General features: G+C 38.8%; 51 protein-coding genes (2 of these 51 only partly in view). 24 read left to right on the plus strand and 27 right to left on the minus strand.

Going from position 1 to position 57,671, the window contains the following annotated elements; all coding sequences use genetic code 11:
• A protein-coding gene (gltX, locus tag HDE68_RS06530; RefSeq protein WP_183880189.1) for a glutamate--tRNA ligase crosses the window boundary here: on the minus strand, positions 1–1,148 show its 5' portion. Its footprint begins 361 nt before the window's first position; 1,148 of the gene's 1,509 nt are visible here — the first part of the coding sequence; it begins with the start codon at positions 1,146–1,148; its stop codon lies off the left edge, out of view.
• An 89-nt stretch (positions 1,149–1,237) separates the two neighbouring features.
• Between gltX and HDE68_RS06535 the strand changes: the two genes are divergently transcribed.
• The 5 genes from HDE68_RS06535 (at position 1,238) to HDE68_RS06555 (ending at position 4,337) form a co-directional block, all read left to right on the plus strand.
• Positions 1,238–2,485: a sensor histidine kinase gene (locus HDE68_RS06535; RefSeq protein ID WP_183880191.1), complete on the plus strand. Its 1,248-nt coding sequence runs from the start codon at positions 1,238–1,240 to the stop codon at positions 2,483–2,485.
• Complete coding sequence (locus tag HDE68_RS06540) at positions 2,433–2,936, plus strand: DinB family protein (protein WP_183880194.1); 504 nt, start codon at positions 2,433–2,435, stop codon at positions 2,934–2,936. Before HDE68_RS06535 ends, HDE68_RS06540 begins: the two co-directional genes overlap by 53 nt.
• Positions 2,933–3,358, plus strand: coding sequence for a hotdog fold thioesterase (locus tag HDE68_RS06545; protein ID WP_183880196.1), 426 nt, complete (start codon positions 2,933–2,935; stop codon positions 3,356–3,358). The genes HDE68_RS06540 and HDE68_RS06545 overlap by 4 nt, the downstream gene beginning before the upstream one ends.
• 12 nt (positions 3,359–3,370) lie before the next feature.
• A complete protein-coding gene (locus tag HDE68_RS06550; protein ID WP_183880198.1) occupies positions 3,371–3,937 on the plus strand; it encodes a Crp/Fnr family transcriptional regulator in 567 nt (188 codons plus the stop codon).
• Positions 3,938–4,007: 70 nt separating this feature from the next.
• On the plus strand, positions 4,008–4,337 hold the full coding sequence (locus HDE68_RS06555; RefSeq protein ID WP_183880200.1) for a DMT family transporter: 330 nt from the start codon (positions 4,008–4,010) through the stop codon (positions 4,335–4,337).
• Between the two features lie 61 nt (positions 4,338–4,398).
• Here HDE68_RS06555 and HDE68_RS06560 read toward each other — a convergent pair whose 3' ends face one another.
• A complete protein-coding gene (locus tag HDE68_RS06560; RefSeq protein ID WP_183880202.1) occupies positions 4,399–4,959 on the minus strand; it encodes a DUF2911 domain-containing protein in 561 nt (186 codons plus the stop codon).
• Positions 4,960–4,992: 33 nt separating this feature from the next.
• Positions 4,993–5,175: a hypothetical protein gene (locus HDE68_RS06565; RefSeq protein WP_068407786.1), complete on the minus strand. Its 183-nt coding sequence runs from the start codon at positions 5,173–5,175 to the stop codon at positions 4,993–4,995.
• A gap of 177 nt (positions 5,176–5,352) precedes the next feature.
• On the opposite strand from HDE68_RS06565, the gene HDE68_RS06570 reads away from it, so the two are divergent.
• The 5 genes from HDE68_RS06570 (at position 5,353) to HDE68_RS06590 (ending at position 12,731) form a co-directional block, all read left to right on the plus strand.
• The gene (locus HDE68_RS06570) at positions 5,353–5,973 is read left to right on the plus strand and encodes a TetR/AcrR family transcriptional regulator (RefSeq protein WP_183880204.1); all 621 of its coding nucleotides are present in this window, start codon (positions 5,353–5,355) and stop codon (positions 5,971–5,973) included.
• A gap of 17 nt (positions 5,974–5,990) precedes the next feature.
• The gene (locus tag HDE68_RS06575; protein WP_317617688.1) at positions 5,991–7,286 is read left to right on the plus strand and encodes a TolC family protein; all 1,296 of its coding nucleotides are present in this window, start codon (positions 5,991–5,993) and stop codon (positions 7,284–7,286) included.
• Positions 7,287–7,302: 16 nt separating this feature from the next.
• A complete protein-coding gene (locus HDE68_RS06580) occupies positions 7,303–8,367 on the plus strand; it encodes an HlyD family secretion protein (protein ID WP_183880208.1) in 1,065 nt (354 codons plus the stop codon).
• Between the two features lie 4 nt (positions 8,368–8,371).
• Positions 8,372–9,919, plus strand: coding sequence for a DHA2 family efflux MFS transporter permease subunit (locus HDE68_RS06585; RefSeq protein ID WP_183880210.1), 1,548 nt, complete (start codon positions 8,372–8,374; stop codon positions 9,917–9,919).
• Positions 9,920–10,142: 223 nt separating this feature from the next.
• Positions 10,143–12,731 (plus strand): phosphoenolpyruvate carboxylase, encoded by a 2,589-nt coding sequence (locus tag HDE68_RS06590; RefSeq protein WP_183880212.1) that lies wholly within the window; start codon positions 10,143–10,145, stop codon positions 12,729–12,731.
• A gap of 59 nt (positions 12,732–12,790) precedes the next feature.
• On the opposite strand, the gene HDE68_RS06595 is transcribed toward HDE68_RS06590, so the two are convergent.
• The 13 genes from HDE68_RS06595 to HDE68_RS06655 form a co-directional block, all read right to left on the minus strand.
• Positions 12,791–15,862 carry an efflux RND transporter permease subunit gene (locus HDE68_RS06595; RefSeq protein ID WP_183880214.1) on the minus strand — a complete coding sequence of 1,024 codons (3,072 nt, stop codon included), beginning with the start codon at positions 15,860–15,862 and terminating at the stop codon, positions 12,791–12,793.
• Between the two features lie 17 nt (positions 15,863–15,879).
• Entirely contained in the window at positions 15,880–16,935 is a 1,056-nt protein-coding gene (locus HDE68_RS06600) for an efflux RND transporter periplasmic adaptor subunit (protein WP_183880216.1), read from the minus strand.
• A gap of 18 nt (positions 16,936–16,953) precedes the next feature.
• Complete coding sequence (locus HDE68_RS06605) at positions 16,954–18,327, minus strand: TolC family protein (protein ID WP_183880218.1); 1,374 nt, start codon at positions 18,325–18,327, stop codon at positions 16,954–16,956.
• A gap of 36 nt (positions 18,328–18,363) precedes the next feature.
• Positions 18,364–18,975 carry a TetR/AcrR family transcriptional regulator gene (locus HDE68_RS06610; RefSeq protein WP_183880219.1) on the minus strand — a complete coding sequence of 204 codons (612 nt, stop codon included), beginning with the start codon at positions 18,973–18,975 and terminating at the stop codon, positions 18,364–18,366.
• Between the two features lie 136 nt (positions 18,976–19,111).
• Positions 19,112–19,696, minus strand: coding sequence for a carboxymuconolactone decarboxylase family protein (locus HDE68_RS06615; RefSeq protein ID WP_183880221.1), 585 nt, complete (start codon positions 19,694–19,696; stop codon positions 19,112–19,114).
• A gap of 130 nt (positions 19,697–19,826) precedes the next feature.
• Positions 19,827–20,372 carry a peroxiredoxin gene (locus HDE68_RS06620; RefSeq protein ID WP_183880224.1) on the minus strand — a complete coding sequence of 182 codons (546 nt, stop codon included), beginning with the start codon at positions 20,370–20,372 and terminating at the stop codon, positions 19,827–19,829.
• A gap of 136 nt (positions 20,373–20,508) precedes the next feature.
• Positions 20,509–22,872 carry a S9 family peptidase gene (locus HDE68_RS06625; protein ID WP_183880226.1) on the minus strand — a complete coding sequence of 788 codons (2,364 nt, stop codon included), beginning with the start codon at positions 22,870–22,872 and terminating at the stop codon, positions 20,509–20,511.
• An 80-nt stretch (positions 22,873–22,952) separates the two neighbouring features.
• Positions 22,953–23,780: a 4,5-DOPA dioxygenase extradiol gene (gene ygiD, locus HDE68_RS06630; RefSeq protein ID WP_183880229.1), complete on the minus strand. Its 828-nt coding sequence runs from the start codon at positions 23,778–23,780 to the stop codon at positions 22,953–22,955.
• 77 nt (positions 23,781–23,857) lie between these two features.
• Complete coding sequence (locus HDE68_RS06635) at positions 23,858–24,430, minus strand: YceI family protein (RefSeq protein ID WP_183880231.1); 573 nt, start codon at positions 24,428–24,430, stop codon at positions 23,858–23,860.
• A 75-nt stretch (positions 24,431–24,505) separates the two neighbouring features.
• The gene (locus HDE68_RS06640) at positions 24,506–25,015 is read right to left on the minus strand and encodes a DUF3347 domain-containing protein (protein WP_183880233.1); all 510 of its coding nucleotides are present in this window, start codon (positions 25,013–25,015) and stop codon (positions 24,506–24,508) included.
• Positions 25,016–25,046: 31 nt separating this feature from the next.
• On the minus strand, positions 25,047–25,856 hold the full coding sequence (locus HDE68_RS06645; RefSeq protein WP_183880235.1) for a hypothetical protein: 810 nt from the start codon (positions 25,854–25,856) through the stop codon (positions 25,047–25,049).
• An 8-nt stretch (positions 25,857–25,864) separates the two neighbouring features.
• Positions 25,865–26,401 carry a heavy-metal-associated domain-containing protein gene (locus tag HDE68_RS06650; RefSeq protein WP_183880237.1) on the minus strand — a complete coding sequence of 179 codons (537 nt, stop codon included), beginning with the start codon at positions 26,399–26,401 and terminating at the stop codon, positions 25,865–25,867.
• A 120-nt stretch (positions 26,402–26,521) separates the two neighbouring features.
• Entirely contained in the window at positions 26,522–26,923 is a 402-nt protein-coding gene (locus HDE68_RS06655) for an HYC_CC_PP family protein (RefSeq protein ID WP_183880239.1), read from the minus strand.
• A gap of 134 nt (positions 26,924–27,057) precedes the next feature.
• Between HDE68_RS06655 and HDE68_RS06660 the strand changes: the two genes are divergently transcribed.
• A complete protein-coding gene (locus HDE68_RS06660; protein ID WP_183880240.1) occupies positions 27,058–27,780 on the plus strand; it encodes a peptidylprolyl isomerase in 723 nt (240 codons plus the stop codon).
• Positions 27,781–27,854: 74 nt separating this feature from the next.
• Complete coding sequence (locus HDE68_RS06665) at positions 27,855–28,625, plus strand: exodeoxyribonuclease III (RefSeq protein ID WP_183880242.1); 771 nt, start codon at positions 27,855–27,857, stop codon at positions 28,623–28,625.
• Between the two features lie 13 nt (positions 28,626–28,638).
• On the opposite strand, the gene HDE68_RS06670 is transcribed toward HDE68_RS06665, so the two are convergent.
• The 7 genes from HDE68_RS06670 to HDE68_RS06700 all read right to left on the minus strand — a co-directional run bounded on the left by HDE68_RS06670 (position 28,639) and on the right by HDE68_RS06700 (position 35,787).
• Positions 28,639–29,205 carry a 5-formyltetrahydrofolate cyclo-ligase gene (locus tag HDE68_RS06670; RefSeq protein ID WP_183880244.1) on the minus strand — a complete coding sequence of 189 codons (567 nt, stop codon included), beginning with the start codon at positions 29,203–29,205 and terminating at the stop codon, positions 28,639–28,641.
• Positions 29,206–29,809: 604 nt separating this feature from the next.
• Positions 29,810–30,370 carry an elongation factor P gene (efp, locus tag HDE68_RS06675; RefSeq protein WP_183880246.1) on the minus strand — a complete coding sequence of 187 codons (561 nt, stop codon included), beginning with the start codon at positions 30,368–30,370 and terminating at the stop codon, positions 29,810–29,812.
• A gap of 156 nt (positions 30,371–30,526) precedes the next feature.
• Positions 30,527–31,144 (minus strand): ATP-binding cassette domain-containing protein, encoded by a 618-nt coding sequence (locus HDE68_RS06680; RefSeq protein ID WP_183880248.1) that lies wholly within the window; start codon positions 31,142–31,144, stop codon positions 30,527–30,529.
• A gap of 9 nt (positions 31,145–31,153) precedes the next feature.
• Positions 31,154–31,939 (minus strand): acyl-ACP--UDP-N-acetylglucosamine O-acyltransferase, encoded by a 786-nt coding sequence (lpxA, locus tag HDE68_RS06685; RefSeq protein ID WP_111632799.1) that lies wholly within the window; start codon positions 31,937–31,939, stop codon positions 31,154–31,156.
• Entirely contained in the window at positions 31,936–33,348 is a 1,413-nt protein-coding gene (locus HDE68_RS06690) for a bifunctional UDP-3-O-[3-hydroxymyristoyl] N-acetylglucosamine deacetylase/3-hydroxyacyl-ACP dehydratase (RefSeq protein WP_183880250.1), read from the minus strand. The genes lpxA and HDE68_RS06690 overlap by 4 nt, the downstream gene beginning before the upstream one ends.
• Before the next feature lie 26 nt (positions 33,349–33,374).
• A complete protein-coding gene (gene lpxD / locus HDE68_RS06695; RefSeq protein ID WP_183880252.1) occupies positions 33,375–34,421 on the minus strand; it encodes a UDP-3-O-(3-hydroxymyristoyl)glucosamine N-acyltransferase in 1,047 nt (348 codons plus the stop codon).
• 136 nt (positions 34,422–34,557) lie between these two features.
• Positions 34,558–35,787: an HD domain-containing protein gene (locus tag HDE68_RS06700; RefSeq protein ID WP_183880254.1), complete on the minus strand. Its 1,230-nt coding sequence runs from the start codon at positions 35,785–35,787 to the stop codon at positions 34,558–34,560.
• 104 nt (positions 35,788–35,891) lie between these two features.
• Here HDE68_RS06700 and HDE68_RS06705 point away from each other — a divergent pair, with 104 nt between their 5' ends.
• From HDE68_RS06705 to HDE68_RS06715, 3 genes are all read left to right on the plus strand, one after another.
• The gene (locus HDE68_RS06705) at positions 35,892–37,445 is read left to right on the plus strand and encodes a bifunctional response regulator/alkaline phosphatase family protein (RefSeq protein WP_183880256.1); all 1,554 of its coding nucleotides are present in this window, start codon (positions 35,892–35,894) and stop codon (positions 37,443–37,445) included.
• A 9-nt stretch (positions 37,446–37,454) separates the two neighbouring features.
• Positions 37,455–37,871, plus strand: coding sequence for a tRNA (adenosine(37)-N6)-threonylcarbamoyltransferase complex ATPase subunit type 1 TsaE (tsaE, locus tag HDE68_RS06710; RefSeq protein WP_183880258.1), 417 nt, complete (start codon positions 37,455–37,457; stop codon positions 37,869–37,871).
• Between the two features lie 63 nt (positions 37,872–37,934).
• Positions 37,935–39,161: an alanine dehydrogenase gene (locus tag HDE68_RS06715; RefSeq protein WP_183880261.1), complete on the plus strand. Its 1,227-nt coding sequence runs from the start codon at positions 37,935–37,937 to the stop codon at positions 39,159–39,161.
• Here HDE68_RS06715 and HDE68_RS06720 read toward each other — a convergent pair whose 3' ends face one another.
• Both HDE68_RS06720 and HDE68_RS06725 read right to left on the minus strand, forming a co-directional pair.
• Positions 39,162–40,340, minus strand: a complete 1,179-nt coding sequence (locus tag HDE68_RS06720) for an MFS transporter (protein ID WP_183880263.1) — start codon at positions 40,338–40,340, stop codon at positions 39,162–39,164.
• A 250-nt stretch (positions 40,341–40,590) separates the two neighbouring features.
• Entirely contained in the window at positions 40,591–41,916 is a 1,326-nt protein-coding gene (locus HDE68_RS06725; protein ID WP_183880265.1) for a D-alanyl-D-alanine carboxypeptidase, read from the minus strand.
• 219 nt (positions 41,917–42,135) lie between these two features.
• On the opposite strand from HDE68_RS06725, the gene HDE68_RS06730 reads away from it, so the two are divergent.
• The 7 genes from HDE68_RS06730 to HDE68_RS06760 all read left to right on the plus strand — a co-directional run bounded on the left by HDE68_RS06730 (position 42,136) and on the right by HDE68_RS06760 (position 53,535).
• Positions 42,136–43,077: a hypothetical protein gene (locus HDE68_RS06730; protein WP_183880267.1), complete on the plus strand. Its 942-nt coding sequence runs from the start codon at positions 42,136–42,138 to the stop codon at positions 43,075–43,077.
• 95 nt (positions 43,078–43,172) lie between these two features.
• Positions 43,173–43,364 carry a cold-shock protein gene (locus HDE68_RS06735; RefSeq protein WP_037441187.1) on the plus strand — a complete coding sequence of 64 codons (192 nt, stop codon included), beginning with the start codon at positions 43,173–43,175 and terminating at the stop codon, positions 43,362–43,364.
• A gap of 190 nt (positions 43,365–43,554) precedes the next feature.
• Positions 43,555–46,869 carry a DUF4175 family protein gene (locus HDE68_RS06740; RefSeq protein ID WP_183880269.1) on the plus strand — a complete coding sequence of 1,105 codons (3,315 nt, stop codon included), beginning with the start codon at positions 43,555–43,557 and terminating at the stop codon, positions 46,867–46,869.
• Positions 46,870–46,879: 10 nt separating this feature from the next.
• Positions 46,880–47,332, plus strand: a complete 453-nt coding sequence (gene ybeY, locus HDE68_RS06745) for an rRNA maturation RNase YbeY (RefSeq protein ID WP_183880271.1) — start codon at positions 46,880–46,882, stop codon at positions 47,330–47,332.
• Positions 47,333–47,857: 525 nt separating this feature from the next.
• Complete coding sequence (locus tag HDE68_RS06750) at positions 47,858–49,726, plus strand: ABC-F family ATP-binding cassette domain-containing protein (RefSeq protein ID WP_183880273.1); 1,869 nt, start codon at positions 47,858–47,860, stop codon at positions 49,724–49,726.
• Positions 49,727–49,893: 167 nt separating this feature from the next.
• Positions 49,894–51,756 (plus strand): tRNA uridine-5-carboxymethylaminomethyl(34) synthesis enzyme MnmG, encoded by a 1,863-nt coding sequence (mnmG, locus tag HDE68_RS06755; protein WP_183880276.1) that lies wholly within the window; start codon positions 49,894–49,896, stop codon positions 51,754–51,756.
• A gap of 144 nt (positions 51,757–51,900) precedes the next feature.
• Positions 51,901–53,535: an Ig-like domain-containing protein gene (locus HDE68_RS06760; RefSeq protein WP_183880278.1), complete on the plus strand. Its 1,635-nt coding sequence runs from the start codon at positions 51,901–51,903 to the stop codon at positions 53,533–53,535.
• A gap of 1 nt (position 53,536) precedes the next feature.
• Here HDE68_RS06760 and HDE68_RS06765 read toward each other — a convergent pair whose 3' ends face one another.
• Together HDE68_RS06765 and nadB are read right to left on the minus strand one after the other, a co-directional pair.
• Complete coding sequence (locus tag HDE68_RS06765) at positions 53,537–54,046, minus strand: gamma carbonic anhydrase family protein (RefSeq protein WP_183880280.1); 510 nt, start codon at positions 54,044–54,046, stop codon at positions 53,537–53,539.
• Positions 54,047–54,060: 14 nt separating this feature from the next.
• On the minus strand, positions 54,061–55,647 hold the full coding sequence (gene nadB / locus HDE68_RS06770; protein WP_183880282.1) for an L-aspartate oxidase: 1,587 nt from the start codon (positions 55,645–55,647) through the stop codon (positions 54,061–54,063).
• 398 nt (positions 55,648–56,045) lie between these two features.
• Between nadB and nadA the strand changes: the two genes are divergently transcribed.
• Complete coding sequence (gene nadA, locus HDE68_RS06775; RefSeq protein ID WP_183880284.1) at positions 56,046–57,038, plus strand: quinolinate synthase NadA; 993 nt, start codon at positions 56,046–56,048, stop codon at positions 57,036–57,038.
• A 110-nt stretch (positions 57,039–57,148) separates the two neighbouring features.
• Positions 57,149–57,671: the 5' portion of a thiamine-phosphate kinase gene (gene thiL / locus HDE68_RS06780; protein ID WP_183880286.1), read on the plus strand. 518 nt of this gene lie beyond the right edge of the window; 523 of the gene's 1,041 nt are visible here — the first part of the coding sequence; its start codon is at positions 57,149–57,151; its stop codon lies off the right edge, out of view.

The raw sequence follows: 57,671 nt of genomic DNA on the forward strand, positions 1-57,671 counted from the left end.
ATGACCTTTAAAGTGAACTGATCGTCTGCTAAAATGACTCCTTTCGCTGCATATTCCTGTTTAACAATATCCAGCAGCCCATTGGCATCCGTTTGTTTGATCCATTCATGGTTATACCATTTAGCCTTTTCAAAGTCGAATTTGGCACCGGCTTTACTGATTCTCTCTACAGAAAACTTTTCAATCAGCCCGGCCATAGTGAATAGTTCCTGATCAGTTCCATCATTCCAACCCAGCATCGCAAGCAGGTTTACAAAAGCCTCAGGCATAAAGCCAAGTTCTTTGAAACCTTTAGTCATATCTCCCGTTTTAGGATCTGTCCAGTTTTGCGCATAAACCGGGAAGCCTAAACGGTCTCCATCACGTTTACTTAATTTACCATTTCCATCTGGTTTTAAAATCAATGGTAAATGTGCCCATCCCGGCATTTCATCTTCCCAGCCCAGGCATTTCCATAATAAAATATGAACCGGTGCTGATGGCAGCCATTCTTCACCTCTAAAAATGTGACTGATTTCCATTGCTCTGTCATCTGCTACTACTGCAAGGTGATAAGTAGGCATACCGTCTGCTTTTAAAAGCACTTTATCATCTACAAGATTGGTTTCAAAAGTAACCAGTCCACGAATCATATCTACAAAAGACACCTGTTCATCGGCCGGCATTTTGATGCGGACCACATGCGGTGTATTATTTTTCAAAAGTTCATTAACCTCTTCCTCAGAAAGCGTCAGAGAGTTTCTCATACCCATTCTCGAAGAGAGGCCATAAAGAAAATTAGGGATTTCTTTACGTTTAGCATCTAACTCTTCAGGAGTATCAAAGGCATAATAGGCAAATCCATCAGCAATCAGCTGTTCAGCATACTGTTTATATGTTGATTTACGTTCACTTTGACGATAAGGTTCAAACTGTCCGCCAAGCTGCGGGCTTTCATCAGGATGAATGCCACACCAGGCCAGGCAGGATACAATATATTCCTCTGCTCCGGCAACAAAACGCGTCTGATCCGTATCTTCAACACGCAATACAAACGTGCCATTATGTTTTTTGGCGAATAAATAATTAAATAAAGCCGTGCGTACACCGCCTAAATGAAGGCCCCCTGTCGGACTGGGCGCAAATCTTACTCTAACTTTCTTTTCCATATTATGAATCACAAAGATATATTTTTTAAACGCTTACCGTTCTATTGATGTCTTTTTGAATGCTATTTTGTATTTTGCCTCCATATTCTATGAATCCTTACGAAAAAAAGCGCCGCTGGAAGTTCTTCCTCCTAATTTTTGCGATTGTAATTGGAACCGCATCGGTGTTCTACAGTGACTTTTTCGTTAAGAAAATGGAACGGGAAGAACAAGTTCAGTTTCAGCTCTATGTCAAAGTAACCGAACAATCCCTGGTCATGTACGACGATGATCGTTTTACCGATCTGATCGAAACGATCACCAAAAACACCAAACTCCCGGTAATTATGACCGATGGAGATGGATTAATTAATTCATATCAGGGTCTGGACTCCGCGAAAACAAATTACGGTGTCGAGAAACAGTACAAAAAAACATACGATCCCGCCTATTTCGAAAGAGAGCTGAAGCAAATGAAATTACAGCACCCAGGTACACCAATCATTGGTTTAGATGGCAAAATATGGCATATTTATCACAAAGACTCTTTTATCCTGACACAGCTTCGGTATTTCCCCTTTATACAACTGGGTGTAATCGGTCTGTTTTTACTGACCGCATATGTAGCATTTAGTTCAGCAAGGCGATCTGAGCAAGATCAGGTCTGGGTCGGAATGGCTAAAGAAACTGCCCACCAGCTCGGTACCCCAATCTCTTCATTAATGGCCTGGATAGAGTTGATGAAATCCCGTTTCAATGCAGAAGATGACCCGCTGATTGCTGAAATGGAAAATGACCTCAAAAGACTAGAGGTGATTACGGACCGTTTTTCTAAAATCGGCTCTAAGCCTGTACTTGAAGATCATGTTGTTTATTCTGTTATTGATAACTTTATTCAGTATTTCAAATTAAGAACTTCAGATAAAGTTGTTTTCAGCATTACTGGTGACGATCAGGTACGTGCGATGCTGAATATACCCCTTTTTGACTGGGTAACAGAAAATCTGCTCAAGAATGCAGCCAATGCCATTGAAAATGAAGGCCATATCACCGTTAATATCATCGAACATTTAGCCAAAGAAGAAGTATACATAGACGTCACAGATACAGGAAAAGGTATTCCGAGGTCTAAATTTGACGCTGTTTTCCAGCCAGGTTATACCACCCGTAAAAGAGGCTGGGGATTAGGGCTTTCCTTAACCAAACGTATTGTAGAAAATTACCATAGCGGCCAGATCTTTGTCAAAGACTCCGAATTAGGCAAAGGCACCACATTTCGCATCATCCTAAAAAGCAGTATAAAGTATGAACCGACCTCAACCAAACGAATACCCGGCATGGGCATTGACTTACATTGAAAAAGTTAATAGCGATGTTATTGAGTTATTAGAGCGCCAGGCAGATGAATTCCCCGATTTTATCAGCACGCTGACAGCAAAAGCAGATTATGCTTATGCAGCCGGTAAATGGACGCTTAAAGAAATGTCAGGACATATCATTGATACGGAAAGAATTCTGGTTTACCGTTTAACCTGTTTTGCCCGCCTGGAACAAACGGCATTACCTGGTTTTGAGGAGGATGACTATGTGGCCCATGCACATTTTGCAGATCGTGAGCTGACCAGCTTTGCTGAAGAATTCAGGTTATTGAGAAAAGCCAACCTCTACTTATTTAAATCACTCCATGAACAGGATTTAAAACGCAGTGGAACAGCCTCAGAAAGACAAATTTCAGTTCGTGCATTGCTTTATGTAATTGCCGGGCACCTCATGCACCATACACAAATTATTAACGAAAGGTATTTATGATCTGGTTTACAGAATTTACTCCGCAGCAGCTTAACGACAGACCTAAAAATCATTTGGGCGGTCTTCTGGATATTCAATTTACCGAAATCGGCGAAGACTCCGTTACGGCTACCATGCCTGTAGATGAGCGTACACATCAGCCTGCGGGCATATTACATGGCGGAGCATCTGTAGTACTGGCAGAAACACTTGGCAGCATAGCCTCTTTTATGTGTATAGATCCAGTATTATATCAGGCCGTTGGTCTTGAAATCAATGCCAATCATTTACGCCCGGTTAAAAGCGGAAAAGTCACCGGCATTTGTAAGTCTCTGCATAAAGGCGCAAAAACGCATGTATGGGAGATCAAAATTTATGATGACAGAGGAAAAATGAATTGTGTGAGCCGCTTGACAGTCGCAATCATTCCTAAAATAAAATAATTAATTCAGGTCTTGCAAAACACTCTTGAAACTATAAAAAGCATTTACCCTTTAAAGGAGGTGCATTTACAGCTCTTATTACAAGAATTAAAAGCTGTAGAACTACCAAAAAACCATGTAATCATTATGGCAGGTAAGGTAGAACGGTCTTTATATTTTATAGAGCAGGGCGTGGCACGCGCTTATGTGGAGGGCCGCGATAACAGGATAACTTTCTGGTTTGGCATGGAGGGCGATATTATTCTTTCCTATCACAGCTATATCAATAATACCCCCGGTTATGAAAATATAGACCTGCTGGAAAACTGTAAGCTTTATGAGCTGAAGACTGAGATACTTGAAACTTTATATAATTCACATACAGAACTGGCCAACTGGGGCAGGAAACTGGCAGAGCTCATCCTGATTAAAACTGAAGAATCTTATATTGGAAGGTTATTTAAACCCGCTAAAGAACGATATATAGATCTTTTACAGACAGACCCTTTATTGATCCAGCGTATACCCTTAGGTTATATTGCCTCTTATTTAGGGGTTACACAAGTTACCTTAAGCAGGATAAGAGCAGAGATCAAATAAGTTCATTTTTTAACATTTGTAAAAAGCCAGCCGGGCTTTACGCTTTATTTTTGCGTCAAATTATTAAATTATGAACTGGATTATTTTGATTATCGCAGGTTTATTCGAAGTCGGTTTTACGACTAGCCTTAAACTTTCCAATAACTTCTCTAACCTGAAGTGGAGTATAGCCTTCTTAGCCTGTATTACCTTAAGTTTTTTCTTTTTAAATAAAGCGACCCAGACTTTACCCATGGGTACTGCTTATGCAGTATGGACAGGTATAGGCGCTGTTGGGACCGTAATCGTAGGGATCCTTTACTTTGACGAACCAGCAAATTTCTGGCGTATCTTTTTTATCGCCACGCTGATCGGGTCTATCCTGGGTTTAAAATTCTTTGCTGGCAGTGCAGCACATTAAACAAAAAAAGAGTGAAACCAGATGGCTTCACTCTTTTTTTATCCCCGGTTAAGAGGAAGAATTATTTAATCGTTACTGGCACTTCAACCGAAGTTTTGTCCCATCCGATAATCAGATTAGCTCCTGATGCATTCGGTGTAAAAGTAATCGCTAAAGCCTCAACAGTTGTCGTTAATGGCTTAACCGGTACAGTTACTCTGGCTACATCTTTAGTCTCATCATAGGTATATGCGCCCCAGCGGTCAGTCTGTTTATTAATAATCACTACCCATTTATCCTGTTCAGGAATAGCAAATAAGCTATAAGCACCAGCAGGGATAGTTTTTCCACCAATAACAACTGGTTTAAAAAATCTTATCTCTGTGCTTTCATTGGCACCAACTCTCCATACTTGTCCAAAAGGTTCCAGTTTTCCAAAGATTTCACGGCCTTTTACTGAAGGTCTTGAATAAATTACTTTGATCAACGGCGCAGAATCCTGCCCTTTTTTCACCTTAGTCGTATTTAAGGGGAAATAAGCAATATCTGCCGGACTAGTATCTAAACCCGGGAATTTTACTTCCTGAGCATTAACAGTAAAAGCAAATAATGCCATTACAATAAACAGATTGAGCTTCTTCATTGGATTATAATTAATTTTTAATAATCAGGTCGATTAGTATTTACGTCCTTTTACGATTGAACCCAGGAAAACTGCTCCCATAATCAATCCTAAAACACCACCGAATAGTGACCATAGGAAACTACCAGAAATAACTGCTGCAGTAGCGATACCACATACCAGGCCTAAAACCGAATAAACCCAATCAAAACTTTTATTATTTTCTTCTTTAATCATTGCTAAAATATTGATGATCCAAAGGTATTGATTTATTTCAAATAAGAAAGAATTCAGGGCTTTATCAAAAATAATGATATAAATATATTGTCAATTTTTTGTAATTTGTGATTAGAATCACTAATCTTATATCAATTCAATCGATCGATTGATTAATTTTGTCCCATCAAATCACAAATGGAAAAGCCAGACAAAAGAACCAGCATTCTAATCGCTGCTCAAAACCTGTTTTCTGAGATGGGATACGAAGGAACTTCCACCCGCCAGATTGCTAAAGAATCAGGGGCAAATATGTCCATGATCAATTACTACTTCGGATCTAAAGAAGGTGTGTTTCTTGAAGTTATCAATGAAAGAATTAAAGGTTTCAAAGCACAACTCGATAGTATTCAGGAAGATCGTATTCTACCCCTGGAAAAATTAGTCAAAGTAATTGAAGGATACACCCAAAGAATTATGTCAGATATTCCTTTACATAAAATGATGCTTAGAGAAATCTCCCTGGCACAGCGCCCTGAGATGTGTCTTAAATTAAAAGATGCGATGTCAGGAAATATGCAGGTCATTGAAAACATCATTGAGAATGGAATTGCAGAAGGGGCCTTCAAACCCATAGATATCCGGATGCTGATCGCAACCATTATGGGTACGATAACCAGTGTAGCTACAATGCCGTCAAAAATCACAGAAGGATCTATTTTAGACATTAACATCCCAAAAGACAAAGAAATTTTAACCGACCGTTTAATCGCACATCTGAAAGACTTGGTCACCACCTATTTAACACCCCAGAAATGATACACAAAACAATTAAAATGAGTTGCTTCGCTCTCTTGCTGCCAGGCATGCTCTATGCACAGAATGTAAAGAAACTGACGCTGCAGGAGGCGATTCAGTTAGGGATACAAAACAGCAAAAACCTTAAGCTTTCTCAGAATAAAATTGAAGAAGCAATGGCAAAGCTGGATGTCACCAAAGACAACTCACTCCCGACCGCTAAAGCAAGCGTTATGTATAATCATGCAGAGATCCCGGCCAATCAATTGGTTCTGGATGGCGGTAGTCCTATATTTTTACCTAAACGCGCAGATGCCTTTGTAGGTACAGCCTCAGTTCAGCAACTGGTTTATGGTGGCGGTAAACTGAAGTATGCCAGACAAAGCACCAAATTATTAGCTGATGTTGCCCGTCTTGATGCAGATAAAAATCAGGAAGAAGTAACTTATGCAGTTATCGACACCTATTATTCACTGTATAAAGTAGCACAAAGTAAAAAGGTTGTTAACCAGAATTTAGCTTCTATAGCAAGTCAGCTGAAACAATCTCAACGCTTCTTCGAGCAGGGTATTGTCACTAAAAACGACGTTTTAAGATTCCAGTTACAGCAGGCCAATATTACATTGACTGACCTGGATATTGAAAGCAACCGTAAGATTATCAACTATAACCTTGATATTCTTTTAGGCTTACCGGAAGACACAGAAATTGATATCACTGATCCTTCAGATGGTCAGAAAGAAGTGGCTCCACTAAACACCTATATTGACCAGGCTTTATCTTACCGTCAGGAACTAAGAGGATTGGACCTGCAAAATAAGGTTGCTGAACTTGACATCAAGTCCGTTAAAGCAAATGCTTCTCCAACCTTCGGTATCGGCGCTGATGTATATTATATCAACCCTAACGGTAGCTTACTGCCTAAATCACATGATTATATCCTGCCTATGACGGCGAGCGCTACACTTTCATGGAATATTGGAACCTTATGGACCAATAAACATAAAGTAACCGAGGCAAGAGTACAGCAAAGAAGCATCGTTCTGCAGAAAGATATCCAGTCTGATAACGTAAAAACTGAAATCAACAGAAACTACCAGACCTATCAGGTTGCGAAGAACAAAATCAAGGTATTGGAAACTTCTATTGATCAGGCAACTGAAAATGATAGATTACTGGAATCAAAATACAAAAACAACGTCGCATCTGCTATTGACAGAATTGATGCCGAAACACTTTTATACCAGGCAAAAATCAATCTGGAGTTAGCAAAAGCTGACGCAGGTCTGGCTTACTATACTTTATTAAAATCAACAGGAAAAATTTCTCAATAATATAATCCATCTAGAAATGACAACAGAATCGACAACGGAACAGACAATTGAACCAAAAAAGAAAAGTAAAATTGTCCCTATAATATTAACAGTACTGCTTATTGCAGGTGCCATCTTTGGCGCAAAAGAATACATGTACTACAGAAACCATGTAGATACCGATGATGCACAGATAGACGGTGATATCAGTCCGGTAGTTGCCCGCGTAGGTGGTTATGTAAATGAAATCAAATTTGAAGAAAACACCAAAGTTACTGAAGGCCAGATCCTGGTTACTTTAGATGACAGAGACTATAAAGTTAAATTAGAACAAGCAATGGCTGGCCAGAAAGGTGCAGATGCCGGCGTTGGTGTTTCACAATCTCAAATCGTAGCTACTTCTGCCAACACAGGAACAGCTAAAGCAAATATTGAGTCTGCTAAAGTAAAATTATGGCAGGCACAAAAAGATTTTGACCGTTACGCTAATTTGATTAAAGACGGATCAATTACTCAGCAGCAATTTGACCAGGCTAAAGCAACCAGAGATGTTGCCCAGGCTACTTACAACGCAGCTAAAGACGAATATACTGTGGCCCTTAAACAAATCGGTACTACAAAATCACAGCTTGCAGTAAGCAGCAATGGTGTATCTCAGCGTCAGTCGGATGTTGACTTTGCTAAATTGCAGTTATCCTACACTGAAATCAAAGCTCCTGCAACAGGGATCGTTTCTAAGAAAAGTATTCAAAAAGGACAGTTGATTCAGGCAGGACAGTCTTTATTCTCTATCGTGAATGAAAACAGCCTTTATGTAACTGCAAATTTCAAAGAGACACAATTACAGGATATCCGTGCCGGTTTAAAAGTTGAGGTTGAAGTTGACGCTTTCCCTGATCAGAAAATAGAAGCAGAAGTTTATAACTTCTCTCCTGTTACAGGTGCTAAAGGTTCATTGCTTCCTCCTGATAATGCAACAGGTAACTTCGTTAAAGTTGTTCAGCGTATCCCTGTTAAGATTAAACTTAAAGCCTCAAAAGAAATACTCGAAAAACTACGTCCGGGTATGAGTGTGAAAGTTTCTGTAACTACAAAAGACTAAGAAAATGGCCGAATATGGTTTAAAAAAATGGATAATCACGTTTACAGTGATCACAGCCTCCTTACTGGAGCTGATTGATACCACTATTGTAAACGTGGCTTTACCACAGATTCAGGGTAACCTGGGTGCAACCCTCGAGGATGTAGCCTGGTTATCAACCGGATATGCCGTTGCGAACGTAATTGTCCTGCCCATGTCGGGCTGGCTTGGAAGTCGTTTCGGGCGTAAAAATTATTTTCTTACTTCCATAATTGTCTTCACTATAGCCTCTTTTCTTTGCGGTAACGCAACTTCACTGGGAGAATTGGTCTTGTTCCGTATTTTACAGGGTATTGCCGGAGGTGGTTTAATTTCCACAGCTCAGGCTATTCTGATAGAAACCTGGCCACGTGAAGATATTGGTATTGCTACTGCATTATTTGGATTAGGTGCAGTAGTAGGCCCTACAGTGGGCCCTACTATTGGAGGTTATATTTTGGACATCAGTTCGTGGCCGTGGATATTTTATGTAAATATTCCCGTCGGAATACTCGCCGCCTACTGTACCATAACCTATATAAAGGCGACTCCGAAGGACGGGCAGGGTCTACCTGTCGACTGGTGGGGTATCGCATTACTGGCTATTGCAGTAGGTAGTTTACAAACCGTATTAGAAAAAGGAGAAAGTGAAGATTGGTTCGCCACTCCTTATATTGTTGCTTTATCAATTGCTGCGGTATTAGGCCTTCTTTTATTTATATGGAGAGAAATGTCAACAGACCACCCGATTGTAAACTTCAAGATCCTGCGTCACAGAAGTTTCTCTATCGGTCTGGTCACCTCATTTATTCTGGGTTTCGGGCTTTACGGATCAGTATTCGTATTCCCTGTATTCTGTCAGAATCTATTAGGTTTCTCTGCCCTGCAAACCGGAGAACTATTATTCCCGGGTGGACTTTGTACCATTGCAATGATGCCTTTTATAGGTATATTCCTTAAGAAAGGGATTCCAGCGCAATTTATGGCAACCATAGGAATGTTCCTTTTCTTTGTTTTCTGTAATATGCTGAGTAAATCAACCCTTTCATCAGGAACAGGTGATTTCTTCCTGCCACTGGTTATCAGAGGTATCGGTATGGCTTTATTGTTTGTTCCGTTAACAACATTAGCTATACAGGACCTTAAAGGTGCAGAAATTGGTCAGGGTTCAGGATTGAACAACATGATGAGACAGTTAGGCGGATCATTTGGTATCGCAGCCTTAACTACCTTAATCCATACCCGTCAGGGCTTCCACAGAAGCAGCCTGCTGGCTAATGTGAATGACTATAATCCAGCATTCACAGACAGGATGAATGCCTTTATACATAATTTTATGTCCAAAGGATACAGCATGTTTGATGCGAAAATCATGGCAATCAAAGCGATTGACGGTACAGTAACCAAACAAGCCTTACTGTTAACTTACAGTGATGCCTATTGGCTGGTAGGGCTCGTTCTATTATGCTCTATTCCACTGCTTTACCTGCAGAAATTCAAAAAGAATGTCGACATCCCCGTTGATGTTCACTAAAATAAAAACAGGCTGTCCTTTTGAGACAGCCTGTTTCATTTTACAAAAAAATACAATGTCGCTACACACAACGAATGCTTATACTTTTAAAAGAGTTAAAAAACCTTAATGAAAGCAATTTATAGTATTTGTAATTAAAAAGCAAAATAAATTTATTAACATTATCTATAGATCTTCCCGTCATTATTCCGTAGCTTAAGCTCCCAAAAAGAAACCTTTTGTTATGACGCAGAAACTAAGAGTTACAGGCCAAAGAGAGTCCATTTTTAACAACGAAGTTGTCTCCCGATTTGAACTTTACAACAGCCTGTTCCTAACCCTCCCATTTTATAAAATCAAGGATACCGGCACACTATTGCCCCTTTTTATTAAACATTGTGAAGACGGAGTGAGAAATCTCAAGACTCCTGCCGAAATCATTAAGACCTTTTTTGAGCGGTATACCCAAACCACAGATTCCAAAGACATTATCGACTTATTGTTCCGTTTTATTCAATATATTGAGCGTCAGGTTGTATTATTTGACGCTGTCGAAGATGCTTCTTTTACTAAATTAAATACAACCGAAGACCATAGTTCACTAAGATCTATGTTGAAAAAAAGCGAATTTAATGCTGAGCTTCATGAAAAAATAGAAAAACTGATCGAAGATTTTTCTCTTCGCCTGGTATTAACCGCCCATCCCACACAGTTTTATCCGGGCAGTGTACTTTCTATTATTAACGATCTTACTGCAGCGATAAAGATCAACGATATTGTCTCCATTAATCAGCTTTTACAGCAATTAGGCAAGACCCCGTTTTTCAATAAAAAATCTCCGACACCGGTCGATGAAGCATTGAGCTTAACCTGGTACCTGGAGAACGTTTTTTACTTCGCTGCTGCCAATATACAGTCAGAAATAGACAATAGTCTGGAAGAATTTAATATCCCTTCAAAAAAGGTAATAGAACTTGGTTTCTGGCCGGGCGGAGACAGAGATGGAAATCCTAATGTACATGCAGATGACACCATTCAGGTTTCAAAAATGCTGCGTCAGATATTATTCCGCTGTTATTACAGAGATTTTAGAAACCTGAAACGAAGAATCACCTTCAGAGGGGTAGAAGAAACCGTTTACAAAGTACAGGATGTACTTTATAAAAATGCATTTGATACTAATATTGAAGCAGAGAATATTTCAGAATTTCTGATTGAAAACCTGAACCAGATTAAAGATACACTCATTGAATTCCATGACGGGTTATTTGCAGACCTGGTAGATGATTTATTGCGTAAAGTTGAGCTTTTCGGTTCTCACTTTGCCTCTCTGGACATCAGACAGGACAGCAGGGTTTTACGTAATGTACATGCCTATTGCAGACAATTCAAGCCAATTATTTCCCTTTTCCCTGAAAACTATGATGAATTAAGTGAGGATGAGAAAATAGAACAGCTATCCTTTAAAACTGCAAAAGTAAATTACCCGGGAGATGCAGACTCATTAACTAAGGATACGCTGCAGACTATTGCCGAAATCAAACAAATACAGCATGAAAACGGAGAACTTGCCTGTCACCGCTATATTATCAGTAATTGCCAGCAGGCCAGCGATGTGCTTCAGCTAATGGAATTATTTTTATGGAACGGATGGGACGAGAAAAATCTGACTATAGATTTCGTTCCGCTTTTTGAAACCGTAAGTGATCTGGAAGGTGCTTCACAAATTATGGAGCGTTTATACACGCATCCATTTTACAAGAAACACCTGGAAAGCAGAGGCAACAAACAGGATATTATGCTCGGTTTCTCTGACAGCACCAAAGATGGCGGCTATTTAATGGCCAACTGGTCTATTTTTAACGCCAAGGTAGCCTTAACTACGACATCGGTGGCACATAATATTCAATTAGCATTTTTTGACGGCCGTGGCGGCCCGCCATCAAGAGGAGGAGGTAAAACCCACCGTTTTTATGCTTCTATGGGTAAAGAGATCGCTAACAAAAATATTCAGCTGACTATCCAGGGACAAACCATCAGTTCACAATATGGTTCTATTGACAGTGCCGAATTTAACATGGAGCAGCTGATTAATGCAGGTATTTCGTCCGGGCTGAAAGAAAAGCACAATATTTTACTCGATTCACCGCATAAGGATATCTTAAATGTAATGGCAAAAGACAGCTTTGAAGCCTTTGTTGCCTTACGTAAACATCCATTGTTCTTAAATTACCTGGAACGCTTCTCTCCGTTGAGTTTATTATCTAAAATCACGATCAGCAGCAGGCCGGTTAAAAGAAGTTCAGGAGAAAAACTACGTCTCGAAGATTTAAGGGCCATTAGTTTTGTAACTGCCTGGGGACAGTTAAAACAGAATATCCCTGGTTTCTATGGAATAGGAACTGCTTTAAAGAACCAGGAAGCAGCCGGCAACTGGGAGGAAATCCGCCGTACCTATCAGGAATCCGGTTATTTCAAAACCATTATAGACAATGGTATGATGTCAATGAGCAAAACTGATTTCTCTATCACCGCACATTTTGCCAATGATCCTGAGTTTGGTGATTTCTGGAAAATGCTGCGCGATGAATATGAAAGATCAAAAGAAATGCTGTTAAAATTAGCCGGTCATACTACACTGATGGAAAACTATCCTGTCGAAAAAAGATCTATTGCAGTAAGAGAGAAAATCGTTCTTCCTTTAGTTCTGATTCAGCATTTCGCTTTAGAAAAGCTGCAGCATGAGCTCAAAGACGAAGAACATCAGTCTTACGAGAAATTAGCCATAAGAACTGTTTACGGAATTGTAAATGCAGGCAGAAACTCTGCTTAATTAATTTTGTAATTAACAAAAAAAGGAGGCCACCTTATATGGGGCCTCCTTTTTCATTGCTATACTTTTTCTTCATTCAGATTTTCTTCAACCACTATAACCGGAGGTATCAGTTCATAAATAATCGGGGTAACAATTCTTGACAGTAAAGTAGAACTGATCAGTCCGCCAATTAAAACAATCGCTAAAGGTGCAATCAATGGATTAGTGGAGATTGCAATAGGAATTAACCCACCTATTGCTGTCAGAGAAGTCAATACAATAGGTAAAAATCTCACCTCACCAGCTTCGCGTATAGCGTCCTGCAAACTCTTGCCCTGCTTTCTCAGCTGATTAGTGAAATCTACCAGCAGAATCGTGTTTTTCACCTCTATCCCTGCCAGTGCAATTAAACCAATAATAGCCACAAAAGACAATGAATTACCGGTAACCCATAAAGCTACCGCAGCCCCTACCACCCCCAAAGGAATCACCGATAACACAATCAGCGTACTCTTAAAGGTCTTAAATAACAGGATCAGCACAGCAATGAACAAGAATACAGTCACCAGAATAATGCTTAAAAACCCGCCAAATGAATTATTTTTCGATTCCACTTCTCCTCCCATCTCATAGCTATAACCTGCCGGCAAGTGGAACTTATCCATTTTCAGCACCACATCATCGATCACACGGTTGACCAAAAATCCATCCTGAACATTTGCCTGCACAGATACCACTCTTTTCTTTTCCTGGTGATTAATCACCGCCTGCGAAGCTTCCAGTTTCAAATCAGCCACCTGGTTCATTGGCAAAGCAGTTCCTTTGGCATTATCTACGTACAAATTACGGAAAGCATCCATTCCGGGCCTGCCCTCTTTAGTACGGGTTAACAATACCCCATATCCATTTTTATTATCATTGTTATAAAAAACGCCCATATTCAAACCTGTCACAGCTAGCCTTGCTGTCTGATCAATATTGATAGTCGATACTCCCAATAACTGTGCTTTTTCCTTATTCACAACCACGCGGATGTCACTTTTAAGCAAAGAAACCGGGTTCCGGACATACATAGTTCCCGGAGCCTCTTTCAATAGCTTTTCTACTTTGATAGAAAGTGAGCGCAGGGTATCCAGGTTATCTCCAAAAAGACGCACCTCTATCGGCGCTACCACCGGCGGTCCCTGTTCAAAATTCTTCACCTCAACCTTTGCCCCCGGATAATGTGCCCAGCGCTGCTGTAATTTTTTAATCAGCTTTAGCTTTTCATCAGGCGAAGTATGCTCATCAAGCTGTACAAATAGCTGAGCAAAATCACTCCGGTCATTTTCAGGGATTACATTGTAGTAAATACGGGGATTTCCCTTACCCACATTAGAAGAATAGTATTTCACGTCATGCTCTTTCTTCAATTCTTTCTCAATTGCCCTTGCCACAGTATCGGTATAAGACAGATTAGACTGATTAGGTGTAGTAATATTCACCAGGAACTGAGGTTTTTCGGAAGCAGGGAATAAACTGAATCCAATCATTTTAAAAAGGAATACAGACCCCGCAAACAGTACTACAGCTATCGAAATAGTCAAAATAGGTCTTTGCAGTGCTTTATCCAATAAACGGGCATAACTTCCATGGATCAGCTTTTTCAGACCACGCATCAGCATATTCCCTTCTGGATTGCCTACATGTGTTTTCAATAAACGGCTCGATAAAAAAGGAATGATTGTTAAAGAAACCAGCATAGAAGCCATCACAGAGAAAATAACTGCCAGCGGTAATGACCTGATAAAATCACCCGATCCTTCTGGTAAAAATACCAGTGGCATAAAAGCAATAATCAATGTAATTGTACAGCCTACTACAGCCATACCAATCTGTTTTGTAGCTTTTAAAGTAGCTTCCAGACGGCTATGCCCTTCCAGCATCCAGCGTTCAATGTTTTCGACGACAACAATACTATCATCCACCAACAGCCCCAATGCGACCACCAGCCCCACAATACTGAGCTGATTGAGGTTAAAACCAAACAATTGCAGCAATACAATCCCAATGGCCAGCGAAAGCGGTATAGAAATCATCACTATAATAGCCGGGCGCATTCCCAAAGGCAATAGCGTTACCGCAACCAATAAAATCGCAATGATAAAATCATGTCCCAGGCCGGATAACCTTCTGTTCACATTATCAGCCTGATCAAAATTCTGAACCAGATCTATATTTGCAGGTAAAGTCTTTTTAAAACCCTCCAGCACCAGCTGATAATTCTTCTGCGTTTTACTGATATTCTCTCCTTCTTTCTGTGCAGCAGTCACAAACAAACACCTGTGTCCGTTTAACCGGGTAATGTGTTTATCCTCTTCATAACCATAATAAACCTTAGCGATATTCTTTAAGATTATATTTTTCCCACCCGCGGCATAAACGATCGTATTCTGAACAGCATCTAAAGTCCGGTATTCATTGGTTACAATGTTAAAAGTCTGATGCGCAGCGTCAATACTGCCGCCCGGTATACTCGCCATTTCACTTTGAAGGCTATTTTTCACCGCACTAACCGGCAGGTTCATCTGTGCCATTTTTTCCAGATCCAGTTCTATACGGACCTGTTGTCTTGGCAAACCAAAAATGGATACTTTTTTCAATGCAGCCACTTTTTCCAGTTCATCCTGTAGTTTTTCCGCATAATACTGCATCCGGCTGCGCGGCGCATTCTCAGAAACCAAAGCTACCTGCAGGACATTCACATCCGAGGGCTGCTGCTTTTGCACTTCAATACTATAAATATCTGCCGGCAACTCGCTTCTTTTGCTATTCACCTCTCTTACAATCTCCTGGTATTTACCCTCTACACTAGAGCTGTATTTATATTCTACCCTCAGCACAGCCACACCATTAGAGATATTTGTCCGGATTCTTTTAATATCATCCAATCCGGATATCGTTTTCTCCAGCGGCGTAACCACCCGGTCTTCTATATCCCTTGGACTGGTCCCTGGATACACAATAATTATAGAAAAGGCAGGTGCATGCATTTCAGGGTCCTCAGACCTGGGCATACTTAACATCGTGGTTATTCCCAATACAATAATCATCAGGAAAATAACCAGTGTAAACTGGCTGTTTTTTACAGCATAATCTGATATTTTCATTTCTTTGCTTTTAGGGATTAATGAATACTGATCGCACTGTGATCAGTCAGATAAGCTGACCCTGAAATAATCAGTGCCCCGGCATCCTGTAGCCCATCACTAATTGTTACCGTATTTTTTTCAATTCCGGCAACGGTTACTTTAACCTTATGTGCAGTCCTGTTATCGTTGGTAATAAATACAAATCCGCTGTTACCATCCCCATCCAGTAAAGCTTCATAAGGTATCTGCCAGGTTCCTTTGTGTTCAGTTGTTCTCGAAGGATGAAGTGTTGCTTTACCAAACATGCCGGCTGCAATAGCTTTAGGTTTATTCCCTGTTAAGGTGATATAAGCTGTGAAAGTTCCAGTAGCTGCATCAACACCTTCAGATTTACGGCTCACCACACCATCCAGCATTTGTCCCGGAACTGCAGTCGTCTCGATCGTAGCATGATCATTCAGTTTCAGAATGGCCCATTCCCTGTCACTGATCCCCACTTTTAACTGCCATTTTCCTGACTGTGCACCATTCACCTGCAATACTGCTGTACCAGAAGAAACCTGCTGTCCGGCATCAGCCAGTTTACGCAGGATGAACCCATTTTCAGGTGCATGTATTTCAGAATATTTCCTGTTAAAAGCAACCAGGTTCAACTGCTGCCCGGCAACCTGAAGTGAAGTTTTGCTATTTTGAAGTTGTTCCAGCGTAGCTACACTATCAGTATACAGATTTTTTGTACGCTGATAGTCTCTTTTTGCCTTCTCATAAGACAATTGTGCCTGCTGTACCTGTGCATTAATCTCTGTCAGGTTTAAAGTTGCCAGTAATTGCCCTTTTTTCACCGCATCCCCCTCTTTAACCAGCAGACTATTAATAATCCCCCCGGTTTTAAAGGACAACATCACTTCATCATCAGTTGTGAATTGTCCGGAGACAGCAATAGCTGCATTGGTATTTTCCTGGTTCAGCTTCATGATTTTAACAGGGATCGTATCATTTCCTGTTTTTTTACTGACAGCCTGATTTGAATGATTACATGCGTAAAATAATGGTATACACAGCAATAGCGTAGCATAATGAATTGATTTCATCTTGTATATCTTTTTATATTAATTATTTAATGGATAAGCTGCCTGGTCACGTTCCAGCTCAGCAAGCGTAATTTGCAAATCAGCCTGAGCATCAGCCATTCTCAGTTTTGCACTTGTTAACTGATCCTGAGCATCAATCAATTCCAGGTATAACAGTTGTCCTGCGCGGTAAGCCTTCAACTGATCCCTGTAATATTTACCCGCAAACGATAAACCCGAAACCGCACTGGCACAAGCGGCTTTTGCCGAATGATAATTATTATAAGCCTGTACTAACTGTAGCTTAAATGACTGCTCTGTTTCATCAATTTTTGCAAGATTAGACCGTATATTAGACTGGGCCTGCGCTGCGCGGAATTTGTTTTTACCTCCCGTAAAGATGTCCCACTGTAGATTCACCCCCCACAGATAGTATCTTGTTTTGTCATTCACTTTGAAATCCATTCCCTGTGAACCCAGGTCGATAAACGTACTCAGTTTTGGAATCAGGTTAGACCGCTGTAATTTATAATCCAGGTTATTTACGTCTTTCAATAAAGCCAGCTGTTTCAATTCTTCACGGCCGCCAATACCAGCTGTCGTATCAGGCACAGACAATATAGCTGCAATGGCCACACTGTCTGTCTGGATAGTCTCCGTTAAAGAACGATTTAGCAAAAAGTTAAAATAAGCCTTTGCATTATCCGCGGTACGCTGCGCATTGATTAAAGCAGCGTTATTTTTCTCCAGCTCAGTTTGCGCACGCAGCAAGGCTGTTCCATTTCTTACCCCATTACGCAAAAGGCTCGTGTTTACGCGAATATTTTCGTTAATAAGCAGTTCTGCACTCCGGTAAGCTTCGATGCCTTGTAAAGCCTGAAAATAATGATAATAAGCAGTCTTAATATCTTTAACTAAAGCTCTCTTATAAACATTTACAGCCGCCTGCTGGCTGCTGATCAGTTTCTGTTTAATCAATTTATTATAACGGATCTCTGCATTGATCAGCGGAAGCGAGGTCCGTAATTTCACATCATAAAAATTGTCCGGGTTTAATAAGAATGACTGATTCGCAACCTGTGGAAATTTAGAAGATGAAGTCAGTTGATTCAGCGCCGTATAAATCGGGTTAACCAAATCTCCTACCGGGACGTCTATAGTTCTGCCACCAGCAGACTTGGTATAGCTTCCCAGCATACTTACTGTAGGCATATACATTGATTTAGCCTCTTTCAATGCAAACATTGATCTTTCTAAATCAAAATTCTGCTGCTTTAAGCCCTGATTTTGCGCAAAAGCCAATGAAATATAATCATCAAGCTGCCGGTTTTGCTGCTGGGCCATGACGGGGTTTCCAAAAATAAGCATCCATCCGGTGAGTAATACAGATGCTCTGATAAATGATGTATACATAATAAACAGTGTTTAGTAATGGGTCAAAAAAAAGGCCTAAGCCCTTATGGATAATAAATATTCTTCTATTGCTTTGTGTAAAATTTCAGGCACAGAAGCTTCTTCAGGAATCATCACCTTTAAACGGCAGCGAAGATTTAAAGAAACCAAACCATGCGCCATAGACCAGATTTGCAATGCCGCCTGGTTTACATCTTTAAAAATTAACAGGCCTGCCTGAATACATTCCTCAATCAAACTGATTGTGTAAGTAAGTGTATCATGGCCGTTATCTCCATGAACTTCTTTATCCACGTTTGTTGGTGCCCTGATAATAAACATCAGGTCATATAATTCAGGGTTGGCCAAACCGAAAGAAACGTAAGTTTTGCCCAGCTGCTCCAGTCTTTCCAGCAAATCAGTACTAGTTACATTTTGTTTGAATGCCGCTAGTAACTTCAAATAAGCTTGTGCCTGAACTTCAAAAAGCAGCTCATCTTTATCTTTATAATATAAGTAAATAGTGCCGGGGCTGTATTCAATAGCATCGGCGATATTACGGATAGATGTTTTTGCATAACCATCCTCCAGGAACATTTTCATGGCCGCAGTAGTAATCATCGTTTTCATCTCTTCCCTTTCCCGTTCTTTTCTCTCTGATATGCCCATTCTCTTAGATTATACGCCACAAATGTACTGAACACTGTTCAGTAATTCCAAATAAAATGAGATATATTTTCAAAAACCTCCATATACAACAAAAGGAGGCCCTTTTCAGAACCTCCTTTTCTGTAATAATTATAGACTAATAAATTACTTTACCGGCAGAAGTAACGATTGAAGCAATACGAATAGCATCAAATACACGTTCTTCAGTAGCACCTAATGCTAAAATAGACTCTTCATGTGCATTCACACACATTTCACATCCGTTAACAGCAGAAACAGCTAAACTCATTAATTCAAAAAACTCTTTACCGGTAACCGGGTTACCCATTAACTGCATGCGTACACGTGCTGGCATTCTTGTATATTTTTCTTTAGCCGTAAAGTGACGGAAACGGTAAAGAACGTTGTTTAAAGCCAATAAAGATGCGCATCCTGCTGCCTCAGCAATTTCTTCGGCAGTAGCATCTTTTGACTGTGCATATTTCTCAAAGAAATCTGTCAATACTTTATTGTTATTGTTCACAGCGATGCTCACACCTAACAAAGCACATTCTTTCTCAGTAATATGTGCTGAAGTTAAAGTGCTGCTGAAATTTAATTTCAGGTCACGTACGTATCTTGAATTACCTTTTTCTAAAAGGTGTATGCTTTCATTTCTGTAGCCTTCGTTTAAACCAACAATGGCTAATAATTCTTCTATGGTTTCAGTACTTTCACTCATTTTTTTATGATTTTATGAAGCTGTCTTTCGCTTAAAAAGCAGATTCTATGGATATAAAAAACCCCTGCAAAATGCATTTACAGGGGTTTTTATGAATTAAACCCTGTTTAAAATAAACAGGAACTTAAATTTAAACTGTTAAAGTTGCTTCACCTTTTTCCCAGTTACAAGGACAAAGTTCGTCAGTTTGTAAAGCATCAAGTACTCTTAATACTTCTTTTACATTACGTCCAACGCTTAAGTCATTTGCACTAGCCCAACGGATAATTCCTTGTGGGTCAATGATGAAAGTTGCACGGTAAGCGATTTTTTCTGTAGGCTCTAAAATGTCAAGTGCTTCAGCTAAAGATTTAGAAGTATCAGCAAGCATAGGGAATTTTAAACCACGTAAATCATCATGGTTATGTCTCCATGCTAAATGCACGTTTTCTGAATCTGTAGATGCACCGATCAAAGTTGTGTCGCGGTCACGGAATTCACCAAAGTTTGCATTGAATTCAGCGATTTCTGTAGGACAAACAAAAGTAAAATCTTTCGGCCACCAGAACATACAAGTCCATTGGTTGTTCTCATTTACTAAAGAAGCAGAAGTTAATGTTTCAAACTCTTTTCCTTTTTCTATACTAACTACAGCTGGTTTTGAATAAGCTGGAAATTGTTCACCTATATTAATCATAATGTTGTTTTTTTCGTTGTGCAAAAATACATCAATACCCGCTCTTTACCAACCCTATTCAAAAGATAACAGATACTTAATATTGATGCCCCTATAGACAAAAACTATAGACAGATCTAGACAGATTAGAAGCACTCTATTTACTAATTAGTGTGCTTTCAAATAGCTTAAAGATCCTTTTATACTCATCTGTCCAGCTTGATGGCTGTACAAATCCATGGTCTTCAACCGGATAAACAGCCAGTTCCCAGTTGTTTTTACCCAGTTCAATAAAGCGCTGGCTCAAACGCACGATATCCTGGAACTGCACATTCTCGTCCACCATGCCGTGACACATCAGTAAATTTCCTTTTAAACCTGCAGCAAAATAAATCGGAGAACTGCGTTTATAGGCCAGTTCATCATTGAAAGGCTCATTCAAAATATTAGACGTATAGCCATGATTATAATGTGCCCAGTCTGTCACTGAACGTAAGGCCGCGCCCGAAGCAAATACCTCAGGTTCATTAAATAAAGCCATCAGCGTAATAAAACCACCATATGAACCTCCGTAGATTCCCACATGCTTAGGGTTTACATTATATTTTTCAACCAGTAATTTTACACCATCCACCTGATCCGTTAAATCCTTTCCACCCATATGGCGGTAAATACCGGTACGGTGATTTCTGCCATATCCGGAACTGGCCGTATAATCAATGTCAATTACTGTATACCCATGATCTGCAAGCAGGTTATGAAACATATATTCACGGGAATACTGGCTCCACCAGTAATGTACATTCTGCAGATAACCTGCTCCATGTACAAATACCACCGCCGGATGGTTTGCTTCAGGTTTTAATGCAGGATAAACCCTTGCATACACCTCATCACCATACCTGTTTTTAAAAGATACCATATCCGGTTCTCTCCAGGGATAAGCCTTAAACTCCTCAGATGAAGATTCCGTTACCTTTATCGCCTTAGCTCCCGGTTTATTCGCCTGGATATATAACTCCCAGGGTTTATTCATATAAGAATAATTAATAGCAAGCCACTGCTCATCGGGAGATAAGGTAACTTCATTTCCCCCCTTCATACTGGTAATCTTAACCGGGTCCCCACCATTGACACTCACCTTATAAAAGTGAGTAATCCCAGGATGCTCTATATTGCCGGTAAAATAAAATGTCTGTTTGTTTTTAGCCAGAGAAAGATTTTTCACCTCCCATTTACCACTGGTCAGCTGACGTTTAACACCACTTAAAACATGTTCCCTGTATAGATGGGAATACCCGCTGGCTTCACTCTGGAAATAAATATTCTCCTCATCTATCCATCCGACATTATCCGTTCCCGTACCAGGGCCACCAATCCAGGCCTCGTCACGTTGCCTGTCTAAAAGCGTTAAGCTTCCTGTAAGTGCATCCAGTTTCAAGATCCAGCGATCCTTATTATCCTGCGATTCAGCAATAACAACCGCCAGCTTACCTGCCGGATTCCAGATAGGGCCATATAAATTAACCTGTCTGTCTTCATTCTTTTTAACCGCAGCCTCCATTTGTTTCGGATAATCTTTCAAATAGTCAGGCAGGTCTTTAATCCCAGGGATCTGTGCCGTTTCCAGCTTATAAATAGTATCACGCTGCTGATCGCAGATGAAATTTTCATATACTGGTAAAGGTTCACCAACCTTAGTTCTGCCCGGAATATCCTCTGTATAACCAGATGCAGTAATAAAATTCGGAACAATAGTTTCCTTGCCCCCCAGTGCCTGGGTTTTTAATCTGTAACTGATATAGCGGCCATCAGGACTGATCACCAGATTGCTAAGTTCCAGATTCCCTAGTTCAATAGCTCTTAAAGGCTTATCATCCCCGGTCAGGTTTTTCTTTTTAGCCAGCCTGAATGCCTCTTTTTGCTTCTTGCTTTTAAGCACATCAAACAGCTCATCCTGTTCAGTATTTAGCCAGCTATCCTGTAAATTCTTTGTTTTTTGTCCTGCAGCAACTCCTTTTTTTCCTGATACAAAATTAGTCAGCTGCTTCAATTCATTCGACTTTAAATTGAGTGCGTATAGATTATTGCCTTTTTGAAAAGCAATTGTCCCATTGTTTAAAAAAACAGGATTATGCTCTCTTTCCAGCGTATTGGTTAACCGCTGCTTCTGTTTGGTCTTAAAAGAATATAGATATAAATCACCCGATTTTTCAGCAATACCAAGACTATGGTCTTTATTATAAATATAATCAGGCATGATTTCCTGATTTGCCAGCTTTTCGTCCGTCTTTACAGGTTTTCCGGAAGAAATATCCACCTTATAATCCTCATTATTATCCTTACGCTGCGGGTTCCATTTAAAATAGATTGTTTTACTATCTGCAGACCAATGATAGTCTGAAGGGGAAACACCGAGCCATTTCTGGTCACGCATGATACTTTCGACCGTTAACACAGGACGTTCCTGTGCTTTTACAATACTTGTACCTAATAAAAATAAGAGGCAGAATTTCTTCATTAATTTAAGCTTAGACCGCAATTTATGAAAAAATTAAGCCTCCTGTCCAACCCGGAAAAAAGGTTTTATAAATGTTACGATTAACCTATCCGTACCGAAGTCATGGTTAAAGACCCTCCAACAGCTTTATCATTGAAAACTGAGACTTGTTCTTTATCGTTCTGCAATCCCAGCGTATACAATAAAGGCAAATAATGTTCTGGTGTTGGAATGGCCAGCATAGCCGCCTTACCCAGGTTCTGATAAGTCAGCAGCGGCTGATGTTCTTTATTCATTATTAACGTCTTAAACTTATCGTTCACTTCCAGCGCCCAGTCATATCCACCCCCATTTATCATTTCCCAGTTTAACATTCTCAGATTATGTACCATATTTCCACTGCCCAGAATCAATACTCCTTTTTTGCGCAGCTGATAAAGCTCTGCGGCAATTTCATAATGCGATTTAGGATCTTTTGTATAATCGATGCTTAATTGCAGTACTGGAATATCAGCCTTCGGAAACATATGCTGCAATACTGTCCATGCGCCATGATCCAGGCCCCAGTCGTGATCTAAAACAACTTCCGTACTGGCAATCAGCTTTGCCGTCTCTGCAGCCAGTAAAGGACTGCCCGGAGCAGCATATTCCACATCAAATAAGGCCTGCGGAAATCCGCCAAAGTCATGTATAGTCTTCGGAAAATTCATTGCTGTAACCGCCGTACCTTTTGTAAACCAATGTGCCGAAACCACAATTACAGCTTTCGGAACAGGTATAGTCCGGCCAATTTCTGCCCATTTCAGACTAAATTCATTGTCTTCAATGCCATTCATTGGAGAACCATGACCAATAAACAAAACAGGCATTAGTTCTTCCTGAACAGGAAGATTACTTGTTAAATTCTTAAGCGCTGATAAATTTGCCATAATCTTTATATTAAAAAGGGGGTTATTCAAGCAATAAAATGCTTAAAAAACCCCCTTCTCTGTTTTAAGCTATCTTATTATTTAGCCTGAACGAATTCCAGGTTTAACTCAATTTTGATGTCTTTCGCAACTGCCATTCCGGTCGGATCATATTTAATATTATAATCTAAACGGTTAACTGTGGTAGTCGCGTGAAAGCCCGCTCTTGTATTTGCCTGCTGATCTTTGGCCGTTCCGCCATAAACAACGTTGAATTTAACGTCTTTAGTTACATCACGGATCGTTAGTTTACCAGCAAGCTCATAATTATTGTCTTTCAGTTTTTTGAAAGATGAACCCACAAAAGTCATGGAAGGATATTTCTCTGCATTAAAGAAATCATCTGTTTTCAAATGGTTATCTCTCATTTCCACACCGGTCGAGACGCTATTTACATCAACTTTAAAGCTGATTTTAGCATCTGTTAAATCTGGCTTAGCCGCATCAATCGTTCCTTCAAATTTCTTGAACGAGCCGTTGACAAAGGATATCCCTAAATGTTTAACTTCAAAATTAATGAAGGTATGCATAGGGTCTGCAGACCACTTTGTTTGTGCAAATGAAGCGGTGCTGATCGAGATGACAAGCAGGAATAAAAATATCTTTCTCATAATTATGTGTTTTAAATAACCATACAAATCTATAGGGAATTATGGCGAAACCCCTTGATGTATGTTAAGAAAGCATTAGTTCTTTTCGAGCGTATCTTTCACGGTACCACAATCATACATCTGGCTTCCGTAATAAGGGTTCTGTATTTCCTTCACCTCATTTAGCCAGCTGAATTTACCCATAGGACAATATTGAACAAAAACTTCCTGAGTATTCAGCTTTAATTCTGTTGTTAGTTTTATAAATGCGGTGCTGATCCCTTCAAAGCTTTTACGTTGACTTTTCAAATCTGTTGTTTTAGCTAACTCTACTGCTTTTTGTTGAATTACAGCAGATTCTTTCATCCATAAAACATGCTGCTGTACATTTGCAAGGCTCTTATGCGGAACCTCTTTTACGGCTTTCTGTAACGCAAGCGCCAATTTTGGAGCTTCCTCTGCTTTATCTGTAGCCAATGCATTTTTTAAAGCATAATAGCTTTTCAAACTTTGATTAAACTGACCAGCTACACTGGTTTTCTGCGCAAGGGCAGGTTGTAAAGATGCCACCAGAAACAGGGCCAAACCTAAAAGTACTTTTTTCATATGTATATTGTTTTTTGAGGGTATTTAAATCTTATTTTAAAACGTTAAAGAAATTAAACTCTGCACGTACCAGGTACATGTTTTTATTATATCTGCCAGCCATATCGCCCGCTACCTGGAACCTGTAGCCCAGATCAATTCTCGTTCTGCTATTCAGGATCACCTGTAAGGCGGGTGCAAGATCAAGATATGACCTGCCATTTGCCGGGTTTGTTTTACCCAGCATCTCGAAATAGACATTGAAATTTGGCTGATTATAGTTTTTATAAACGAATGGAAGAACCAGGTATCCCGACGATAAACTGTAACCAATCATTTGATCGGGCTGCAAGGTACCCGCTACCCGCTGGCTTTCTACATCAAAAGCCTTTGTGTAACTTATCGTACCGGATAAAGCCAGTTTATGCAGTAATTGCGTGACGACCAAACCTCCCTGAATACCACTATTGTCACCCTCCAGATTAATATCCTCTGTATAGGTAGGGCGTTTACTCGTACTAACTCTGCCAAATACAGCAGCCCGTAAATGCTTTTGTGAGTCATCTATAGAAAGAAAGCGGTATTTCGCATATACGCTTCCCCCTTCCAATCTGTATTTACCATCCATATCAGAGAAAAATCCCTGAAAATGTGTCATCAGGTTTTTATTGAAGCTAAACATCACTTCGGGCATAGTCCTGTTCCCTCCGCCATTAAAAATACCTTCATTGGTAATTCTGACACCAATTGATTTGGCAGCCATATTACTTGCCGGCTCCGTAAAGACATATAATTCCTGTGCCCCTGCACGCAAGCTCCCGCCCAGCAGGAAAATTACTGCTGCTAATTGAATATACTTCATTCCGGGATTTAAATACTTAAGTGAAAAATACGCGTTTCTTTACCTTCTACAAGCCCTTTTCCTTTAAGGTAGGTGTCAGATTTTAACTCTGCAGCTTTCTTTTTAAAGGCCGAAGAGGTGATAAAATCTTTATCCATTATCCTGGCAATAACAGGTCCGTCAAGGGTCTTGCTTTTTGCATTGATGAATTGAAAAACGCTACCGTCAAGCTGTGCAAGACCAGCATCATCAACCGCTGTATTTTTGAAATTGATAGTTGCAGAAAGGTCACCTATTGAAAAACCTGCATCCTGAACTTTATCTCTGATCTGATCCAGATCTACTTTCTGACCTGACTTAAAAGTAAGGACGAAAACGTTTCTGTTCAGGTCAGGGGTTACATCTTCAATAAAACCAAGACTTTTTAAAGAGGTTTCAGTTGCTCTTGAACACATAGAACAAGTCAAACCATTAACCTGTAACTCAGCTTTAGAAATTTGCTGTGCGAAAGTACTTCCGCCAATAAACATGAATAAAATTATAATGAAATATCTGATCGTTTTCATAATTGAAATTTTACATAAGACCCTGTTTTTAAAACAGTTCCTCATAGATTAAAAAAATAAATTAATAAAAAAATCAATTACGGATGCTCATCCGCAATTGCTGTTAAATTTATTCCTGATCTAATTTCTGAAAACGCAGTTATAAGCATGCAAGGCAAGCCGGGCGGACAAAGGGGGTACTTTACTTTCCACTTTGCTAAATATTTTCGGCAAAGCAGACTCCACCATTCTTAAAAAGAAGGAAGAAAGAAAAACAGGAAGGCTGTAGTTTTTAGGAATATCAATTTTCAGACCTGTCTGGTGACTGTCTTTGATTTTAGCATCAACCTTAGTGTTTTTGCAGCATGAATCATCTGCTTTAACTGGTTTTTCTGCCTCCTTACATCCGCCGCAATGGGCAACTTCCGTCAAATGAATACCAGACAGCTGACCTCCGCAAAAATGCAGACTCAAGGCAACACCTATTACGCTAATCAGGTAAAAGGCACACAATCCTAAAGCTATCTTTTGTCTTAGTTTCATTATTTACCAAAAGTAAGCATAAAATTCTAAAATAATAAAAGGCCGGGTTTAAGAAACGGAAAGATTACAAGATTATGCCATACCAATTTTTAAAAGCAGAATTCTGTCTTAACTTAGCCAAAAATACCAATAAGATGAAGCCATTCCTTACTTTACTGTTCTTTCTTTGTTTAAATTCTGTCTTTGCTTCGGGGCCAAAACATCAGTATATAAAGATCGCAACAGCTCAGGGTGAATGTATCATTATGTTATACAATAAAACTCCGCATCACCGTGACAATATGGTCAAACTGGTTAAAAAGGGGTTTTATGACGGCACATTATTTCATCGGGTAATTAATGCCTTTATGATTCAGGGAGGTGATCCCGATTCAAAAAATGCCCCTGCCGGCAAAGAATTGGGTAATGGAGATGTAGGTTATACTATCCCTGCCGAGTTCAGGGACAGCCTGTTTCATAAAAAGGGGGTACTGGCTGCTGCCAGAGACGATAATCCTTTAATGGCTTCAAGCGGTTGTCAGTTTTACCTGGTACAGGGAAAAAAATTTACAGACGCACAGCTGGACAGTATGGAAGTCAAAAGACTGAAATTTAAAATTCCGCAGTGGGAGCGTGAAATTTATAAAAATATAGGCGGAGTGCCTCATTTAGATAAAAAATATACTGTTTATGGAGAGATTATCAGTGGCCTGCCATTAGTTGATACTATCGCAGCAGTGAAAACCGACCCGAATAATCGTCCTTTAATGGATGTCAAAATGACTGTTACACTCTTAAAACGAAGAAAAGCACGTAAACTGGAAAAAGAAATGCGAAAATCCGGAGACAGCAGGCTGGCTTTTTTACTGAATCATTAAAAGAAAATAAATACTACAATGAAACCTGCACAAAGTGCAAGCTTCATCACCGTTAAAAAACAATAAAAACTACGATGAAAATACTTTCTTACAACGTCAACGGAATCCGTGCTGCATCAACAAAAAACTTTGTTGGCTGGTTACAGTCAACCGATGCAGATATGATTTGTCTTCAGGAAGTGAAAGCACTTCCCTCGCAAATTCCTGAAATAATCGGCCAGATTGAGAACCTTGGTTATCATCATTACTGGTTTGCAGCAGAAAAAAAGGGATACAGTGGTGTAGCCATTTTTTCTAAAATTAAACCTAACCATGTAGAATACGGCTGTGGTGAAGAATGGATAGATAAAGAAGGGCGCATTTTAAGAGCTGATTTTGACACTTTCTCCCTGATGAGCGTATATCTTCCATCTGGTTCTTCCGGAGACGAGAGACAGGTTAAAAAGTACGAATTCATGGCATATTTTGAGAAGTACATTACCAAACTGCGCGAAACCCATCCAAACCTGATCATTTCGGGAGATTATAACATCTGCCACACTGCTATTGATATACATAATCCTAAATCCAATGCCAATTCTTCAGGTTTCCTGCCAGAAGAAAGAGAATGGATGGGCTTATTTCTTGAAGCAGGTTTTATAGATACATTCAGACATCTCAATAAAGATCCTCACCATTATACCTGGTGGAGCTACAGAGCGGGTTCAAGAGGTAAGAATCTTGGCTGGCGTATTGATTATCATTTAGCAACGCAACCAATGCTGGACCGTATTAAACATGTAGAGATCCTCTCTGACGCTATACATTCAGACCATTGTCCAATATTACTGGAACTGAACGCTTAAAAAAAACAGGCATTTAATCCTTAAAATAAAAAATCTGATCTGGTGTAATACACAGATCCAGACGAACGTCATTGACGTGGGGATCAGCAATGGTTCCCACGCTTTTAAAAAAAGACAGTCCGGCTTTCAGACTGCTGCTTCCCTCCAGAAACCGGTCATAAAAACCCTTTCCATAACCAACCCGGTAACCCCGGTCATCAAATGCCAGTAAAGGCACAATAACAAGGTCTACAATCCCTTTATATTCCTCATCAGCTATTGGCTCCAGAATATTAAATGAACTCTTTAGAAGCTCCTGTTCCCCTTTATAAGGATGATGAGTCATCAAAGAAGTATTAAAATCAGCGCGGGGAACAATTATTTTAATCAGCGGGTGGTGCTTTTTTAGCCAGGCAATGAACAGAAAGGTGTCAGGTTCATTTTTTTCTGCGATAGGTAAAAAGATATGGATTGTATTTACAAGACTAAAATCCAGTGTAGCAAATTGTTCAAGGAGTCCTTCACTTAGCACAGCAACCTGCTCCTGGCTAAGCGCTTTCCTTTTTAAAGTTTCCTGTTTTCTGATTTCGGTTTTATTCATTTTTTATGCTGCGCTGCACTGCAAGTTATAAATCCTCCGGAAATTAGTGCAGGATAATATAATAAACCAGTCAAAAAGGATCAAGTCATAATTTCATTAATCTTCACCCGGTTATGATTTGGTTCTGCCTGAGTGATGGTCGGTGTAAGACCAGGTTGTAAGCAGGCTTAAAGCATAGTAACTCTATGTCATTTCAACTAGTTGTTTTTACTTGGACTTGCCATGCTCTCACGTTACTTTAACATTGCTCTTACCCTAACGAGTACCCGGACAGTACCCGGTCAGTACCCGGCCGGTATAGATTGATTATTTAGCTATTTTGAATCTATTACTAACAGCACGGCCTTGTTTCGGCTTGAGTCATTCCCATGCAAATTGAAAGCTTTCAGAGCAACATTCATATCCATCAGAACATCCCTGGCTCAAAGACTTTCTGTTTAGCGTGTCAAAATTTATGCTTAAAAACAGCCTGCTCCACAAGTTTATGACTTGATCCGTCAAAAAGACCTGTCAGGCAGATAAAAAAGCCTGTAAAAAAGTATGGCTTCGGGAACCACTCCGAAGCCAAAATCAACCTAAACCTAAAACTAAACTATGAAAATTCTTATTTTACTCTTTCTATATATTCGCCTGTACGTGTATCAACCTTAACTTTATCGCCCTGATTGATAAACATTGGCACTTTAATTTCAACATCTGCTCCAACGGTCGCATATTTCAATGCATTTGTTGAAGTGTCCCCTTTAACAGCGGGCTCTGTATACGTCACTTCCAGCTCAACATGCTGAGGAGTTTGTGCCAAAATCGGCTCGTCACTCTCAAATGATATTACAACATTCATGCCTTCTTTTAAGAATTTAATCTGATCTCCAAATAATGATTTTGGGATGTTAAATTGTTCAAAAGAACTGTTATCCATAACAACGAGGAATTCTCCATCTTCGTATAAATATTGGTAATCATTTGTCTCTACCCTGCAAATTGTTACCTCTTCGTCCGTGCGGAATCTATATTCGACTAATTTGCCGCTTTTAATATTCCTCATTCTAGCCTGGTAGAAAGCTCTTAAATTTCCAGGAGTACGGTGAAGAAACTCTTCTACTTGTATCAATTCTCCGTTAAAACGAAGAATATTACCGCTTTTTACTTCTGATGCTTTTGCCATTTTTTTCTGAAATTCATTGCTCTACCAGCAGCGCCATTTCGTGCCGCAAAGGTAAAAACAATTATTGGTTCTACAATAGTTATTTTTAAAATTATATATATAGCTAATTTTCCGTCGATATCTTGACATTAGCCTTGCAATTCATCGCGTTTTGCTTTATTTATAGTCAGTTATCTTTATAAAATTATCGCAAAAAGAATACTCATTTTCCTGATTAGAACCCACCATCACCAGTTTATCTGCCGTAAAATCTCTGATCAATTCATGATACCACTCAATTCCTTGTCTATCAAGGTTAGAAGTTGGCTCATCCAGCAATAGCAGTGGTGTGTTAGTGCAGCAGGCCAAAGCAAGTTTTGTCCGCTGCTTCATTCCCGAAGAAAAATATTTCAGTGCTTTATCCTGAGCTTTCCCTAAACCTAAAAGATCCATAAGATGTGCAGGCCCCGTTCCCGGATGAAATTCTTTAAATTTAAAATGAAAATCGATAGTCTCCTGCAAAGTAAATTCTTCAACCAGGTCCAGATAAGGGGCAGCAAAACTCACTTGCTTATACCATTTCTCAACCGGGATAGCTTTACCATCCTGCGTATAGGTAATTTCCCCCTCAGAAGGCTCCAGATTACCCAGGATCACACTTAACAGCGTGGACTTACCAGAACCATTAGGCCCCAGTATGGCATATTTACCGGCAGCTTTAAAATCATAGGTGAAATTTCTAAAAATCCACTCCTGGTTAAACCGTCTGCCGGCATTTTTTAAATCGATTGTCATTGAAATTTTTTAGCTGCCTGAACCGAAACCTTTCATTACCCCTCTATTCGAATTCCTGATAAAATCAACAATTTCATCACGGATTTCTGTAGGTGCAAATTCAGCTTCTATTTTATCAAGAGCTTTGGTCACATTGTTATGTTTCACAAACAGGACCCTGTAGATCTCTTGTATTTCATTGATCTTCTCTGAAGAAAACCCACGTCTTCTTAAACCTACAGAATTAATACCTGCATAAGATAAAGGCTCTCTTGCGGCTTTAACATAAGGAGGAACATCTTTTCTTACCAGTGAACCACCAGTAATAAAAGCGTGCGAACCTACATTAACAAATTGATGTATAGCAACCAGACCAGCCAGAACGACATAATCACCAATGGTAATATGCCCTGCCAGCGTTGTGCTGTTTGAAAAAATACAGTTATTTCCAACCTCACAGTCATGCGCAATATGCGAATAAGCCTGAATCAGACAGTTACTGCCAATTACAGTCTTCCATTTATCTTTTGTCCCTCTATTGATGGTCACACACTCCCTGATCGTGGTATTATCCCCGATTTCGGCAGTCGTAACTTCACCTGCGAACTTCAAATCCTGAGGAACGCCGGATATAACAGAACCCGGAAAAATCCTGCAATTCTTTCCTATTCTTGCTCCGTCCATGATTACCACATTTGAGGCAATCCATGTTCCTTCACCAATTACAACGTCTTTATGTATAACAGAAAACGGCTCTATTACTACATTATCTGCTATGATCGCATCAGGATGTATATATGCTAAAGGTTGTATCATGATATGCGTTCGCTATCTTTAACTTTTGAAATCTGGGCCATCATCTCTGCCTCTACTACTATTTTCTCTCCTACCATGCCCACGCCTTTCATTTGTGCTATACCTCTGCGGATTGGCTCCATCAGATCACATCTGAAAACGATCGTATCACCTGGCAATACTTGCGCCCTGAATCTTACTTTATCTATTTTAAGGAAATAAGTCAGGTAATTCCGGGGATCAGGAACAGTACTCAATACTAAAATCCCGCCAGTTTGTGCCATGGCCTCAATCTGAATTACACCAGGTAAAACCGGCGCACCAGGAAAGTGCCCTTTGAAAAACTCTTCATTCATCGTCACATTTTTCACACCAACAACATGTGTTTTAGACAATTCAAGAATTTTATCGATAAACAAAAATGGTTGTCTGTGCGGTAAAATGTCCATGATCTGCATCACATCATAAAGAGGCTTTACAGCTGGGTCATAAACATGCTGAACTTTTTTATTTTTTTCTTTTTTGATAGCCGCTTTAATCTTTTTGGCAAATGCAATATTTGCAGCATGTCCTGGTCTTGCGGCCATGATATGTCCTTTGATATGCATACCAACCAATGCAAGATCACCAATCATATCTAATAATTTGTGTCTGGCAGGCTCATTCTGGTAACGCAGTTCCATATTATTCAGGATTCCCTGTGGAGCAACGTCTATTTTTTCTCTGTGGAAGATTTTAGCCAGGTGATCTAATTCATCACGTGTCACCTCTTTATCTACGATAACAATGGCATTGTTTAAATCACCGCCTTTAATCAGGTTGTTTTTTAACTGATATTCCAGTTCATGCAGAAAACAGAAAGTACGGCAGGATGCAATTGCACTTTTAAATTCAGCAATATTAGAAATTACTGCATGCTGACTGCCCAGAACCGGAGAGTTATAATCAATCATACAGGTAAACCTGTAATCTTCAAGCGGCATAGCCACAATCTCAACCTTACGCTCAGCGTCAGTATAAGTAATATTATGAGGAATCTGGAAGTATTCACGGTCAATACTTTGATTGACTAAGCCTACACTTTCCAGCGCTTCAACAAAAAGGATCGCACTTCCGTCCATAATCGGAGTTTCAGGGCCATCCAGCTTCATTAATATATTATCAAGGTCCATCCCCACCAGAGAAGCCATTACATGCTCAACCGTGCTGATACTAGCCCCATTTTGCGTAATTGTTGTTCCTCTTGCTGTATCTGTAACATTGTCACAGTCAGCATCGATGATTGGTTGACCTGGTAAATCAGTCCTTTGAAATTTAAACCCGTGGTTTTCCGGAGCCGGACAAAAAGTTAAAGTGACACTTGCACCAGTGTGCAAGCCTACTCCATGTACAGAAACTTCGCTTTTTATGGTTTTTTGTTTAACGTTCATTATTGTTTTGTGTGGTACTAATTATACTATGACTGGAGTTTTGCTGTAATTTCAGCCTCTAATTTTGAAATCCGTTTTTCTATTCCCGGCAAATGCTTAAATAAAACAGATGCACGCATCCAGTCTCTAAGTGGCTGCGCAGGTGTGCCATGCCATTGTTTATTTTCTTCTGTTATATTGGAATTAATCCCTGCCTGAGCCCCGATCTGAGTGCCTTTTGCCAGCGATAAATGTCCGGCAATCCCAACTTGTCCGCCAACGACAGATCGTTCTCCAACCTTGCTGCTTCCGGAAATTCCTGCCTGGGCAGCAACAACCGTATGCTCACCAACCTCAACATTATGCGCAATCTGAATCAGATTATCCAGTTTTGAGCCTTTTCTGATAAAAGTTGACCCCATTGTCGCCCTGTCAATCGCAGTATTGGCCCCAACTTCTACATCATCCTCAATCACGACATTTCCAATCTGTGCAATTTTAGTGTAAGTACCATCTGGCTGCGGTGCAAATCCAAATCCATCACTGCCAATTACTGTATTAGAATGGATAACGACGCCATTTCCAATAACAGATCGGTTATAGATTTTAACTCCCGGATGAAAAGTTCCCCCAGAGCCTATTTTTGAGTCCGAACCAATATGTACCTGCTGTAAAATTTTAGTATTATCGCCTATTTCGACATTCTCATCTATATAAGAGAAGGCCCCAATAAATACATTCTTACCGATTTTTGCTGTAGGATGAACAAAAGAAGGCTGTTCAATACCTGTTTTTTGAGAGGTCTGATTTAAGACTTCATTGTACTTTTCCAGTAAAACAGAAAAAGCACTATATGGATCCTTCACCTTAACCAGCGTACAGCTGATAGGTTGTGAAGGAACAAAATCCAACCCAACGATAACCACTGACGCGTTCGTTGAATAGATATAGTTCTCGTATTTCCGGTTAGATAGAAAACATAAGGTCCCTTTTTTCCCTTCTTCTATTTTCGAGAGCTCTGAAACTGTGATAGTTTCATCGCCCTCAACCGTTCCACTTAAAAAGTCGCTTATCTGCTTGGCAGTAAATTGCATTCTACAAAGTTAAATGTTAAATTGATATGAACAAATAATCACAACCCCCTATTTTTTCAGCTATTTGACTATTTTTATGCGCTCGTATAATCGGATAAAAAACGGGATAATAATTGGATTATTTTGTTAAATAATGCTAAATAATTCGTGGATAGCAAAGTATGTGTTTCTTAACCGTTCTGTCAAGCGATTCCAGGTTAGATAAATCAGATGCTTTTGCAATATCCGTAGTCGTATTATTCTTCATTAATATATTTATTGTACTGTTTCCGCCCCCCGTATTATAGGCCCTGTTGCTGATTACATCCGTAAAAACAAAGTAAGATACCTCATTCTGTCCAATTCCAAGACTAAAAGCAGTATTTTCACTAATCAGTGCAACCCTGCTGGCTTCTGGCAGTTCATGACTAATCTCCGTTTTATATAAATTACGGCTTACCAGCATATTACATAACATAGAAAGTATCCTGTCCTGATGTCCGCACCATACTTTTACAGATGCAAAGATGTCCTGATCGTCCAGTTTGGCAAATTGCAGCAAATGTATATCAGTTTCAAAAAATTCTTTCTGAGAGATTTCATTTTTCAGAAAATGCTGTAATGCGGGGGTTGCAAACAACTCCTCACCCTTAACAGCAAGTTCCTTAGCACGCTTTAAAATTTTAACCAGCAGCATTTCTCCGGCAATAACCGTTTTGTGTAAATAAACCTGCCAGTACATCAGTCTTCTTGCAATCAGGAATTTTTCTATAGAATAGATCCCCTTTTCTTCGATCACCAGCTGGTCATCTGCAATATTAAACATCTTAATGATCCGGTCGAAACTGATGACCCCTTCACTTACGCCTGTAAAAAAGCTATCTCTGTTTAAATAGTCCATTCTGTCCAGGTCAAGCTGGCTGGAGATTAACTGATGCAGGAATTTCTTTTCATATTCTCCTTTGAATATAGCTATAGCGGTACTTAACTTCCCTTCAAATTCCACGTTCAGACGTTCCATAATTAATATAGAAATGTCTTCATGCCGGATACCTTTCACTAATGAATATTCCAGTGCATGTGAAAATGGGCCATGACCAATATCATGGAGTAATATCGCTATCGTTGCCCCCTCTTCTTCGTCCTTTGTAATTTCATGTCCTTTACTGCGTAAGATCTCTATAGCGAGGCACATCAGGTGCATTGCACCCAAGGCATGATGAAAACGCGTATGCAAAGCTCCCGGATAAACCAGATGTGTCATCCCCAGCTGTTTAATATAGCGTAAACGCTGAAAAAACCGGTGTGAGATCAGATCAAAGATCAGCTCTGAAGGTATATTGATAAATCCATATACCGGGTCATTTATTATTTTCTTTTTATTCAATCTTAGCAAAATAAATTATACGGTACAAAAATTGCTATTTTTATCCGTACTTAAGAAAGAGATCACTCTTTTTAAAGAATTATTTACACCTTATACATACAATAATGCAGGAAACCAGGATTCTATGGGCCGATGATGAGATTAACTTATTAAAACCACATATATTATTATTAAACGAAAAAGGATACCACGTGACCACATTTACAAATGGGAACGATGCATTGGAGGCTTTTGGCAAAGAGCATTTCGACCTGGTATTTCTGGACGAGAACATGCCAGGGATGAGTGGACTGGAAACCCTGTCTGCCATTAAAAATATAAAAAGTGACATTCCGGTTGTCCTGATTACCAAAAGTGAAGAGGAAAATCTGATGGAGGATGCCATCGGATCAAAAATTGACGATTACCTGATAAAGCCGGTTAACCCTAAACAGGTACTGCTGACCATCAAGAAAATCATAGATAATAAAAGACTGATCAGCGCCAAAACATCAATGGCTTATCAGCAGGATTTCAGACGTTTAGGAATGACCCTGAATGATAAACTGAGCTACGAAGAGTGGACTGAGGTTTATAAAAAATTGATATTCTGGGAACTGGAACTGGAAAAACTGGACGACCCTCAGATGCACGAGATTTTAACCATGCAAAAGTCTGAGGCCAATACACAGTTTTCTAAATTTATTGAAGACAACTATATTGACTGGGTAAACAAAAGAGGAAAAACGCCTTTATTGTCAAATGAACTGCTTAAAAAGAAAGCATTCCCGCATATCAATTCTACTACACCTGTATTTTTCATCCTGATTGACAACCTGAGATATGACCAGTGGAAGATAATCAATCCGCTGATTACAGAACATTTCCGGTTAGATGAAGAAGATATTTATACAAGTATCCTTCCCACAGCGACACAATATGCAAGAAACTCAATCTTTTCGGGTTTAATGCCACTTGAAATGGAAAAACGTTTCCCTTCACTTTGGCAGAACGACGATGAAGAAGGTGGAAAAAACATGCATGAAGAAGCTTTCCTTGCTGATCAGATTAAACGTAGTGTACGTAAAGACTGTAAATTCAGCTATCATAAAATCCTTACCTATGATGATGGAAAAGCATTGAATGAACAGATGAATAACCTGATGCAGAATGAGTTTAATGCCATCGTTTATAACTTTGTAGATATGCTTTCTCATGCCCGTACAGACATGGCAATGATCAGGGAACTGGCAAATGACGATGCTGCTTACCGCTCACTGACACTTTCATGGTTTGAACATTCACCTTTACTGGAGCTGCTTAAAAAGCTTGCTCAGAAACAGGTAAAAGTGATTATCACTACAGATCATGGTACCATCAGGGTTAAACATCCGAGTAAAGTGATCGGTGACAGGAATACCAATACAAACCTGCGCTATAAACAGGGCAGAAATCTGAATTTTAATGCAAAAGAGGTCTTTTTGATCAAAAATCCGCATGAAGCACAATTGCCTAAAATAAATATTAGTTCTAATTATATTTTTGCCAAAGAAGACCGTTATTTTGTTTATCAGAATAACTACAACCAGTTTGTGAACTATTACAATGAAACGTTCCAGCATGGTGGAATCTCCCTGGAAGAAATGATGATTCCTGTAGCGACTTACAGCTCAAGATAATATCTTTAAATGAACATTGAAATCAATCACCCCGACGAGCTGGGCAATGCTGCAGAAGCATTGCTTGGTTTTGCCGGAAACGAAAAAATATTCGCCTTCGAGGGCGAAATGGGCGCTGGAAAAACAACTTTTATCAAAGCGCTTTGTGAAAAATTAGGAGTAAAGGATGTAGTGAGCAGCCCTACATTTTCTATAGTAAACGAATATGCTGCGGCCGGTCAGATAATCTATCATTTTGATTTTTACAGGATTAAAAACCTGCATGAAGTATTTGATATTGGTTATGAAGAATATTTTTATTCTGGCCATATCTGCCTGATAGAGTGGCCTGAACGAATCAGGGAATTGATGCCTGAAAACTACATTGAAGTCGGAATTACTACGCTGTCAGAAATGCAGAGGTTGTTTTGCTTCACAAAAATTTAACGCTCGGGAGCTGTTAATTCAGCTTATTTTTCTTAATTTCAATCAAAAAATCAGATAGACAAAATGGCTACAGGATTACGGGAAGAAATGGCCTCTATTGCTCAAAAAGGGTTGCTGCAGCCTAAAGAGACATTGTCAGAAATTAAACAGAAAAGCAATAGTCTTTATATTGGTATTCCAAAAGAGATCTCTTTTCAGGAAACACGCATTGCACTTACACCATTATCCGTTGCACTTCTGGTCAATCACGGAAACAAAGTGTTGCTGGAAAGCGGTGCTGGCACAGGGGCAAATTTTTCAGATAATGATTACAGTGAACAGGGCGCACAGATTACATTCAATAAAAAGGATGTATATGATGCCGATATCATTGTGAAAATTGCTCCTCCTACTTTAGAAGAAATCGAACTGATGCATAAAGGCCAGACATTGATTTCTGCTTTACAGATGGGCGCACTCAAAGAAGGCTACCTGAAAGCATTATTGAATAAGAAAATCAATGCCTTATGTTTTGAAAACCTGCGGGATGAAGGAAATATTTTAACTGTGGTACGTGCCATGAGTGAAATTGTCGGAGCTACCTCTATCTTCATTGCAGCAGAATATTTAAGCAGTGTTACCGGTGGAAAAGGATTAATGCTTGGTGGATTTACCGGTGTTCCCCCTACCGAAATTGTCATTCTGGGCGCAGGAACAGTAGGCGAATATGCTGCCAGAACAGCACTTTCCCTGGGCGCTGAAGTTAAAGTCTTTGATAGCTCTATTTATCGCCTGCGCCGTCTGCAGAATAATTTAGGCAGCCGTGTATTTACTTCTGTTATGCAGCCAATCGTTCTTGGAAAGGCTGTAACTACCTGTGATGTTGTTATCGGTGCCATCCGTGCTACAAATGGCAGAAGTCCCTGTGTGATCATGGAAGAGACCGTGAGCAGAATGAAACCGGACTCGGTTGTGATTGATGTAAGTATAGACCAGGGCGGCTGTTTTGAGACTTCAGAAGTAACGAATCATAAAGACCCCGTTTTCAGGAAACATGACGTCATTCATTATTGTGTCCCTAATATCGCATCCAGAGTTCCCAGGACAGCTTCTTATGCCCTGACCAATATCTTTACCCCAATTCTGGTAGATATAGGGGAAATGGGCGGCTTAATGAGCCTGGTATGGAACAAACCTGGTATCAGAGAAGCCCTTTATATTTTTAAAGGCCACCTGACCAGTAAAGATCTGGCAGCCCGGTTTGGCCTTCCTTATAAAGATATTGAACTGCTGGTTGCTGCCAACCAATAATTAAGCTACTTCTGCAGGCCTGGCTTTCCAGATAAACTGAAGATAAACCAATGCCGCAATAGTAATACCCGTACAGATAAAAAATGTATAGGGTATGGTTTTGATATTGTCTATAAATAACCATCCGGCAAGCAAAGCCCCCAGCCCAATTCCGGCTTCCAGTGCGATATACATCGTGGCCATAGCCTTTCCGCGGTGTTTTGGATCACTCAGATCTATCGTCCATGCATTTGCTGTTGGCGAGAGCATGCCTGTTGCTACACCGTATAAGGCAGAAGCTGCCATTAGGGTAAAAGATGAGTTTGCCAGACCTATACACAATAAGGAAACCGCTAATAAGGCAAGGGATATTTTTAAGATTAAAACCCGTCCATGTTTATCAGACGCTTTACCGGCAACAAACCTGATCAGTAAAGAAGTGATGGTAAATACCATAAAAAACAACCCTTTATTACTGGTACCCAGATATTTACTCCAATCCCCTACAACTGTCAGGATGACGCCATAACTCACATAACTGAGCAAAGTGATCAAAGCAGCCGGTATGACTCTCCATTCAAGAATATCCTGTCTTTTAATTTTAAGTAATGAAAAACTGAATGGTTGTTTTTCCTTAAGCGTTTCTTTCATATTCCAAAGGATAACAATTGACGATAGCGCAAAAACAGAAGAGCAGTAAAACAGTATATTGATTGAAAAATGATCAGTAATTGTACTTCCTATAGCCGGTCCTATAGCAAGCCCGGTGCTGAAACAAATCCCATGAATACCCATTGCCTCTCCCCACCTGTTTATAGGGACAAGATCTGCCACATAAGCTGCTGTAGCAGTGGGTTTAAACCCTGTAGAAAATCCATGAATTAACCTAAGTAATAAAAATCCAGAAATTGTAGTCAATACAGGATATAGAAATCCACAAACAAAACAAACGATAGAACCCACAGCCATGACAGGGACCCGGCCTACTGTGTCGGTCAGTTTACCACTAAAAGGCCGGCAAATTCCGGCTGTGAGCGTAAATAACGCAACGATTAACCCTTTATAAGAAGCACCGCCCATTGCACTCAGATAAGCAGGTAATTCAGGAATTAACATATTAAAACTCGCTGAAAAGAGGAAAGAACTTAAACATACCAGGCCAAATTGCAGGGTATAAATCGATTGATCGGACTTTTGCATATCCGGGCAAAAATAGAGATTAAATTTATAGAAGCTGTTTAATTTGTGTTATCAAATGAAGAAGAAGTATAAGGGATGAAAACCGTTAGTATTCTTGTTAAAAACTGCATTGAAACGCTATTAAACCAGCCTTGAGAGGGGGTTGGAAGGACTCAGGTCATTGCAGGGTCCTTCCAATGTCCTTTCAAGGCCCTTACAACACAGTTTTCAACCCCTTTTCTACCAGGCTGCAAGAGGTCAACCGCAAGTTTTAATATTTTTCGTGGATATAGCCCATCATTCTGGCCATTTCTGCCTTGATTTCAGCTATCGGACGCATGAAATTATTATTCATGAAAGAGAAGATCAGGGTTCTTCCCTTTTTAGTGACCAGATAACCACTTTGGTTATAATTATTAGAAAAAGTCCCCGTTTTAGCAAATACATAAGGATGATCTGTTTTTGGATAGGCGTTTTTCAGGGTGCCCCTCTGGCCTCCTGCAGGCAGCATACTAAATAATTTTTCTCTGTTATTGATCTCTTTATCAATCATTTTCAAGAGCATGACCATATCTGCCGGACTAAACAAATTCATCCGGGACAATCCTGATCCATCTACCCAGCGTGGTTTTTGAGGCAGATTTTTCAGATATTTATCCAGTACATAACGGATTACATCGGTTCCGCTTAATTCCTGTTGAAACTGATTGGCATAAACCAGCAGTAATTGTTCTGCAATAAAATTGTCGCTCGGCAACAGCATTTCTCTGAAAACATCCTCCGATTTCATATTATAAACCGTTTTTGCATTAACAGGCATCCTCCTGCTGATTAGCTCAATATCACGGTGTAAAGTATCTCTGAGCAATTTTAGTGTAATTAAAGTACTTGTTTGATAAGGAATAAGCTGCATAAAATCATTTGGGGCAGCTGCCGGGGGGTAGTTAAATTCATTAGTTTTAGTGCTTCTGATCACTGTAAAACCCTTACCTTTCATCGTACTGTCCCTGACAAGGCCCCCCTGAAAGTAAGGCAGGTCTGTATGCAGTTTACCTTGTTTATTTTGAACCGCAACCAGGTTATCCATTACAGGAAGTTCAGTAATTTCAGCCTGCGTATCTTCGTTGTAATCATCCCAGGCCCATCCCTGTCCATAAACATTACCTGCATATCTGCCCGGAGCAAAAAATAGTTTCTTAGAACTTGAAGAAAGAAAACTTAAGACTTTATCGCCCTGCATTCTTCGTTTCAAAAAAGAAGGGTCGCCTGTTCCCCAGAAAATAAGAGAATCCCCCAGCTCGATATAACGCAACGAAGGAATAGAATCAGATAGTATTTTAAGCCCTGCGTAAAAAGTATATAATTTCACATTCGATGCCGGTATAAAATACTTATCCGCATCTTTCTGATATATCACCTCATTCTGGTCAGGATCTGCTAAGGAAAAACCAAAAACATGGTCGTTCAGAACAGGGGAATCTTTGATAAAACGCCCCACATTTTTTTCCATCTGCTGCCGGACACTGCAGCTTTCAAAAAGAAGTAAAGTCAGCAAAACGAAAACCGACTGCATATAACCTGGTATTTTAACGCTCATCCCTTTGTTTATCATTGATCAGAACCGAATATATTGCTTTTTAACAGAACTGACTAAGTTAAGATTAAGATCATGAAAGATAGATAATCGGCATTTATCCTCACCAGGATTTAAAAATGTGCTGTTTTTGAGACTTATAGCCTTTCGTTTTATTCATCTGCGTTATGATTAGCAAAGAAAGCCTGATATATTTGCAGGAAAAAAAGCGTTGTCTGTTATATGAGAGCAATTAACTCCCTGTCAATTTTTGTCAGTTTAAGCCTGCTGTTTACAGCTTGTCATACTAAACCGGAAAAAGAAAAATCAACATCAACAGATAAGCTGGATGTCACTACTGTAAAAGGGATCAGATATACCGAAGTAAAACGTCGTTTCAGTAACGGGTTATCATTTGACACTACAGGTTTTCAGCAGGAACCGAGCTGGATTATTCAGTTTAAATCTGCTGATACAGTCCTGGCCTATGACCCTGCCCAAAAGATTATGCAGGGCTTTCATCTCCACCATGATCACGCAGATGTATTTAATTTCGCTAAAGAATGGTTCAGGTTTAAGCTAATCAGTAAAGACAGTCTTGTTTTTCAAAGGCTTCAGGTCACCAAAAAGGAAATTGCAGATGATATACGCTCTGATGTAAACATGACCTTTTATGCAGATGATTATATCAAAAATAAATTAAAAACAACTGCCGGAAAATTACAACGGCCAAGTAAAACTGATACTGTTTTTATTAAAGAAATGGTTGCAAGGGCAAATAAATATCCTGATAACCGGGATAGTGTTTTTGCTGGCAGACAAATAGCTACGCTGCGTGCCCGCGATAACAGGATTACTGTGGAACGATTGAGCAGTGTCGATAAATTAAATGGCAGAACTGAGGCTTATGATTATCTCTATCCCCGTTATAAACTGGTGATTCCGGATGCTTATAAAGACTTTGCTTACGAATTCAATGTAATCGTTGATGAAAAAGGAAAATTACAACTCAGCTATTTCTTTACTAATCTGCCTGAATTTAAAGAAACACGTAAAAAAGTACTTGCTGGAATTACCAGCGTATACCTTCAAAATTTACTTATAATTAAACCAGGAAGCACGTTAGGGATACCACATGCCAGTGAAATTACTGTGAACGTAACCGGCAGAAAACCTGCAAAATAAATCTCCAAAAATTATATTTATCAAAAAATGAAGCATTTGCACATTATAAAAAAATAATTACTACATTGCAGACTTAATTATTAATACATAATACAATGCAAGAAGGAACAGTAAAATTTTTCAATGTAACTAAAGGTTTTGGATTTATCGTACCAGCGAATGGCGATAGCGAAATTTTTGTACATTCAACAGGCCTTATCGATGAAATCCGTGAAAACGACAAAGTAGAATACGATGTTGAAAGCGGTAAAAAAGGTTTGAATGCGATCAATGTTAAAGTAATCTAGATTATTATAACCATAATTCGTACAAGCTTCCTGATGAGATATCGGGAAGCTTTTTTTATGCCCTTTAAAACCTGTTTTGTGTTACGAAACGACTATTCTTCTCCTAAAGGATAAAAAAACAGTAATTACATTCGTTCTCTCTACAAGGCTTTTTTATCTTTAAAAATAAAAGCGCTGCTGCGCAACAGGGATGGACAGTAATTACAGACTTTTAATTTCAAAGATTAATGAATTTAAACAGCAGTTTTATCTCAATAAACTGCTTCATGGCCTGATTTATACGCTTGCCCTGTTATTTGCCCTTTACCTTATTCTATTTATCCTGGTGTATTTTCTGCACCCCGCCCCGCTGATAAAAACAATACTTTTCTTTTCTTATTTACTGATTTTACTGGTTTCAACTGCTATAGGGATAATTAAACCTGCATTGGCCTATTTCAGATTAAGTAAAACACTTAGTATGGAAGAAGCTGCAGAGCTTATAGGGAATCATTTTCAGCCTGTACGTGATAAATTACTAAACACCTTACAGCTCAAAGCCCTCGCCGATTTATCCCCGGTCCATAATCAGCTGATCTTAGCCGGAATAGATCAGAAAATTAATGAATTAACCCCTGTGCCTTTTAGTAAGGCCATAAATTTGGGTGACAATAAAAAACTGATCAAATATTTCCTGGTGCCACTGGCCCTGATTATTCTGATTGGTTTGCTTGCACCCGCTGTATTAAGAGAAGGAACAAAGAGTTTTGTTCAATATGATCAGGTAATCCTGCCTCCCGCACCTTTTGATTTCGTCCTGCTGAATAAAACACTTGCCGTTACACAAGGTGATGATTTACAGCTTAATTTAAAAATAGATGGTGATCAGTTGCCTCAGGAAGTTTACATGAAAGATGGATTGAATACTTTCAAATTCGAAAAAAAAACCAGCAGTCTTTTTCAGTATACACTCAAAAACCTGCAGCAAACACAGGTAATTCAATTTAATGCAGGCGGTTTTGATTCCAGATCTTATACATTAATTGTCAAGCCAAGACCTGCAGTATTGACCATGGAGGCCAGCCTGAACTACCCTGCTTATCTGAAGAAAAAGAATGAGTTAATAGCTAATGCCGGTGATTTAATCTTACCCGAAGGCACTACCGTGACCTGGAAGATCTCTACAGAGAATACAAAACAGCTTTTATTTGCCCTTGGCACTCACACACAGGAGCTTCCGGTAGTAAATAACTCAGCCATTTTTAAAGCTTTGCTTAAAAAAAATCAGGATTACCGGGTTATTCCTAAAAATGAATTTTCCCTGCATAAGGATTCTATTATGCATAAAATTGAAGTCATTGCTGATTTATCTCCCACTATTGAAGTCAAAGAAACACCGGATTCAATAAGCCGTAAGGCCTTATATTTTACGGGAAATATCCACGATGATCATGGATTTAGTGCGTTGAAGTTTATTTATACACTTAAAGAAAATGGAGTCGCGAAGAAAACTGTACAAACAGGAATTCCTGTTAAATCAGATCAGCTGGAAAATGCATTTTTCTATTTCTGGAATCTTAAAAACATAACCATCAAACCAGGTCAGTTATTGGAGTATTATTTAGAAGTAGCAGATAATGATGCTGTGAATGGCCCTAAAAAAAGCCGCACCCCTATAAAAATTTATGCAGAACCAACGCCTGCCCAGCTTGAAAAACAAATGAATACGGCAAGCACAAAATTAAAACAGCAGATGGAATCGGCCATTAAACTGGCTGGCCAGGTAGAGAAAGAAAGTAAGAAACTGGGCGAAACTCTCCTGGACAAAAAGGAACTCTCTTTTGAGGATAAAAAAGAAATTAACCAATTGCTGGACAAACAGAAAAAGCTGGAAGAGGTAGTTAAAGACATACAGGAGGCAAAAAAGAAAAATACATTTAATGCTCAGGAAAATGATGCACTTAAACAGGATCTGGCCGAAAAACAGAAAAAAATAGACGATTTGTTTAACAATGTCCTTGATGCTAAAACTAAAGATCTGCTTGAGAAACTACAAAATATGATCACTCAGAATAACAAAGATCAGACGCAGCAGGAACTGAGTAAGATGACTATGGATAACAAATCTTTAAAGAATGAACTGGACAGGATTCTGGAGTTATATAAACAATTAGAATTTGAACAGAACCTTCAAAATAAAATTGATCGTTTAACTGAACTCGCAAAAACACAAAAAGAACTAAGTAAATCAACTGCTGATAAAAAAAATACGCTGGAGTCTTTGAAAAAAAGTCAGGAGAAACAACAGGAAGATTTCAATACGCTCCAAAAAGAAATGAAAGAACTTGATGCAAAAAATCAGGCTCTGGAACGCCCCAACTCTTTTAAACCACAGGAGAAAAAACAACAGGAAATTCAAAAGCAACAGCAGCAGAGTTTAGACAAATTAGCACAGAATCAAAGACAGAAAGCTTCAGAGCAACAGCAAAAGGCAGCTGATCAAATGCAGGAAATGGCGCAGCAGCTTAAAGATGAACAGCAGTCTGCGACAGAAATGGAAAGCAATCTGCAGACAGAAGAATTAAGATTATTGTTGCAGCATTTACTTAAAACATCTTTCGATCAGGAAAAAGTGATGCTGAGTTTAAAGAAAATGGCTTTTAATGACCCTGCATATATACAAAATGTACAATTACAACGCGGAATAAAGGATAATCTAAAAACCATTTCAGACAGTCTTTCTTCTCTGAGCAGAAGGGTTCCGCAAATCCAGACTGCGGTAAATGATGAGATGCAGCAAATCAATTTTAATCTGGATAAAAGTCTGGAAAATCTGGCCGACCGCAGAACTTATGAGGCCGTAAAAAATCAGCAATATACAATGACTTCGATTAATAACCTGTCATTAATGCTTAACGAAGCCCTTGAACAACTGGAAAAAAATAAGCGCAATGCGAAGTCGGGTGGAAAGGGAAAAGGAAAACAATCCATGCAAACTTTACAGCAAATGCAACAGCAGCTAAATAAAAATATGGAGCAGGCCCGTCAGCAATTACAAAAAGAAGGTAAGCAGGGGAATGTTCCTAAAGGAGAAATGAGTGAGAACTTTGCGAAAATGGCACAGCAGCAGCAGATGATCCGGGAAGCTTTGCAAAAACTCAATACAGAAGAAAATAAAGATGGAAAAGGAAAGCTCGGTAATTTAAACCAGGTCATTAAAGACATGAAAAGTACCGAAACTGAGCTGATCAATAAAAGACTGGAAGAGGCAACAATCAAACGCCAGCAAGAAGTACTCACCAAGTTACTGGAAGCAGATAAAGCGACCAGAGAACAAAATGAAGATGGTAAAAGAGAAAGCAAAGCTGGAAAAGATTTCCCTCCATCCTATCCTAAACTTCTGCAACAATTTAAAAAGAAACAGACCAGTGAACAGGAGTTGTTTCAGAAATTGCCTCCTTCATTAAATTACTATTACAAAAATAAAATAGCGGACTATTTTAAATTGCTAAATTTGCAGCCGTAAATTGTGATACATGAGCAAACCAGCTATTAATTTTTTTTTAGAAGACGTTAAGTATACCCTCAAAAATAAAACCCTGATCAGAAACTGGATCAATGATACGATCATTGCCGAAGGCTATCAGTTGGAGGAGTTAACTTTTATCTTGTGTTCTGATGAATATTTGCTGGCTATAAACCAACAGTATCTCAACCATGACACTTATACTGATGTGATTACTTTTGATAACTCAGAGACGCTTAAAATGATCGAAGGGGATATCTTTATCAGTATTGAACGTATTCAGGAAAATGCAAAACAATTCAAAGGAACTGTACTTGATGAATTGTGCAGAGTAATGATTCACGGTACGCTTCACCTGTTAGGTTACAAAGACAAGGGAAAGGCAGCAAAAACACTGATGACACAAAAAGAAGATGAATATCTGGCCTTATTCAGTGCTTCTTTGGGAAAATTAGCTATTTAATCAGAATTACGCTATTAGTTACTTCCACTAAACACTGATTATCAGACAATTACAATTTAGTTTTAATCTCTAAAACAGCGACCTCTTTTAAAGCGATATAAGCCATTTTTAACTTTTCTTAAGGTCATGAGTTCAAAATGACTATAATTGCTTTATATCGTTTATTAAGCCCCGAAAACAAAGGATTAGAAGCTGATGCTTTAAAAAAATCGAATTTTATCAAGTCTTTGCTTTTCTGGACCTGGACCTCTTCTTATTTCCTCCGTTTGAATTAATTTATTACCTCCATTTTAAGAAAATTGAATTTTTCAATTTTGTTCAGCTGCCGGCTCGTCAGTCAAATAATTTCAGCATTCTGATTCCTCAAATCATTGGCCGGGTTGTTTTTGTTTATATACTTATAACTCCGTACGTTACTTAATTGTAATATAATATTTAGATGTTCAAACACATGAATATTATACCCACAAATATTGCTTACTTTTGCAGGTAATTTCTTATCTGATAATTCGTTAAAAATATACTTTGAGCACATTAATTGCAGCAGAAAATTTAGGCCATGCCTACAACGATGAATGGTTATTCAAAAATTTAACCTTAGGCATCCAGACAGGTCAGCGCGTAGCGTTGGTTGGAATCAACGGAGCTGGAAAAAGCACCTTATTAAAATTACTGGCCGAGCGGTTTAATCCGCTTGAGGGAAAAATAGTAAAAAATAAATTTGTAAAGATTGGCTTCCTTGATCAGGAACCCTCCTTCCCTGATGGATATTCTATCAGTGATTTTATTTTTTCTACAGAAAATAAACAGCAGCAGTTAATCAAAGAATATGAAGAACTGATTGAAGATCCTAATCCTGATGAGAAAACGCTTAACCGTTTATACGAAGAATTAAGTGAACATAATGCCTGGGAATACGAACATGAAATCAAAACGATTTTAAGCCGTATGGGTATTAATCATCTCCAGCAAAAAATTGCTACTTTATCCGGCGGACAGAAAAAACGTTTGGCTCTTGCTAAATTATTAATTGAAGATCCAGAAATTTATGTCCTGGATGAGCCGACCAATCACCTGGATATTGATACAATTGAATGGTTGGAGAAATTACTGACTTCAGGAAATAAAACAATTTTATTAGTAACGCATGACAGGTACTTCCTGGATAATGTATGTAATACTATCGTAGAACTGGACAGAGGTAAGATTTATAATTACAATGGAAACTACGCTTATTTCCTTGAAAAAAAATCAGAACGTGAAGCTTCTGATGAGAGTACTTTCCAAAAAAATAAGAACCTTCTGAAAAAAGAACTGGAATGGATGCGTAGAATGCCAGCTGCAAGAACTACAAAATCGCAATCCAGAATTGATGCTTTTTATGATTTAGAATCCAAGACCAAGCAACGCTCCGATAATGGAAGTGTAACGCTAAGTATGAAAATGTCCCGTCAGGGAAATAAAATCCTGGAACTGGATCATATTGGTCAGGCTTTTGATGAAAAGAAAATTATTAATGATTTCAGCTATACATTTAAACGTGCAGACCGTATAGGTTTAGCCGGAAAAAATGGTACTGGAAAGTCTACTTTGCTAAATATTATTACAGGATTTTTAACTCCTGAAAAAGGCAATGTAAGCACTGGAGAAACTACGGTTTATGGTTATTATAAACAAGGTGGTTTAGCATTCAATGAAAAAGAAAGAGTAATTGATATTGTAAAATCAGATGCCGAATATATTAAGATGGCTGATGGTTCTATGATCTCTGCATCTCAATTATTGACACTGTTTCTCTTCCCTCCTAAGAAACAACATGGGATGGTAGAAAAGCTAAGTGGTGGGGAGAAAAAGCGTTTACACCTGATGAAGGTTTTAATGCAAAATCCAAACTTTCTTATCCTGGATGAGCCTACCAATGATTTAGATATTGACACCTTAAATGTATTGGAAGAATTCCTGGAGAATTTTCCTGGTGTGTTAATTCTTGTTTCTCACGACAGGTATTTATTAGACAAAATGAGTGAGCAATTATTCATTATGGAAGGTGATGGTGTGGTTAGTATTTACAATGGTAATTATTCTGAATACAGAATCAGCCTGGAAACGCCTAAAGAAAAACCAGAGCAGAAAGCGGTAAAGAACGAACAGAAAACTACTGCAGCTCCTACTCTTAAGTTAACTTATAAAGAGCAGAAAGAATTAGAAGATTCTGAAGCCAAAATTGCGGAAACTGAAAATGAAATTGATAAATTAACTCACTCACTGCTTTCTATCGATAGTGCTAACTATATGGAAATACAGGAAGTAACAAAGTCTATTGAAAAGCTAAATGCTAGCTTAGAACAGACTATGGAACGTTGGGTAGAACTATCTGAGAAAACCAATAAATAAAATATCTAAAGAAATAGTTTAGGTCATTATAAGGCTTTTTAAGCTATTGAGGACGGCAAACAAGTCCGTTAATCTGGAATAAAAATAAACGTTCCACGTGGAACATAAAGAATAAGAACAGGAAAATACAGCTCTTGTTTCACGTGGAACATAAATATAAAAATAAGATGTTTAAAGAATATGATGTGATTGTTGTGGGTGCCGGACACGCAGGTTGTGAAGCAGCAGCGGCAGCAGCAAACATGGGATCTTCCGTTTTATTAGTCACCATGAACATGGAGACAATTGCGCAAATGAGCTGCAATCCTGCAATGGGTGGAGTGGCAAAAGGACAAATTGTAAGAGAGATTGATGCCATGGGTGGTTACTCAGGAATCATCAGCGATAAGACTACTTTGCAATTTAGAATGCTCAATTTATCTAAGGGTCCGGCTATGTGGAGCCCACGTGCGCAGAACGACAGAAAACGATTTGCAGAAGAATGGAGACTAGCTTTAGAGCGCACGCCTAATGTAGATTTCTGGCAGGATATGGTCAGTAGTCTAATTATTGAAAACAATAAAGTAACTGGAGTAAAGACATCAATCGGTGTTGAGATCAAAGCCAAAAGTGTAGTGCTTACCAATGGTACTTTCCTGAACGGTTTAATTCATATCGGAGAGAAAAAATTTGGCGGTGGCCGTACAGGAGAAAAAGCTGCGACAGGCATTACTGAACAATTAACTTCTATAGGTTTCGAAGCTGGCAGAATGAAGACAGGAACTCCCCCACGCGTGGATGGAAGATCGCTGAATTATTCACTAATGGAAGAACAATGGGGTGATGAAAACCCAGGAAGATTCTCTTATACTAATGTAGAAAGACCAACAGAAAAAAGATGCTGCTGGATTACCTATACCAATAGTAATGTACACGAAACTTTAAAAGAAGGATTTGAAAAATCTCCAATGTTTACCGGAAGAATCAAAGGACTTGGTCCAAGATACTGTCCTTCTATTGAAGATAAGATAAACAGATTTGCAGAACGTGACAGGCACCAGATATTTGTAGAACCTGAAGGATGGGATACTTGTGAAATCTATGTAAATGGATTTTCTACTTCATTACCTGAAGATGTTCAGTACAGAGCATTAATTCAGATCCCCGGATTTGAAAATGCAAAAATGTTCAGACCAGGTTATGCCATTGAGTACGATTACTTCCCGCCTACCCAACTTTCATTAACATTAGAAACTAAGTTAATTGAGAATCTATATTTCGCAGGACAGATCAATGGAACTACAGGATATGAAGAGGCCGCCAGCCAGGGCTTTATTGCAGGTATCAATGCGCATTTAAAAATTAATGAGAAGGCTCCATTGATTATGAAAAGATCAGAGTCTTATATAGGTGTATTAATTGACGACCTGGTTACCAAAGGAACTGAAGAACCATACCGTATGTTTACTTCAAGAGCTGAACACAGATTACTGCTTCGCCAGGATAATGCTGATATCAGGCTCTCCCCTATTGGCCATGCTTTAGGATTAATAAGTGATGAGCGTTTAGCCACTGTTCATCAGAAAATAAAAAATTCAGATAACATTGTAGCCTTTACCCGTAAGCAGGGAATCGAAATGACTGAAGCAAATGATATGCTCGAAAATTTAGGTTCTACACCTTTGGCGCAAAATGTTAAATTGGTTAGCGTTCTTGGCAGACCACAAGTTGGTATTGATGATTTGAGAAAGGTGAGTAAAAGCCTGGATGAATACTTAACTCCTTTTGATAAGGAAACTATCGAGCAGGCTGAAATCAAAGTAAAGTATGAAAGCTACTTTTTGAAAGAACAGGAGATTGTGAATAAAATGCAGAAAATGGAGGATAAAGATATTAACCCTGATTTTGATTATTCTTCATTAGGCTCGCTGTCAAAAGAAGCCAGAGAGAAATTATTGAAGATCAAACCACGTACTTTGGGCCAGGCTTCAAGAATTTCGGGAGTTTCACCTTCTGATATTTCAGTTTTGATGGTACATATTAGCAAATAAAACACAATACACTGATTATCAGTTAATTAAAAACAAAAATAAAGAGATCTGAAAGCGACTTAATTTAAAGCGATATAAGAAGCTTTCAGATTTTTTAGACCATAGTTATTAAAAAGGTTAAAGATTTTATTATATCGCATATAAATGGCTAAAAACAGCATATTAAAGATCGCAAAGAGTTTCTTTTACCTATTTTCAGGAATTTCCCTGATTTATGGTTGCGCGAGTATCGGACCGGGACCACAGGGCGGTCCTAAAGATAAAACTCCGCCAAAAGTTCTTTCTATGGTCCCCAAAAATTTAACGAGAAATTTTACTTCAAAAAAAATAGTCATTCAGTTTGATGAGTATTTCAAATTGGTAGATCAATACAAACAATTTTCAATTTCTCCCGATGTAGAAGCCCTGCCTACTTTAAAGGTAAAAGACAAATCACTCGAAATAACATTTAAAGATTCTTTAGAAAAAAACACAACCTATACCCTAAATTTTGGTAAAGCCATTGCGGATGTTAACGAAGGAAATGTAGTTAAAAATCTGAGCTATGTTTTTTCAACAGGCCCCTCTCTGGATTCCTTAAGTATATCTGGAAATATTAAAGATTCGCAAACAGGAAAACCATTGATAGAAGGTGTAGCTTTTGTATTTCCCCTATCCAGGGATAGTCTGTTTGGAAAAAAGAAAGCTTCCATTTATACCTTAACAGATAGTAGTGGAAATTATAAAATAAGTAATTTAAGAGCAGATACGTATAAAGTATATGCGCTAAAAGAGGCCAGCAGTGATAAAATTTATCAGCAGGTTTCTGATGAAATTGGCTTTATCAAAGATCCTATTGTCTTAAAAAAAGACACGCAAAATGTAAATATGGTGATCTTTAAAGAGGATGCAACCGTATTCAGAATCAATGACAGAAGATTAAATCCGGACGGAAGTATTTCAATGAGCTTTAATCAAAAACTTAAAAAGCCGGAGATAACAGTGACCGAGCCCAAAGAAATTGACCATAAAAAATTCGTGAAATTTAATAAAAAGGGTGATTCTGTTAAAATCTGGTTAACTGATTTAAGCTTTGATTCTACTAAAATCAGTGTTACTGATGCGGGCAAATTACTGCAGACAGTTAACTTTAACAGGGGTAAAAAAGACACCTATAAAAGAGCTGTTGTAGCTACAGATAACATAGAAAGTAATCTGATTAACCCGAACAAACCTTTTACATTAACATTCGGAATCCCGATTACTGCGGTAGATCCTTCCAAGATAATATTGATGGAAGACTCTGTTGTAAAAACCAATTTTACAGTAGTCCCAGACAGTTCAGATTTCCTGGCTTATCATATTATGTATCCCTGGAGAGCCAATAATATTTATGAAATTAAGTTTAAGGAAGGCTCTTTTACAGGTCTGTTTGATACTAAAAATAAAGAATTCCTGAAAAAATTCCAGCTGGCAAAAAAGGATGACTACGGCACATTAATCGTAAAAATTATCGTTCCTGAACCCAATAAACAATATTTGCTGGAAGTAACTAATGAAGCTAAAGCTATTGTAAACAGTTTGGTGGTATCCAAAGACACCACCGTAAAGTTTGCGAATTACAGAGCCGGCAGATATTTTATCAGAATCATCTATGATACAAATAAAAATGGCATCTGGGATACAGGTAATGTGAAGCTCAAAATACAGCCGGAAACTATTTATAATGAGCCTAAAGAACTCTCTATAAGGGCCAACTGGGACAGAAATGAAACGATAACCTTACCCAAAGAAAAATAAGTTATCTGAACCAGTCAGCATACATAATATAATTGTCTGGTAGTTTATTTAATAAAGCCCGTTGCTCTTCAGTAACGGGCTTTATTTTTTTTGCAGGAGTACCAGCATACAAAAATCCGCTTTCGCAAATCGTATGCTCCAGAACTACAGATCCGGCACCAATAATACAATAGGATTCTACCACTGCATTGTCCATGATTATAGCGCCCATACCAACTAAAACATGGTCTTTGAGGATACAGCCATGCACGATCGCATTATGTCCCACAGAGACCCTGTTACCTATCGTTGTTGCAGCTTTAAGATAAGTTGCATGGATCACAGCTCCATCCTGAATATTACTGTCATTTCCAATAGTAATGGTATTTACATCACCTCTGATCACAGCATTAAACCATACAGAACAATTTGTTCCCAGGGTCACATCCCCTACTATAGTTGCATTCGGCGCAATAAAACAATTATCGCCCCATTTGGGATTTTTATCTAAAACCGGTAAAATAAAGGGCATATTATATATTAGGATTAAAAAATAGTATCAGTTAATTGTTCCGAATGCCCGGGATAATCTGTTGTATAATGCAGACCTCTGCTTTCTTTTCGGGCCATAGCAGATTTAATTACTGTAAAAGCAACCTGTATAACATTTCTAAGTTCACATAATTTGACAGATACCTTATTGGCTTTGTAAAATTCTTCTGTCTCTTCGTGAAGTAGAAACAATCTTCTCATTGCTCTTTCCAATCTGAAATCAGAACGTACAATTCCGACATAATCACTCATTAATTTTTGAGTTTCACGCAGGTTGTGCGTAACCAGAATATCTTCGTCAGATTGAACGACCCCATGATCATTCCATTCCGGAATATGATCAGGAATAAAACTTTCTTTAAATTTTTCAATTGCATCCAGATAAATACGGTGCGCAAAAACCGGAGCTTCCAGTAAAGAATTTGAAGCAAGTCTATTCGCTCCATGCAAACCTGTAGAAGAACACTCTCCGCAAGCATATAAATTCTGAATAGAAGACCTTCCGAATTCGTCTACCAAAATTCCACCACACATATAATGTGCAGCCGGAGTAACCGGAATTAAATCTTTAGTCATATCTATACCTATAGATAAACACTTCGCATAGATATTTGGAAAGTGTGTCAAAATGTCAGCTTTTGAACGATGCCTGATATCCAGATAAACGAAATCTTCGCCCGATTTCTTCATCTCAGAATCAATTGCCCTGGCTACAATATCACGTGGGGCAAGAGACCCTCTTTCGTCATATTCATACATAAATTCATCACCATTTTTTCGCTTCAGAACACCTCCAAAGCCTCTCACAGCCTCCGAAATTAAGAAGGATGGATACTCTCCAGGGTTATATAAAGCAGTTGGATGGAACTGAATGAACTCCATATTCCTCAATTTTCCCTTTGCACGGTAAACCATCGCCATCCCATCACCAGTTGCAATCACTGGATTTGTAGTGCTGGAATACACATGACCAGCACCTCCGGAAGCCAGCACAGTTACCTTTGCTAGTATCTTTTCCACATCGTTAAGCTCTGTGTTAAAGGCATATACACCAAAACAGTTAATAACTTTAGTACTCTTGTCAACAAACTCTCCGAGGTGATGTTGGGTAATTAACTCCAAACAGAAGTAATGTGTTAATATCTCTATGTTCGGATTTTCATGAATTTGTTTCAATAAAACACTCTCAATTTCATATCCCGTAACGTCTTTATAGTGTAAAACACGGTGCTCAGAATGCCCCCCTTCTTTCGCAAGATCATAGACCCCTGCGGGGTCCTTGTCAAAATTAATCCCGTAATCTATGATCTCCTGTATGCGCTGAGGCCCTTCTTTCACCACGATTTCCACAATTGCCGGATCACAAAGTCCATCGCCCGCAATTAAAGTATCATGAATATGTTTTTCAAAAGAATCATCTTTATCAACAACTACGGCTACACCACCCTGGGCATATTTTGTATTCGATTCATCTTCGTTTGATTTTGTAATTATCAAAACTTTACCATGCTTAGCGGCCTTTAAAGCGAAGCTCAAGCCCGCAATCCCCGATCCTATAACTAAAAAGTCTGTATTCTTCATTGAATTGTTGTAATTCCATCGTGTTGTTAACAACGTTGGAAATATGTTGATTACTTGTCTAAATAAATAGAGTAACTATTTAAGAATGTTTAAAGCTAAGGTAAAATGAGAATTAGACACAATATTTTAAGTTATTTTTCAGCAACTTTGCATGAGTTATTAACTTTTTACTACCAGATAACTAATAAACATCTGAGTATGGATAAGTTTTTAATCCAAAAAATATCTAATTGTAAATCAGCGGATATTTTCTAAAAAAAAGTGATTTATTTGTGGATAAGTATAGAACAAGTTATAAAAACGAATAAATATCCCGGAGTTACAAACATTACTAACACACTAATAAACAATAGAAATCTATTTATATTAAATAATTATTAATTATTGAAACGTTGAAAATGGATACCTTAGAAGAATTGAACAGAAGAGGATTTGTAGAAGAAAGTATCGACCCAACACTTGATCTTTTTGCGGAAATTGAAAAGTTAAAAAAAGAGAAAAATGCAATAATTCTCGCGCATTACTATCAAGAGCCTGATATTCAGGATGTTGCGGACTATATTGGGGATAGTTTAGGGCTTTCCCAGGAAGCAGCCAGAACAGAGGCGGATGTGATTGTATTTGCAGGAGTGCATTTTATGGCAGAAACAGCCAAAATTCTCTCTCCGGAAAAAAAGGTTTTATTACCAGATTTGAAGGCAGGGTGCTCATTAGCTGATAGTTGTCCACCACATTTGTTTAAAAAATTTAAAGAGAAATACCCGGATCATCTGGTTATTACTTACGTAAATTGTACAGCAGAGCTTAAAGCAATGAGTGACATTGTTTGTACTTCAACAAATGCGGTTCAAATTGTAGAAAGTCTGCCAAAAGAGCAGAAGATTATTTTTGGTCCGGATAAAAACCTGGGTGCATGGGTAGCTAAAAAAACCGGTAGAGATCTGGTTTTATGGAATGGGGCGTGTATGGTACACGAAATATTTTCAAGAGAGAAAATAACCAGGCTAAAAGAGCGCCATCCGAACGCAAAATTTATTGCGCATCCGGAATGTGAAGAAGCAGTATTACAGATGGCTGATTATATCGGATCTACTACAGGTTTGTTAAATTATTCTATCAAAAGTGATGCAAAAGAGTTTATTGTAGCTACAGAAAGCGGTATAATTCACCAGATGGAAAAGGCTAATCCAACAAAAACTTTTATTCCGGCGCCGCCGAATAATAATTGTGCCTGTAATGATTGTCCTTACATGAAGAGAAATACTTTAGAAAAATTGTATTTGTGTTTGAAAAATGGATCTCCTGAAGTGACTGTACCTGAGCATATTATAACAGAAGCAAGAAAACCAATTGAAAGAATGCTGGAAATATCAGCAAGTCTTGGATTATAGGGAAATAGCTGTATTTCAGAGTTCCTAACATCTGTTAATAAGTTCAAAAACTTAAAAACAGAGACAAAAACCGAACAGAAATTTCGGTGGTTATTATTTATAAAAAAAATATGTTTGAAAATAAAGAACGTACAGAATTAGGTGAATTAGGTGAATTTGGCTTAATTGAACACCTGACAAATAATTTCAAAATAAGACACGAGAGTAGTGTTAAAGGGATTGGAGATGATGCTGCGGTATTACATTCTGGTGATAAAGAAATGTTAATTTCTACAGATTTACTACTGGAAGGAATTCATTTTGACCTGGCTTATGTACCTTTAATGCACCTGGGTTATAAAGCTGTCCAGGTTAATCTGAGCGATATTTACGCAATGAATGGAGTTGCTGCTCAAATTACGGTTTCTATCGGGGTTTCGAGTAAATTTCCTCTGGAAGCTGTAGAAGAAATTTATAAAGGGATAGAGCTGGCCTGTAATAAATTCAATATCGATTTGATTGGTGGTGATACTTCTTCGAGTAAACAGGGGTTAGTACTCAGTGTAACCAGTATTGGCTATGCTGCAAAAGAAGATATCTGTTACAGAAACGGAGCTAATGACGGAGATTTAATCTGTGTTTCAGGTGATTTGG

Origin of the sequence: Pedobacter cryoconitis, assembly GCF_014200605.1 — a bacterium.
Taxonomy (GTDB): Bacteria; Bacteroidota; Bacteroidia; order Sphingobacteriales; family Sphingobacteriaceae; genus Pedobacter; species Pedobacter cryoconitis_B.

Excerpts from the sequence above, each read along its gene's own strand:
- HDE68_RS06680 (WP_183880248.1), bottom strand. The coding sequence starts at position 31,144 with ATGACAATCGATTTAAAAAATGCCGGCAGACGGTTTAACCAGGAGTGG.
- HDE68_RS06595 (WP_183880214.1), bottom strand. The coding sequence starts at position 15,862 with ATGAAAATATCAGATTATGCTGTAAAAAACAGCCAGTTTACACTGGTT.
- HDE68_RS06625 (WP_183880226.1), bottom strand. The coding sequence starts at position 22,872 with ATGAAGAAATTCTGCCTCTTATTTTTATTAGGTACAAGTATTGTAAAA.
- HDE68_RS06660 (WP_183880240.1), top strand. The coding sequence starts at position 27,058 with ATGAAGCCATTCCTTACTTTACTGTTCTTTCTTTGTTTAAATTCTGTC.
- HDE68_RS06730 (WP_183880267.1), top strand. The coding sequence starts at position 42,136 with ATGAGAGCAATTAACTCCCTGTCAATTTTTGTCAGTTTAAGCCTGCTG.
- HDE68_RS06545 (WP_183880196.1), top strand. The coding sequence starts at position 2,933 with ATGATCTGGTTTACAGAATTTACTCCGCAGCAGCTTAACGACAGACCT.
- lpxA (WP_111632799.1), bottom strand. The coding sequence starts at position 31,939 with ATGATACAACCTTTAGCATATATACATCCTGATGCGATCATAGCAGAT.
- tsaE (WP_183880258.1), top strand. The coding sequence starts at position 37,455 with ATGAACATTGAAATCAATCACCCCGACGAGCTGGGCAATGCTGCAGAA.
- HDE68_RS06725 (WP_183880265.1), bottom strand. The coding sequence starts at position 41,916 with ATGAGCGTTAAAATACCAGGTTATATGCAGTCGGTTTTCGTTTTGCTG.
- HDE68_RS06570 (WP_183880204.1), top strand. The coding sequence starts at position 5,353 with ATGGAAAAGCCAGACAAAAGAACCAGCATTCTAATCGCTGCTCAAAAC.
- HDE68_RS06605 (WP_183880218.1), bottom strand. The coding sequence starts at position 18,327 with ATGTATACATCATTTATCAGAGCATCTGTATTACTCACCGGATGGATG.
- HDE68_RS06540 (WP_183880194.1), top strand. The coding sequence starts at position 2,433 with ATGAACCGACCTCAACCAAACGAATACCCGGCATGGGCATTGACTTAC.
- HDE68_RS06620 (WP_183880224.1), bottom strand. The coding sequence starts at position 20,372 with ATGATTAATATAGGTGAACAATTTCCAGCTTATTCAAAACCAGCTGTA.
- HDE68_RS06735 (WP_037441187.1), top strand. The coding sequence starts at position 43,173 with ATGCAAGAAGGAACAGTAAAATTTTTCAATGTAACTAAAGGTTTTGGA.
- nadB (WP_183880282.1), bottom strand. The coding sequence starts at position 55,647 with ATGAAGAATACAGACTTTTTAGTTATAGGATCGGGGATTGCGGGCTTG.
- HDE68_RS06535 (WP_183880191.1), top strand. The coding sequence starts at position 1,238 with ATGAATCCTTACGAAAAAAAGCGCCGCTGGAAGTTCTTCCTCCTAATT.
- HDE68_RS06600 (WP_183880216.1), bottom strand. The coding sequence starts at position 16,935 with ATGAAATCAATTCATTATGCTACGCTATTGCTGTGTATACCATTATTT.
- HDE68_RS06665 (WP_183880242.1), top strand. The coding sequence starts at position 27,855 with ATGAAAATACTTTCTTACAACGTCAACGGAATCCGTGCTGCATCAACA.
- HDE68_RS06590 (WP_183880212.1), top strand. The coding sequence starts at position 10,143 with ATGACGCAGAAACTAAGAGTTACAGGCCAAAGAGAGTCCATTTTTAAC.
- HDE68_RS06565 (WP_068407786.1), bottom strand. The coding sequence starts at position 5,175 with ATGATTAAAGAAGAAAATAATAAAAGTTTTGATTGGGTTTATTCGGTT.
- HDE68_RS06640 (WP_183880233.1), bottom strand. The coding sequence starts at position 25,015 with ATGAAAAAAGTACTTTTAGGTTTGGCCCTGTTTCTGGTGGCATCTTTA.
- HDE68_RS06655 (WP_183880239.1), bottom strand. The coding sequence starts at position 26,923 with ATGAAACTAAGACAAAAGATAGCTTTAGGATTGTGTGCCTTTTACCTG.
- HDE68_RS06575 (WP_317617688.1), top strand. The coding sequence starts at position 5,991 with ATGAGTTGCTTCGCTCTCTTGCTGCCAGGCATGCTCTATGCACAGAAT.
- HDE68_RS06645 (WP_183880235.1), bottom strand. The coding sequence starts at position 25,856 with ATGAAGTATATTCAATTAGCAGCAGTAATTTTCCTGCTGGGCGGGAGC.
- HDE68_RS06650 (WP_183880237.1), bottom strand. The coding sequence starts at position 26,401 with ATGAAAACGATCAGATATTTCATTATAATTTTATTCATGTTTATTGGC.
- HDE68_RS06760 (WP_183880278.1), top strand. The coding sequence starts at position 51,901 with ATGGCTAAAAACAGCATATTAAAGATCGCAAAGAGTTTCTTTTACCTA.
- HDE68_RS06560 (WP_183880202.1), bottom strand. The coding sequence starts at position 4,959 with ATGAAGAAGCTCAATCTGTTTATTGTAATGGCATTATTTGCTTTTACT.
- HDE68_RS06740 (WP_183880269.1), top strand. The coding sequence starts at position 43,555 with ATGGACAGTAATTACAGACTTTTAATTTCAAAGATTAATGAATTTAAA.
- ybeY (WP_183880271.1), top strand. The coding sequence starts at position 46,880 with ATGAGCAAACCAGCTATTAATTTTTTTTTAGAAGACGTTAAGTATACC.
- HDE68_RS06585 (WP_183880210.1), top strand. The coding sequence starts at position 8,372 with ATGGCCGAATATGGTTTAAAAAAATGGATAATCACGTTTACAGTGATC.
- HDE68_RS06715 (WP_183880261.1), top strand. The coding sequence starts at position 37,935 with ATGGCTACAGGATTACGGGAAGAAATGGCCTCTATTGCTCAAAAAGGG.
- HDE68_RS06670 (WP_183880244.1), bottom strand. The coding sequence starts at position 29,205 with ATGAATAAAACCGAAATCAGAAAACAGGAAACTTTAAAAAGGAAAGCG.
- HDE68_RS06765 (WP_183880280.1), bottom strand. The coding sequence starts at position 54,046 with ATGCCCTTTATTTTACCGGTTTTAGATAAAAATCCCAAATGGGGCGAT.
- efp (WP_183880246.1), bottom strand. The coding sequence starts at position 30,370 with ATGGCAAAAGCATCAGAAGTAAAAAGCGGTAATATTCTTCGTTTTAAC.
- HDE68_RS06720 (WP_183880263.1), bottom strand. The coding sequence starts at position 40,340 with ATGCAAAAGTCCGATCAATCGATTTATACCCTGCAATTTGGCCTGGTA.
- nadA (WP_183880284.1), top strand. The coding sequence starts at position 56,046 with ATGGATACCTTAGAAGAATTGAACAGAAGAGGATTTGTAGAAGAAAGT.
- ygiD (WP_183880229.1), bottom strand. The coding sequence starts at position 23,780 with ATGGCAAATTTATCAGCGCTTAAGAATTTAACAAGTAATCTTCCTGTT.
- HDE68_RS06705 (WP_183880256.1), top strand. The coding sequence starts at position 35,892 with ATGCAGGAAACCAGGATTCTATGGGCCGATGATGAGATTAACTTATTA.
- HDE68_RS06555 (WP_183880200.1), top strand. The coding sequence starts at position 4,008 with ATGAACTGGATTATTTTGATTATCGCAGGTTTATTCGAAGTCGGTTTT.
- HDE68_RS06690 (WP_183880250.1), bottom strand. The coding sequence starts at position 33,348 with ATGAACGTTAAACAAAAAACCATAAAAAGCGAAGTTTCTGTACATGGA.
- mnmG (WP_183880276.1), top strand. The coding sequence starts at position 49,894 with ATGTTTAAAGAATATGATGTGATTGTTGTGGGTGCCGGACACGCAGGT.
- HDE68_RS06635 (WP_183880231.1), bottom strand. The coding sequence starts at position 24,430 with ATGAGAAAGATATTTTTATTCCTGCTTGTCATCTCGATCAGCACCGCT.
- HDE68_RS06615 (WP_183880221.1), bottom strand. The coding sequence starts at position 19,696 with ATGAGTGAAAGTACTGAAACCATAGAAGAATTATTAGCCATTGTTGGT.
- HDE68_RS06610 (WP_183880219.1), bottom strand. The coding sequence starts at position 18,975 with ATGGGCATATCAGAGAGAAAAGAACGGGAAAGGGAAGAGATGAAAACG.
- lpxD (WP_183880252.1), bottom strand. The coding sequence starts at position 34,421 with ATGCAATTTACTGCCAAGCAGATAAGCGACTTTTTAAGTGGAACGGTT.
- HDE68_RS06580 (WP_183880208.1), top strand. The coding sequence starts at position 7,303 with ATGACAACAGAATCGACAACGGAACAGACAATTGAACCAAAAAAGAAA.